Genomic DNA, 57,671 nt, shown 5'->3' with positions numbered 1-57,671 from the left:
AGGGTTAATAATCCGTTCATTATTTTCAGCCCTACCTGTATGACTACGGAAAAAATCAATCAAGAATTATTCGGCGAATCGGAAAAGCAGGCAAATAATAAACGCCCTACTATCTTAGAATTTGCCAATAACGGTACTTTATATATAGATGAGGTCAGTAATATTCCTATTCCTATCCAAGTAAAATTATTAAAATTCCTTAAAGATCAAACTATTACAAAACCTTGCGGAAAAAATATTAAAATTGATATAAAAATTATCACCGGTACTTCTAAAAATATCCAAGATGAAGTTAATAACGGCAAATTCCTAGAAGATCTATATTATCGCCTTAATGTATCCTCTCTAAAAGTACCTTCATTATATGAAAGAAAAGAAGATATACCGCTACTCGTTAAGTATTTTGTTAAGCAACTTTCAAAATTTTCAGGTTTAAAAGAACGTAGTTTTGCCGATGAAACTATCGCTGCTCTTCAATCCTATGAATGGCCGGGCAATATTAGACAATTACGTAACGTTGTTGAATGGACTTTAATTATGAATCCGTTAACTACAGGTAATAATGAAATTATAAAACCTTATATGATACCTTCTGAAATATTAGCAAATAGTGCTAATCTTACAAAACTTGAAGATAGCTTTGATATGTTATCTATGCCGCTTAGAGAAGCTAGAGAAGTTTTTGAGCGTCAATATCTATCGGCACAAATGAGTCGTTTTAATAATAATATTTCAAAAACATCCTCATTTGTCGGTATGGAAAGATCGGCTTTGCATCGTAAATTAAAATTATTAAGCTTACATATACCTCCTACCAATAGAATAAATGACGAAGAATATGAGGAAGCAAATGCTTAAAGTCATATCAATAATTACGATTTATTTGTTATTAAGCAGCTGCTCCGAATCTACTCGTGATGCGAACGGATTACTTACGGATAGCCAAAGCACGGTAATTCGGAATTATATAATATCGCAAAATTCTAAAAACCTTAAAGTGAACCTTAAAGAGAAGTTCGGTTCAAATTTAAAAGGAGTAAAATTAATAGGAGTACAGCTAATAAATGAAGATTTATCAGGAATAGATTTGACTTCCTGCGAAATATTACGCGCTGATTTTGCAGGTAGCAATTTAGAAAAAGCAATACTTACAAATGCTATAATTCAAGAAAGTAATTTTGCAGATTCGGTAATAAAAAATATTTCCGGATATAATTCTGACTTTCAAGGTTCAATTTTTCACAATATCACATTACAAAATACAAATTTTGTTCAATCAAATTTTAGTGATACTGCTTTTAATAAAACTACTATAATAAATGTCAACTTTGAAAGTTCTGAATTTAGTCATGTATTATGGAGCAATAATACTATCGACGGTGTTAATTTTCAAAAAGCTAACCTACAGAATAATAGCTTTAAAAATACTAATATAACAAATTCAATATTTTACGGTACGGATTTAGAAAAAAGTATAATAAATAATACCAATTTTACTAATAATTATTTTGAATCTAGCAACCTAAGTCAAACTACATTAACAGCAGTAATAATTAAGGATTCTAACTTCACACAAAGTATTTTTAATGAAGTAAATTTTAATAACGTACAAAGTAATAACTCTTGCTTTGCATACGCTTCCTTTCAAGATTCAACATTACAAAATATTAGCCTTACTAAATGTGATTTACAAAATAGTACAATTAGTAGTTCAGTTTTAAAGCATTTTAAAATCAATAATGCGATATTAAATAATATGAGTCTAAACGATAATAAATTTAATAATTTATCAATAAAAAATAGTAATGCTAATTTTGTAAGGATTAATAAAACTAAAGGCTCAAATATTACTTTAGATAATATTAGCTATACTAATAATATTTTTAGCAATAATGATTTTAAACAATTTATAGTGATTAATACTAACTTAAACAGCAGTGAAATAATAAACTCAAATATAACTAACGGACAATTTAATAATATAAATTTTTCTAAATCTTTAATACAAAACGTAAATTTTTCAGATGTTAAAATTACTTTAGGCAATTTAAACCAAGTAGCTCTAATAAATTCCACTCTAACAAATACTGCGGTTATTAACTCCGTCCTTTCTAATTCGCAAATAAATAATATTAACTACCAAGCGTATTCCGGTTTTATTAATACTAATGTTTCTAATAATATTATTTTAAATAGTGATAATTCGAGCAAAATTCTACCAAATAATATAGTAATAAATTCGGTAAAAGATTTGCAAAAAATAACTCACTTAGCAAATATGAATTTAACAAATTTTGACTTGAGCAACTTAATATTTGATAGAGTAGATTTTTCAAATAGTATCTTTAAAAAAGCTAACCTAACAAATACGGTAATAAAAAATTCTATTTTAAAAGAGGCTAATTTTTCTACAGCAATACTTACTAAAACAGATTTTTCAAACTCAATATTAACAGATAGTATATTTAAATCAGCTAAAATTGATCAGGCGGGCTTTAATAACTCCGACCTAACAAATGCCGATTTTACCGAAGCAGCAATTAAAGATACTTCGTTTGATAAAGCTAAGACAAGTGGAATGAAAGGAGTAGAATAATCTTTAAATACCTTGGTCCTTATACGAACATTCAGTATGTCATCCCCGCGTGGCATTGTTGCGTGGATCAGTAAATGCTCTTTATGTCATTCCCGCGAAAGCGGGAATCCAGTAAAACATATAAAAAATTTTTTATATGCTTATTTTGTTAAAGGTATAATTTTGTCCAATATTAAGGGTTATTTTTCTAGATGTCTGCTTTCACAGGAATAACATAGTATTTACCTTTGGTTGCTCTTGGAAGACTTTGCTTTATTAGTAGGAGTATTAGACGGTGTAAATGAATTATTATGTATAAAAGCAGTAGGACTTTGCTGCTTCATTCTATTAATAATTTGTTGTTGTTTAAGAGTATTTATCTTTTGTTTTCCAGCTATCCTTATAGATTGAGTAATTTTGGCAGTTTCTACAAATATTTCCTTAGGAGTTTGTAGCTGATCAATTCGCTCATAATGTTTTTTAAGAAACTCTTCTTTTATCTTTGGCTTTATTCCTTTCAAATCAACATATGTTCTATATAACTTCTTTAATTTTATTTGTTGCTTGGAAGATTTGTGAGGAAATGATTTAATCGAATTAACAAGACTACTACCTATTTCTTTTATAATATTAACTGCAGGCGAAGCTATTTTCTTTATTCCTTCATAAATTTTACCTAACCCACTAGCAATAATATCTAATAGTTTAGGCGCATATTCTTTAGATATAGGGGGTATACCTAATAATATCTCTCGCTTCAGTTAGATTATGAGCTAAATGGAGTTTCTCCTCTAACTCGGTAGAGCGATTAGCATATGAACTAGCTATATCTGCCTGAGCATCTATAGTATCGGTAATTATTGATTTAGTATCATTAAAAGAAAGATCTATAGGTGTCTTTTTTTGCGTTATAGGACTGTCTTCTCTTAATTTATCTAGCCTATCACGTATTGCTTGGTCTTTTTGATCATTAAGGCTTTTACTTTTTTGTTCTAGTTTAAGCTCAGATTGCAGCTGCTCAATTAGATCGTCTACTTCATTACCGGATTTTTTTGTGGGGATATAAGGTCTATCTTGGAGCTTTGCAAACCTTTCTTCTAATTCTTCAAGTGATGGAGGAGTGCCTTTAAGTTTTGCTAGTCTTTCTTCTAATTCTTTTATTATTTGATCGTCCTGCTTTTTCTTAGACATATATATACCTCTATAATAATTCCTAGGTTTTGTAAAAGAAAATTAATAAGATTTTTGCAATAATAGTTATTCCTATTTCAAAAAAACCTTATGATTTACAACAAAAAATAGATTAATTTAATTTTCCGCATGCAAAGCCTAGTTATTAATAACACAAACTACTAACTAAAATAAAGTATTTTTTGATATGAGTTAAGATATAATTATATAAAGCTAGCATTATCCGTGTGGATCAGTTTTGCCATTGTCACCTAGTTCCTTGATCACGGGGTCTAATTAAAAATACTAATATTATTAGTATTTTAAGTTGTTTTCTGGATACCACACAATTCAGCTAATTCTGCACGTGCCTTATTTTCTCATATAACTTTAAACATTTTTCTTTTTTAACCATTCCCTCACTTCGTCAGTAGTGTAAGTTTTAAAATCAGGGGCATTAATTCTTTGCAAAGCAATTGTGCATCTTCTGAATCTTCTTATATTTCCTGTAGATAATATTCAATTGCTTTACGTACTATATATACCCTTTTGATCTGTCTAAGTTTTTTGCTGACTATGCTAAACTATTATTTAGTTCGTCCGGAATAGTTAAATTCAGTCTTGCCATCTTGTGACCTATCTTTAATTAATAACACATTACGATACATAATAGCACAAACTACAAACTGAAAAAAGCTATAAATACTTATCCAACACGTCCGACATAATTTTACGAGCTACAGGGGCGGCGGCTTTACTACCGCCTCCGCCATGATCAATAAAGACGGTAACGGAATAACTAGGATCGTGATAAGGAGCGAAGCCTAAGAACAAGGCATGATTACGCCTCTCCCAAGCAATAGATTTACGGCTTAAATCATCTTTAGCATTTAGTTTGCCTTGCACCTGCGAAGTACCGGTTTTACCAGCGAGCTGCCTATTTTTGCCTAAAATTCTATTATAATACGCCGTACCTCCCGCAACATTAACGGTATTATACAAACTTTCTTGGATTATTGTGATATTTTCGGGCTTAATATTGACATTATAAAATTCCGGATCATTTTTTAATATTCTAGGCGTATACAGTTTACCGTTACTTGCAATAGCTGTAATAAACCTTGCAAGCTGCATCGGCGTTACCCCTAGAAACCCCTGTCCGATTGCTAAATTAAAACTATCTCCTATTGACCAAGGAAGCTTTAATTTTTTCTTTTTCCACTCTTTTGACGGTACAAACCCGCTACTTTCAGGAGCTAAATCAATACCGGTTTTTGAACCGAGGCCAAATTCTCTTGCAACTTCAAGAATTTTATCCGGACCTACTATTCTTGCTAATTCATACATATAAATATTACAAGAATGCTTTAAAGCAGACATCATATCTAACGTTCCGTGTCCGCTATGATTCCAACATCTAAAGCTATTAGTACCAAGAGCAGAGCTACCGTCGCAAAAAACGGTTTTATTAGGATTAATGCCTACTTCAAGGGCTGCAAGTACGGTAATTATTTTAAAAACCGAGCCTGGAGGATAAGAATTTTGTATTACCTTATTAATTAAAGGCTTATAAGGATCACTCGTTAAACTTTGCCAATAATTTTCCGATAATTTACTGAAATGATTTGATTCAAAACCCGGAGTGGAAGCACAAATTAGTACATTTCCGGTTTTAGTATCCATAACTATTGCCGAAGAACCTTTAGGATTTAAATATTGCTGGATATTTTGCTGAAGAGACACATCGATATTTAAATGCATATCTTCACCCGATTTAGTAGGGGTTCCTGCTATTTCTCTTACCTGCTTACCGTAAGCGTTTACTTCAACTTTTTTATAACCAAATGCTCCTCTTAGTTTGTTATCGTAATATTTTTCAATACCGGATTTACCGATATTAAAATCGCTTAAACTATGTATATTTAATTCCTGCTTCTCGTGCTCATTTATTTGACCAAGATAACCGATTAAATGAGAAGTAACGCTTGAAAAAGGATAAAACCTTAAATAACCTATATCAATAAATATTGAAGCGAGTTTATGCTTTTGTTCTTCAATCATTGATACTTGCTGCCAATCAAGCTGATCAAATATTATTAAAGGAGTGTGGCGACTAGATTTTTTAATTTTTTGCTTAATATAATTATATTTTTCCGGAGATAAATTTAGAATATTACTAATTATTTCTAATTCATCCCTATAATTATTATTAATGCTTCTATCTATTACTAGCTGATAACATGGTTTATTAGTAGCTAAAATATTGCCGTCTAAATCGTAAATTCTTCCTCTAGTCGGTGGAAGTACAACGAAATTAATACGATTCTTATCCGATAAAGTCTTATATTCTTCGCTTTTAATAAGCTGTAAATAAAACATTCTTATTCCAAGCAACGATAAAAATCCGAGTTTACCTAATCCGATTATAAAGGCTCTTCGTGAAATTAACTCACCATGTAGTATTTTCTTATTTAGCATACTGTTTAAAGTAATTCATAGGAGAGTCAAGTATAAGACGAATTATATTATAAGAAAATATAGTTGTTAAAAATTGAAAGAAAATTATTAAATATCCGTCTGCTTCTAGCTTCTTGATTGTTATTAGTAAATATTTAAAATTCAATATAAATAAACAATAAACGCAAAAAATAATGAAATTTATTAAATAGTTTTTAGCTACAAAATATTGTGAAGATAATTTATAAATCGTATATGCCGATAAAAAAACTAGCGAATTTGTACCGATAGGCATACCACTTATTTGATCTATAAATAGACCGAGAAAAAATATGCTAAAAATATTTAAGGAATATAACGACATAAAATAATAAATAAATATAATTTCCATCGCCGGAAAGATTCTGCTTTGAATATTTATTTTATAACTCACTAACGGAAATAATATTATAAAAAAACATAGCAAAGCAAACAGCAATTTTAATATTATTTGTAAGCTATTTTTATATATTTCCTGTTTTATCTTTAACATAAATAGTTTTTTGTTATATAGTTTTGTACTGTGTCATACCGTGACTTGATCGGCAATTAGGTTGTCATCCCACGACTTGATCGCGGGATCTATATAAACAACATTTTGTGTGGTCATTTTTACTGGACCCCGTGGTCAAACCACGGGGTGACAATAGAAAAATTGCAACCACCCAACGACCATATCAACCATATACAAAATATAAATTAATTTTCTATTTTGTACAGTTTTAAAAAATGAACATGGATTCTACAATAACTCACAACAACTAGGGTTAGGTCTTTTATCATTATCGCTAAGCTCTAATTCTTCTTGTGCCTCGGAACTTGTGGATATAAATAGTTGTTTTGATATAATATTATTTATTGTTGTCGTAAGATCAAAAGACTTAAGCCGTGGGATAGGTATACTAGGTTTATCTGTTATATTTTTATTTTTTGACATAAAAACCTCCTTTTTAGCTTATAAATGCGTCATTACCAGAAAATTTAGGCTTTTTGTTGCACAGATCGTTTTATGTCATTCCCGCATAGGCGGGGATGACATCAAGTAGGTTTTACCGATCTACGCAACAATGCCTGCTCGCAATGACAAAATCTATAATTATTAGGTAATATTTTAACTTTCTTCCTCACTTTGTTCTATCGGTTCTAAACCATATAAAGATATCATACGTTCAAATACTCTACCGGCAGTAGGGGCAGCCGTCCAACTTGCGGTTGCAAAACCAAAGCTTTCTTTAGTCGGTTTCGGCTCATCAAATCTAATAAAAATAATATATTGCGGGTTAGATGCAGGCAGCATACCTAAAAACGATGACGCTCTACTATTTTTTAGATATTTCTTTTTTCCCCCTGCCCCTTGTGAAAGTTTTTCTGCCGTACCGGTCTTACCGCCGATAAGATAGCCTTTGACCTCTGCTCTTTTACCGTTACCTTCTTTTACTACCGCTCTAAATAATTTCTTCATTTGGGTAGAGGTATTTTCACTAAAAACTTTTGTACCTATTACTTTTTCATCCTTTCTTTTTAATAAAGTAAGATCATATAAAGTACCGCCGTTAACAACCGGTAACATTGCTCTAACAAAATGCAAAGGGCTAATTGAAATGCCGTAGCCATACGACATAGTAACACTCGTTAACTCATTCCATCTTTTCTCGGAAGGAAATAACGGAGTACCTCGTTCAGGTAATTCTATTTGCAACTGATCTAATAGACCTAATTTCTTTAGGTATTTTTTAAAATTGCTTTTACCGATTTCAAGCATAATTTGACTTGTGCCAATATTTGAAGAATATAGAAAAATCTCAGGTACACTATGCCATCCTTGCCTTGGCGTATAATCCTTAAGCTGGAATCCTCCTACTTTCATATAACTTATATCATAAGCATCATTCATATTTATTGCACCGGTATCAAAGCCGACTGCCATAGTTAATGCCTTAAACACCGAACCCATTTCGTAAATCCCGAGACTTGCTATATTAAACAGCTCTTCCGGTTTGGCTAAACTCGGATAATGCGGATCGAAATCAGGCTTATTTACTAATGCTAAAATCTCGCCATTATTTGGATCAGCAATAATGCCTACTGCTCCTATGGCCTTAAATTGCTTTAAAGTTTTATCAATCTCCTCACTTAAAATACTTTGTAATCTGATATCAATAGATAATTGAAGCGGTTCTTTCCGATTCTTTGGTTCGTTTAATTCATAATCAGAATTAGTTAAATACTTATCATAAGCGAGCTCTAAACCACTAAGCCCTACCGAGTCTCTACCTACATAACCGACAACATGCGACAATAAATTAGAAAAGGTATAAATTCGTTTCTGCTCTTCTTCAAATTCAAAACCAAGTAACCCAAGGCTAGTTATCTTTTCTTGCTGACTAGGTAGTACATCCCTTTTTACCCATATAAAGCTTTTATTTGACTTAAGTTCTGCAAGTAATTTAGCTTTATTAATATCAGGTAGAATTTCTGCTAGCTTTTTTACGGAAGTTTCAGGATCAAGTACTATTTGTGGATTAGCAAATAATGAGGCAGAAGGTAGGTTCACTGCTAATAAATTACCGTTTCGATCAACTATTTCTTTTCTAAATTGATGATTTTTTTTAAAGGAATTAATATTTTTATCGTAAACATTCGTAGCAACGATTATCAATCTGTAAGATAAAGTACAAAAAAGAAAAGAAAAGACACAAATAACCATTAATAATCGGATTTTTGTATTTTTACTACAAACATTCCAAATTGTTAGACTTTTAATTGTAGGTTTCCATTTTTCCCAAATTTGTTTCATATGTTATTTATGGTGTTTCAAACACTAATATTTCCGCAATCCTTATGTCATTCCCGCGAAAGCGGGAATCCAGTACTTTAAAACCTTTTCAAAACTTGATTTGAAAAATAAAAAATCTTTAAAATCAAGATTTTTTGAAAAGCTCGATTTATCTCGCTTTACCCTAGATTCCCGCCTACGCGGGAATGACATCGAACACTTTTTCCAAGCCATGCAACAATCCTACCAAGATACGAAGATCAACTTCAAAAAGAGCAAGGAATCCACAAGACGAGGAACGGAGAGTATACTTAATACGTGAGTACCACAGTACTTGTAGGATGACGTAGCCAATTTTTGAAGTTCATCGAGTATCCTGCACTCTACTCGAAACAGTCTGTATATACTTATTATTTGTAATTCTTTTGTAACGCCATTTACTACTCTTGGAAATACTAATATTATGATTAAATTTAATATTTTGATCGATATTTGGCCCTAACGGATCTTTTATCATTTGATAAGATTTAACTGTTTCTAATTTTAAATAAGCCGCCGCAAGTTTTTCCAATCTAGCCGGCAAAAGTAGATAAGCTTGCTCTGCTTTTAAAATATGAATATTATTATTCTCACTATTTATCTGTTTTACAACGCTACTTAATTGATAATCAAGAGTTGAGACTCGCTCCTTTATGCTAAACAAACTACATATTGCTATAATTGTTATCAATAATGTTAAATAGTGAAGCTTTCTTATACTCATAATTAATTACTCATATATCGCTTTTGCTGCTCGAAGTTTTGCCGATCTCGCTCTAATATTTAGCCCTACTTCTTTATCTGACGGTGCTAGAGCTTTGTTAGTAATAATCTTAAGCCATTTATTTGGATCAATCGTCATGTCGTCTTTAGCATATTTTGATCTTACTACCGGCTTTTCCGAATTTTCTTTAAAGAAATTCTTAACTATCCTATCTTCTAAAGAGTGAAAAGACACCACAACTAAACGTCCGTCTTTCTTTAATATATTTTTTACATTCACTAAAAACTGCTCTAACTCCCCAAGCTCATCGTTTACATAAATCCTAATGGCTTGAAAGGTTTTAGTTGCAGGATCAATTTTGCCTTTTCTAAATCCTATACTACTTCTAACAATCTCGGCTAACTTGCCTGTACTATCAATTCTCGCCGTTTTTCTATATTCTACAATTCTCTTAGCAATTCTTCGTGAAAAGCTCTCATCTCCGTATTTGTAAATTACGTCAGCTAGCTCTTTTGCCTCTGCCGCATTTACAAACTCCTCGGCACTAAGCCCTTGCCCGCTCATACGCATATCGAGTGGTCCGTCATGCAAAAACGAAAATCCTCTATCTGCTATATCTAACTGCATTGATGAAACGCCTAAATCCAGCACTATCCCATCAAATTTTTTTTCCTTAAGCTTTGCAAAACTACCCGCAAAATTTGTTTCTACAAAATCAAATCTCTCACCGTAATTTTGCTGAATTTCTTCGGCTCTTTTAATCACGTTTGGATCACGATCCAAGGCTGTGACATAACAGTTACAGCTTTCTAATATTGCTTTGCTATATCCTCCTGCTCCAAACGTACAATCTAAATAAGACTCACCGGCTTTTGGGCTTAAGGCCTCTAACATTTTATTTAGCATTACAGACACGTGAGATTGTATCATTAATGAGCATTCCTTAAAGTTAAGCGCTTTTCATGAGCAATTTTTTGAGCGGCATTTAAATATTTCTCAAAATTCTGCGGCTGCCAAATCTCAAAAATCACCCCTTTACCTACAAAACATGCTTGCTCTTCGATTCCTGCATGCTTCATTAAAGATTGCGGCAATATAACTCTTCCCTCCCCATCAAAGGAAAGTTGTACAGCTTCCCCGAATATCATAGTCTCAAACGCATCACGCTCCTCGGAATAAGGATCAAGCGTCTCTGTCATCTGCCTTAATTTCTCGATATGCGAAATACCGCACACCTCTATACAATTATTCCTAATCGACGGATAAGCAATTACACCGTTAAATAATTCTTTCCCTAGTACCGCACGGTAATTCGCCGGCACCGACACCCTACTCTTTTTATCAACACCATTTACATACTTAGATAAAAATACATTCATTGGTATAATTTGGGTTAATTTGGGATTTAATGGGAAATTCTAGGATATTATAGGAATATCAAGGAGTCAAGGGTTTTTAACAAGGATGAGTTAAATTATTAAGATGTCATACCGTGGCTTGACCACGGTATCCAAAAAAATAATTTAAAATACTAATATTAGTATTTTAGAATGGATTCCGCGATCAAGTCGTGGGATGACAGAGGGGGAATTGATCCACACAACAACGCCATACAGGAATAACATCGAACCACACAACAAAGCTTAATCCAATGATTTTATGGATTTTTTAAAGTGATTTTCACCTTGAAAATTCATATTATTTAATATATTAATTTCAGATAAATGATTATAGTAATTTTATGGCTAAAGTTAGAGAAATAGAAACGATGGCTACTCTAATAACAGAACAAACATCTTCTTATGATACAGGTATGGTGTTTGGATATTACCTTACTAGAGCAAGACGACACCCTAACTCCTATTGCTTCTTCCAATTTTATCCCTAGCATTAGTTTATCGGCCATTCAAGAAGTACCACTGATATCTTCATCTTCTGCACAAGACTCCGGCTACAACATTACACTAGATAAACTATTCGAACAGTTTCACATCACTTACGGAGCATATTCTTTTTACCAATCCAAGTTTTTTCAAACCGCTCAACTAAAACATCTTATAAAAAAGATTTTAGATCATCAAGGTGATGATATCAATATTCAAGATTCGTTTTATCATACAGTTCTACATAAGGCTATTTACCGCAAACTTTATGATATAGCTGAATTTTTACTAGAAAAAGGAGCTTCAACAGAGTTAAAAGATTTAGATGGATATACACCTCTTCAATTAGTTATTCATGAAGGCTACACAGAAATGGTTAAATTTAATAATATGGAGCAGATCATCGAGATAAAAACTAATAGAATTAGTACCCGATGATAAACCTGAATTAAAAGCTTTTTTAAGCCTTGCAATAGCGTCTCAAAATAATAATTCTAGCACAATAGATAATTCTCTTGTTACCACTAAAGATATAGAAAAATTAAATGATACTACAAATTTCTATACCGGTTCAAGAATATCTAAAATTGTTGTGGTTGCTAATGAAAATCCTGAAGAGTTGGGACTTGAATTAGCTGGTGCAGTACATGAATAGGTTTCTTAAACATACTCAATAATGACCTATAGAACTATTTTAATATAGGTTAATTTAAAAAATATTGACTTATTAATTTTTATTATGTTTTATTTGAAATAATTATTGATTAATGTTAATAATGATTTTATTTTTTACATAAATAAAGGTTAATTATGCCGCAACTTAAAATAGGTATTTTTAAAATACATAAATATTGTAAAAATATAAAAACTACAACTCAATCAAACGCTAACTATCCCCTAAAGAAAAAAACTACTGAAAAAAAATTAAACCCCACTGTAAAATATAGAAATATGCTCCCAACCAAGATATTTGGACACCGGATACTGAACTTCTTGGAACAGATTATGACACATAATTATAAATCTAGCATTCTTGACTACATATATATTGTGAACAAATGCTAAGTTTGAGAGCTTTAAAATCTAATTTATGTTTAATTTACCTATTGATAATATTATCGTATTCATATACCTAATATCTATTCTACTTATTGGTATATATTACCGAGCTAAAAATAGTAGTTTTAAGAACTATGCAAATGTTGAAAGTAAAGCGCAAAATAGTAAGCTGTTATTAATAGCTACGATATTTGTAAGTTCTGTCGGAGGAGCCACCACTTTCGGCATTATGGAAAAGGCTTTTTTGGGGCATGAATATTATGCTTACGCTCTTATACTTACAATACCTATAGATATATTAATTGCAATCTATATAGTACCTTTAATTGCCAAACATTACGGAGCTGAAAGCATCGGCGATATCCTAAGTACATATTACGGTAATATAGGTCGTTTTATCGGAGGGGTTAGTTCGGTTATCGTTTCAGTGGGGTTTTTGGCTGCTCAAATAAGCGTCAGCGGCTATATTTTTCAATATATCTTAGAAATAAATGATGTAAATGGGGTAATTTTAAGTTATAGTATAGTACTTATATATACTACAATAGGCGGTTTACAATCTATTGTTTTTACTAATTTACTACAATTTTTGGCGATGATAATCGCTATACCAACCATAACTTTTATCAGTTTAAATAAAATCGGTTTTGTAGATTTTATTAATAACCTACCTACGGAAAATGCAAATTTTGATCGGAGCAACCTACTTTCTTATACAATTGCAGCAGCTTTAAGTTTTAGCGTCATGAATCTATATCCTACATTTATTCAAAGAGCTTTAATTAATAAAAATCCTACGCAAACAACTAAAGCAATATATGCAAAATCCGCTATATATTTTTTCTTCTTGATTTGCATTACTTTAAATGGTTTAATTGCTTATAAGCTTTATCCAAACCAACCGTCAAATTTAGTATTACCTTATTTAATCAACCAAATCATCCCAACTTTAATTCAAGGGATAGTAATGAGTGGACTCTTAGCTGCCGTTATGTCTACTGCTGATTCTGATTTAAACGTTACTTCTATAGCTATTGTTAAAGATATAATCAATCCTATTTTTAAGGTTAAAAATCAGCAAAAATTATTATTAATTGCTCGAATTATTAACGTTATAATAGGAAGTTTTGCAATAATTGTAGCTTTAAAATTTAGTAATGTAATTGACTTAGTAGTATTCTTCACTGGTTTCTGGGGACCGGTAGCATTAGTACCGTTAATAACAACGCTTTTTGGTATCAGAACATCTAAAACTATAATGGTCTTATCATCACTTGGCGGAGCAGCTATCTTCTTAATATGGGAATATTATTCTTTATCGTTGCAATATTTCAACCTTAGAGGAGTGTTTATAGGGACAATGGTGAGTCTTGTGATATTTATTCTAGGATGGTGGTATTCTAATGTCATTACGAAGAAAGTCATATAAAATATAATAGTTGAGATTATATCTTACATTTAGTAAAATAAATTAATTATTAAATGGAGATGAAAAATGAACTTAAATCAAAAAATAATAAAGCCAAAAATAGGGTTACTAGAACTAGCTAAGAGTCTTGGTAGCATATCATCAGCATGTAAAGCGATGGGCTATAGTAGAGATAGTTATTACAGATTTAAAGCACTGTATGAAACTGGTGGCGAAGAGGCATTATATGAAATTAGTCGAAGAAAGCCAATAATAGCGAATAGAGTTGATCCAGCGATAGAGAAAGCAGTAATGGATATGGCAATAGAATATCCAGCATATGGTCAGCTAAGAGTATCAAATGAGCTTAAGAAGAGCGGTATACTTGTATCGCCTGGAGGAGTGCGATCAATTTGGTTACGTAATGATTTAAACAATATCAGTAAAAGGCTTTAAGCATTAGAAGCAAAGATGGCTCAGGATGGTATTGTTCTTACTGAATCTCAATTACAAGTGCTAGAGGAGCGTCGTAATGAAAGAGAAGCTCATGGAGAAACTGAGACGCAGCATCCAGGTTATCTAGGATGTCAGGATACGTATTATGTAGGTAATTTCAAAGGTATAGGTAAGGTTTATTCTCAGGTATTTATTGATAGCTATACTAGGGTAGCTGATGCTAAACTATATACTGATAAAACAGCTTTAACTGCTGCTGATATGCTTAATGACCGCGTGTTACCATGGTACGAGACCCAAGGGATACCAATACTTCGTATTCTTACAGATCGTGGGTCAGAATATAAGGGGAATATAGAGCATCATGCTTTTGAGTTGTTTCTAAGTATCGAAGGTATAGAGCATACTACAACTAAGACATATTCTCCCCAAACAAATGGTATGTGTGAGCGTTTTAATAAAACCATGAAACAAGAATTCTTTGATACAGCTATGCGGAAAAAGATTTATACAGATCTTGATGATTTACAATTAGATCTTGATATTTGGTTAGAGCATTTCAATAATGAGCGACCACATTCAGGAAAATATTGTTATGGAAAAACTCCTATGCAAACTTTTAAGGATAGTAGAAAATTAGCTGTTGAAAAGAATAATGAAATCTTGTATCTTGAATACGTCTCTGACAGTCAAAATGTAACTGACAATCAGGTGCAAAATTTATAGTGTCTGTAAGATCAAATCTTGACTTCTACAAATTTTTCAGTTTAGACTTTAGACAAATAAGTTTATTGACAAAAGTTAATTTTTATTGTATTTTGCCCTCTTAGTATTTTTTTGAAAGGTAGTTATGGTAGATATAAACAATAATAAGATTAGCTTAGCACTATTTGAAGGCGGTGGAGTAAAAGGAAATATCCATTTAGAAAAATTAAAAATAATGGAGCAAATAACCGGTAAGCCTACTTGTGAGATATTCGATTTTACTGGAGGGACCAGTGTTGGAGGACTTATTTCTATTTTGCTTAATTTACCGAATCCTAATAATCCCGGAAAACCTTTATTCAGTGCAGCGCAAGCTCAAGAACTGTTTGAAGAAATGGCACACAATATTTTTCCGGTAGGATTAACTTTTAGAAAATTGTGGAGTTTTAATGGCTTATTCAGCCATAAATTTTCTCCTGAACCATTAGTAAAATTATTGAAAGAACATTGTAAGGATTATACCCTCAAGGATTTAATCGGTGATGTTGTAGTTACAGGTTATGATCTAAATAATAAACAAAATCCTCTTATGACCTTCTCTACTATAGATGCTAGACAAAGTGAAGAGAATGATTATTACCTTTCAGATATAATACAAGGCATCACTGCAGCACCTGGATATTTCCCCAGCCACAATTTCCGTAATATAACCAATACTAAATCACATAAAATTATTGATGGTGGAGTATATGCTAATGACCCAACCTTACAAACATGGCAATTATTAAGAGAAAATAACTATCACATAGAAAACGCTTTGTATTTATCATTAAAAGAAGAAAATAATGATGATTACCAAACTGTTTGTTGCGGCGGAGGCATGCTAAAACTAGTGAAAAATAATATGCCCGCTAAAATATTATCAGCAACACAACAAGCTGATGAAAAAACCGCTCAAAGCATTTTTGGTAATAAATTAATAGAAATAGCTACTTATATTCCAGAAAAACATGCTGAGATGAGTAATTCTAGTACTGAAAATCTGCAAGCACTAAAAGAATTTGCTAAAAAATCTATATATGGAAGCTCCACCTTTAGAGATATACCTTATAATGAAAAGTTTAAAGAAGCTATTGATAAAATAATAACTAATTATAATGCAAATAACCCTAACGACCAAATTGTTATGAATGATTTTTATAAAGAGTTATTCCATATTAATACTTCTAATAACGCACTTGATAAAAGTTTTGAACAGGAAGAGGATATAGCAAACAACGAGGATGCAGTGAATACACCGATAGCTCAAGCTCTAGATTCTAAATATAGAACCTGGGAAAAAAGAATTATTAGCAGGTATCAAGGAGTTTTTTAATCCATTCATCGAAAAAAATCCAGAAGCAAAAGTAGAGATAGAGAATTTTTTACACGAAATAAAAAATTTGACATTAGCAGAAATTGAAAACGGTATTGTTACTTTTAAAGAAGCTAGATTAAAATGGCAAGCAGAGCAGAATAACCTTGATGTATTTAGTAGCTATAGTATGGAAGCCTTAAAAGAGGATATGACTCTTGAGGGTGAAGAGCATACAGATGATGTACAAGGTTATCTCTAACTTTCTTAATGTCATTCCGGCGTAGGCGGGAATCCAGTCAAAAAAGTATAAATATGCTAGAGTTTTAAAACTAAACGCTCGATTTATCTCGCTTTACCTTGGATTCCTGTTTTCGCAGGAATGAAATCGAACGTTTTCTTCGAGCCATACAACAACGCCACAGCTGCTCACAATGACGACACCTGTGTTTAGTTAGGAATATTTGACTTTTTCTTCTTATATAAAATCCAAATACAGTAAAACGAAATAGCAGAGCTAATACTTAAAACGAAGCATAATAAAGCAAAATTGCTTATCGTTGCGCCGTGTATTTTAGAAACCAAATAAGTTACAGCAACGATAACTACGTAGTATATTGCACCAAATATAGATCCTGCTGTACCTGTTACTTTAGCATAATCCTTCAGTGCATAACGAAGCGTCATAGGGATAAGTAGATTATGCCCAACCATATGAATCATCATCGGTGCAAATATCATAGCGATTGCAAGATTATGACTCGTTGAAATAACTTCTAATATAAAAGCATTTACCGCAAATAATATACAACCGCACAAACTAAAAATAAATCCTAAACCCATAACTTTTTTATCGTGTACATGGCGTTTTTTTATTAAATACCCTACTCAAAAGCCTCCAAAGATAGCGGCAAAAGATAACAAAAACGCTAATTTACCGTAAAAAGATGGCGAAACTTTCATTTTATCAATCAAAATAAAAGGAGCTTCTATGAAAAAACCGTAATATATGCCGTTAAATGCACCGATTATAAAAGCATATAACCAAAGAATTTTATCTTTAATAAATTACCTGCAAAACCTCAAAATATTTACTGCTTTGAGAAAAATCTATATAAGAATTTATTTCAGGTAAAACTTTATAATATAGTACCGGTAAGGCTAAAAAATACAAAAACATAATGCCAGCTTGAATATTCTATAATATAGTCCCCTATAGATGAACCTAGAGAAGGGATAAATAACAGCCACGGAGATAAGCTAGCATAGACATATGATAACTCTAAGCCTTGATAGCAGTCTCCAGCCATACCTGCCCAATAATAGAACCTACACTTACACCAAAAGCTTGCACAAAACGAGCTTATCATCAGCATTTCTATATTAACTGCAAAAATGCTAATAATTGAAGATACAACATAAATAAAAAGCCCTAATAAAGCTATAGGTCTCCTGCCGTAAATATCCGATAATCTGCCGAGTGATAATATACCAAGCGCAAACCCTAGAAAATATAATGTAGATGTAATTTGAGTGAGACCGCCGTCAATGCCGAAATATTTGGTTAAACTCGGTAATCCTGAAGTATAAATTGTTTCCGTAGTCGGTGATAAAATCAATAAGCATAGAAGCATCCATGCCGGAATCTTCGCAATAATTTTCATAAATGATTTTTTTTATTTCGGTTCATCGAGTTTTATCGATTAATCCGCTCCAAACAAAATTTTTCCATTATCATTTTTAATCTTTCTATTCTCTCAATCAAGTAAAGTAACTGCTCTCTGCTAATTCTATAATTTTTATCATATCTTGCATCAACGTAAGCTTTTTCTAGTAATTCAAAATATTCTTTTTGTTCGGGAGACGATTGCAGAAATACTTTAAGTAGTTCAACATTATAAATTTGCACAATATCCACCTCGCTTTCTTATATCGTGTAACTTTGGTTTGTAACGGGCAAAAACTAATAAAATGTTACTGTAAATACTTTCAGTGGCTTGATGCAGCTCAAAAGCACTTTTACTAAAATCACCTCTTTCTAATGGGTATTTACAATCAATAAAAAAACTCTTGCCTCTACCACACCAGTATTCATAATCTTCTTTAGCCATTTCTTTTACTTCACTCCAAGGCAAATTTTTAGCTCGAGAAAGCTGCTCGCCACTATCATATAAAAGAATACCTTCATTCTTAATGTCGGTATAAAAATAACGCCCTTTTTCAAGCTTGTCATTTACCTCACTTATAGATTCGCATATTATAGATATCCAAGGTTCTAGCGAAAAAACCTCGGCTTTTCTTAAGCCTGTTTGTTCTAACCTTTTTTCTATCTTAGATTCTACCCTTAAAGTAGCATGCTCCTTAAATTTACTTTTTTTTCTACTAAAAAGTCAAAATCACTTGTATAACTATAAGTAGTATGATCTTCCGTATACATATCTTTAACCCAATCACCTCTAGCATACGAGCCATACAAGATAATCAGGGCAATTTTATCCTTGGCAACAGCCAAAATTTGCTGCACTATATAAATAATCAAGCCTATCTTGCACTTCAAGAGACCGTTTTGGTCAAATTGTTTTCATAGCTGATCGTTATTTAAACGTTAAATCTAAAATGTACTATATCCCCATCCTGCATTTTATATTCTTTACCCTCTAAACGCATTTTACCTACTTCCTTGGCTTTTGCTTCACTACCGAGATTTATGTAATCTTTATAGCCGATAACTTCTGCTCTGATAAAACCTTTTTCAAAATCGGTATGAATAATACCGGCAGCAGCCGGTGCAAGTGTGCCGTCTTTAAAAGTCCAGCTATGGGCTTCCTTTGGTCCTATAGTAAAAAAGCGTTTAAGGTTTAAAAGATTATACCCCTCTTTAATGACTTTACTAAGCCCTGTTTCGTCTAAACCTATAAATTTTAAAAACTCTTCCTTTTCTTCCATGCTTTCAAGTAAAGCAATTTCAGCTTCTATTTTTGAAGAAATTACGACACTTTTAGCATTTTCTTTCTTTGCTCTTTCCGCTACTAATTTTGTAAATTCATTACCTATAGCTGCATCTTTTTCAAGTACGTTACATATATATAAAACGGGCTTAGAGGTAATTAACTGCAATTGTTTTAAATTATCAACTCTTAAAGCTTCATTTAGCACTCTTGCAGGTTTATCCTCACCTAATACCTTATAAACCTCTTTTAACAGCTCTATCTGCTCTGCCATTGCTTTATCGCCTGACTTCAAGCGTTTTTCACTTGTAGCTAAACGCTTTTCAACCGATTCTATATCGGCAAGTATTAATTCCGTTTCAATAATCTCGAGGTCATGCAGCGGATCGACTTTGTTATGTACGTGCGTTATATCCTCATCTTCAAAACAACGCAGTACGTGCAGTATTGCATCGACTTCCCTGATATGAGATAAGAACTTATTACCTAGCCCCTCCCCTTTGCTTGCTCCTTTAACAAGCCCTGCAATATCGACAAACTCAATATAAGACGGAATAATTTTACCGCTTCCGGCTAAGCTTGCTAGTGTATGCAAACGCGCATCAGGCACTAAAACTTTGCTGCTATTAGGCTCAATAGTACAAAACGGATAATTAGCGGCATCTGCAGCCTGACTTGCCGTTAAGGCATTAAATAACGTCGACTTACCGACATTCGGCAACCCAACAATTCCGAGTTTTAGTGTCATAAATTTTTCCGTAAATAATACATTATAGAATCTTTTTCGTAACCGTGCATAGCAAATTCAATTTTATACCCCAGTTTCTCATAAAACGATTTTGCTTGGCAGTCCATAGTAACAAGATGAATAAAATTACAGCCTCGTTCACATGCTAAATCCTCAACCTTTTGCATTAGTACAGTACCATAATTTTAGTTTCTTATATTTTCATTAACAAAGAGTGAATCAATGTAAAATCCCCCCAAGAACTCATACCGCTAATTCCTACAACAAAATTTTTATCCTGATCTAAACAGGAAAATGAAAAAGATTCAATATCTCCTACTAACCCCTTTTGTTCTCTAGCATCTTTGTTCAAAGCCTCAATAATTATAGTTCTATGAGTTCTATCCATTGCATCAGCATAAACAATTTCAAAATTTTGTGTCATAAATCTTTGCTTCTTTGCTGTTTAGTTTTAATATCGTTTTCCCGTCATTGCGAGGAGATGCATAGCATAAACGTGGCAATCTCGTGAAGTAGTATAGAATTCCTGAGATTGCTTCGTCAAAACTTACAGTTTTTCCTCGCAATGACGAGTTGGTATCATCCATGCAGCAACGTCGATCAAGTCGTAGGAATAACATTGAATATATCAAGCTATCTTAATTCTTAAATTCTTCTAACTTATTCTCTAATATTAAACCAAAGTTACTAGTGATTCTATCTATAGCTTGCATTACTGTTTTATACTCCGGTTTAGAGAAATGATTAAGTACGTAATCTGCTACATCCTGATTATTTTGCGGTCTACCGACTCCAATCCTAATCCGGTTATAATTATTACCTATAACCCCATCAATCGACTTTAAACCATTATGCCCGCCATTACCGCCACCGGTTTTAAATTTTATTCTACCTGTTTCTAAATCAATATCATCATGAATAACAAAGATTTTTGCGGGGTAGATATTATAATATGTTTTCACCGATATCACTGACTTACCGGACAAGTTCATATAGGTGGTAGGCTTTATAAAAATTATCTTTTGTCTATCACTAATAGTTTCAGCAATTTCACAATTGAATTTTTTCTTTGTACTAAATGATGAATTATATTGGTTTGCTATTTTCTCTATAGCAATAAAACCGACATTATGCCTCGTATATTGATACTCTTTTCCTGGATTACCAAGACCAATAACAAGAAGCATAATAATTTACCTAATAAATAGTAATGGAAAATTTTTGAAGAAGTATTGATTTGCAAGAAGTACAGAATAATGTCATACTTAGCTCAGCATTATTGCGTGGATCGAAAAACCTACTCGATATCATACCATGGCTTGACCACGGTATCCAGAAAAAAATTAACAAAGACTGGATACCGCTACAAGCTCGCAGTATGACAATTAAAGATTACCGGATTCCCGCTTCTAGCTAGGAATGGCATAAAACGAGCCAAACAACAACGCCTACGAATCCTCGCAATAACGATTTAAGTATCTAAGCAAGTCCTTATCGTGAGAATTATCTTACTTCCCTGCTTCAGCGGCTTGTTGTTCCCCTTCAGCTTCAGTTTTTGCTCCTCTACGTCCTATAATAGTTGCAAGGACAAATTCTTTTTTTGTAACAAAACTACATCCTTTCGGTAATTCTATTTTTGACGATTTTAGCGAAGTAGCCATAGGCATATTAGTAACATCTATAGTTACGTTTCTTGGGATATTATTAACATCACATAATAAAGTAACTCTTCTTTTTACTATATTAAAGTATCCACCTCTTTTAACGCCTAAAGCTCTTTCTTTCCCTTCATATACTACAGGTACTTCCATTTTTTGGGTTTTCTCTTCTAAAAAGACAAAATCAACATGGCGTACTATATCCGTAACAGGATGTAATTCTACAGCCTTCGGCAATACTTTATATTTTTTCTTATCAATTGTTAAATTAATTAACTGAGAGATAAAAGCCGGCTTTCTATAATATTTAGTTATTTCCTTTTCTTCCAAAGAAATACTAACAGGTGTTTTACCCGCTCCATAAATAATAGCCGGAACACGCCCTGCTCTTCTTAATGCTCTTGCTGCTCCCGTACCGAATTCCGTGCGGGATTCCGCTTCAAGTTCTAATATTTCACTCATTATTACTCCATATTAACTTATAATAAATCTTCATTATCATAATTAAGTACAATTAAAAATTCAAGTAAATTAATTTTTGACTAGAATATAGGAGTAATATATTCCTTAGTTAAAATTCTTTAATTGATTGGATATTGAAAAGAAATTTAGTTCTAACCGAAATTATTTTGTAAGGAAATTATGAAACAGATACAACCTAAGCGTATTGCAAATCCCTCAAACTGTGGAGAAGAAATTGCTGCCAAAGATATAATAAGGATTTTCTCCTTGAATCTATTATGTACTCTTCTGACTATGACTATATTGGGCGTGACAGCGAGAGTGAAGATAGTGAAGATGACGATTCTTATGCATCAATACTCTTGTTAAAAATAAAGAACCGGAATGCAAAATGCACTTAGATTTAGTTTAGTATATTACATATGTGCTACCAAACAAATGTTAGAGAACAAGCAGAAAATGCGAAGGTTTCTAATTTAGACAATGAAAAGCAGGTAATTAAATGTAGTACAACTCCAACAATTCTGTACCGAAAGTTCAATTGAATCTATGATAACATCAACATCAAAAAGCAACATAGATGCTGACAAAATTATCTTACCTTTCCCTTCTGTAGCACAACAAAGACAATTAGGGAAATTATATCGTTATAATTAAAATTTTTAAAGAGCTTTACCCTTCTAATTCTGACAATGGTAACGTTGGAATAGTAATATTATTAGGTGATGAAAAGGGGTCATACGGCGACCTAAATCTATGGGATATTTAAAAATTTATGAGTTTGCAGAGATAATCTAGTACCGCTTTCTAATGCTAATTTTACTGCTAACTCATTATTTTCGCCATTAAGTCTTTGGTTGTTTTGATCCATAGGTTGAATAAAAACCGGTATATTATAAGAGGTTTGCCCTACTTCCGGTATGAGACTATATTCTAAAATATTTTTAGCAACGATAAATTTCACCGCACTAATTTTAGGCAATAAATCTTCTCTTATTTTACTATAACTGGTTTTACCTACCTTCGGCGAACAAATTATAGATACTTCTTTCGGCAAAGAACGATATAACGTACCGTTAGTCTCTATTTGAACTTTAACATCTCGGTCTAATAACTTCTGACATAATAACTCTATAGGTTGACGCATCGGCTCACCGCCGGTTATTACTACTAAATTAATCGATTTTTCATTTTTAGAATTTAATGCCAGGCTTTCTACTTTATTCAAAATCTTATCTATATCTACTAAATCAAAAGCTTCAAACTCCGTATCACAAAAATTACAAGCAAGATTACATCCTCCAAGCCTAATAAAGATCGCAGGACAACCTACAAAAATGCCCTCCCCTTGTATAGTCTTAAAAATAGACTGTACCTCTAACTGAGTACCGTCACCGTTTAATATGCTTCTTTTAGGATTTTGTCCAAACATTTTTAAATTATTATCGATTGATTAAAAACATTATAGTACATTTTTATAAAAAATCTTGCAATAACTAATAAAAAAAACTATTATCTAGGTTTCATCGGTAATATGGCTTTGGTACGCCTAATGTTTTACCGTTTAAACCTAGAAATACCAATTATAAGGAACAATATGCCTAAATTAAAAACAAAATCTGCCGTAAAAAAACGTTTTAAACTTACTGCTAGCGGCAAGGTTATTGCATCTCAAGCAGGTAAAAAACATTTTATGCGTCGTCGTACTAAAGCTCAAATTCGTAACCTTAGAGGAACTACAATACTTTGTCCTCAAGACGGATATAATATTAAAAAATATTTTTTACCGTACGGTATAAATTAATTAACTAGAAACTAAAGCAATGACACGTGCAAAATCAGGAAAAATTTCCAAAAATCGACATAAAAAAATCCTTAAATTCGCCAAAGGCTATAGAGGTAGAGCAAATAGCTGTTTTAGAGTAGCTATTGAGAAAGTAGAAAAAGCCCTCCAATATGCTTATAGAGATCGTAGAAACCGTAAACGTGATTTTAGAGGCTTATGGATTCAAAGAATAAATGCAGCAGTAAGAGAACATGGGCTTGTTTACTCTCAATTTATGGGAGCTCTTAAAAAAACAGAAATCGATATAGATCGTAAAGTACTTGCAGAACTTGCCGTCAATAACAGTGACGGATTCGTAAGTATCGTAGAAAAAGCAAAAGCACATATTTAAGTATTTAATGTCATCTCGTGGTCAAGCCACGGGATGACATATTTATAATAATTAATTTTTATTTTCGTTCGGTATAAATATTATGAAACGTACATTTCAACCTAGTAATTTAGTTAGAAAAAGAAGACATGGTTTTAGGTCTAGAATGGCTACTCCAACCGGAAGAGCAATCTTAAGAAAACGTCGTGCTAAAGGTAGACATAAATTATCTGCTTAAAATAATCTGATTTATCAAATTGTCTATTACCTCTTTAAAAAATCAAAAAGAATTTGAGCTTATAAATAAGCTTGGAAAGAAGCTCCATGAGAGATATTTTATTTTGGTAATCGCCACAAAACTTCCAAAAATCTTCCTTGAATCAAAATATAACACCTTTTTAGGAATCAAAGTTAGCAGAAAGCTAAGTAAAAAAGCTGTAGTTCGCAACAAAATTAAAAGGCGTATACGACATCTAATTAGAATTATTGTTAGTGATTCTAGCTTTAAGGCTATAAAATTTGCAATGATTATTATTCCGAGAAAAGGATTTGAAGAGATAAACTTCTCACACTTGAATTATGAATTAAGTAAAGTAATTCTAAGAAATATGTAGAAGTCAAGATTTGATCTTACAGACACTATAAATTTTGCACCTGATTGTCAGTTACATTTTGACTGTCAGAGACGTATTCAAGATACAAGATTTCATTATTCTTTTCAACAGCTAATTTTTTACTATCCTTAAAAGTTTGCATAGGAGTTTTTCCATAACAATATTTTCCTGAATGTGGTCGCTCATTATTGAAATGCTCTAACCAAATATCAAGATCTAATTGTAAATCATCAAGATCTGTATAAATCTTTTTCCGCATAGCTGTATCAAAGAATTCTTGTTTCATGGTTTTATTAAAACGCTCACACATACCATTTGTTTGGGGAGAATATGCCTTAGTTGTAGTATGCTCTATACCTTCGATACTTAGAAACAACTCAAAAGCATGATGCTCTATATTCCCCTTATATTCTGACCCACGATCTGTAAGAATACGAAGTATTGGTATCCCTTGGGTCTCGTACCATGGTAACACGCGGTCATTAAGCATATCAGCAGCAGTTAAAGCTGTTTTATCAGTATATAGTTTAGCATCAGCTACCCTAGTATAGCTATCAATAAATACCTGAGAATAAACCTTACCTATACCTTTGAAATTACCTACATAATACGTATCCTGACATCCTAGATAACCTGGATGCTGCGTCTCAGTTTCTCCATGAGCTTCTCTTTCATTACGACGCTCCTCTAGCACTTGTAATTGAGATTCAGTAAGAACAATACCATCCTGAGCCATCTTTGCTTCTAATGCTTTAAGCCTTTTACTGATATTGTTTAAATCATTACGTAACCAAATTGATCGCACTCCTCCAGGCGATACAAGTATACCGCTCTTCTTAAGCTCATTTGATACTCTTAGCTGACCATATGCTGGATATTCTATTGCCATATCCATTACTGCTTTCTCTATCGCTGGATCAACTCTATTCGCTATTATTGGCTTTCTTCGACTAATTTCATACAATGCCTCTTCGCCACCAGTTTCATACAGTGCTTTAAATCTGTAATAACTATCTCTACTATAGCCCATCGCTTTACATGCTGATGATATGCTACCAAGACTCTTAGCTAGTTCTAGTAACCCTATTTTTGGCTTTATTATTTTTTGATTTAAGTTCATTTTTCATCTCCATTTAATAATTAATTTATTTTACTAAATGTAAGATATAATCTCAACTATTACAGTTTTAATTACTGGATTCCCGCTTTTGCAAGAATGACATATTAATCATAATTTGTATATTTTATTATTCTTCTGTTATTATAAAGTATATATATTTGTATATAAGATAATTATGACTATATATGTTAACTATTTTAGAAAAATTCTTATTCTCTTCTGTAAAAACGTTCATCAATATACGTGAAGATACCGTATCTGCTCTTAAAAGGCTTGGTATTAACAATATTCGTGATTTATTATTTTATCTACCTGTTTCATATCAAAATAAAATATTATCGCCTAATTTAACTGAAGTTAGAGACGATGACATAATCCAAACAGAAATTGTAGTTGAGAGCATTAATTTACCCAAGAAAAGTAGTCAGCCTTTAACAATTACAGCTAGCAATGATACTGGTTCTTTGTTATTAGTGTTTTTTCATAAACCCCCACCGTTTATTTTTAATAAGCTGCAAGTTGGTACTTCTCATATTATCAGCGGAAAGGTACAATTTTTTGATCATTACTTACAAATTGCGCATCCTGAATTTATTGTAAATCCTAAACTCGCAAAAGAAATAGAGCCGATTTATTCCCTGACATATTTACTTAGTAACAAACAGTTATATTCATATATCATAAAAGCAATAGAGATATTTGAAGAGAAGTGTAAGAGTATAGAAGATAAAGAAGTAAAAGATTATTTAGATATTATATTGCAGAATTTGCAAATGTTGCATGTTTTCCATCATTGCGAGGAGGCATGCATGCCGACGAAGCAATCCAGTAATGTAAAATTAATAAATTCTAGATTGCCGCAGCCCCTAAAGGGGCTTCGCAATGACGATTTATATACTAACGCCAAAAAACAACTAGCAGCTAAGGAGCTTATCGCTAATCAAATATCTCTTTTAAATGTACGTACGCAAATAAGTAGAAGACAAGGTAATATTTACCCTAAAGCTGTATCTATTCAAGCAAATATATTAAATGAGCTAGGATTTGAGTTAACCTCTTATCAAAAGCAAGTCATAGAAGAAATAGAGTGTGATCAAAGCGATAAAATAGAAATGATGAGATTGTTGCAAGGCGATGTTGGTTCCGGTAAAACTTTGGTAGCTCTGCTGACGATGGTAAATGTGGTAGCCACTGGATTTCAAGCAACGCTTATGGCTCCAACTGATTTGCTTGCCAATCAGCATTATGAGTTTTTTGTTAAAGCTTTAAAAAATACTAATATAAGAGTCGGGTTACTTACAGGTAAGATACTGGGGGCCGCTCGTAAAAATATTATGATACAACTTGACAACGATGAGATTGATATATTAGTCGGCACTCATGCTTTATTTCAAGAAAAAGTAAGTTTTAAGAAATTAGGTTATATAGTTATTGATGAGCAGCATAGATTTGGGGTACAACAGCGTTTGAATTTAATAAATAAAGGAGTAAATCCCGATGTGTTAGTTATGACTGCAACGCCGATTCCTCGAAGTCTTGCACTTACTATGTTTGGTGATATGACTATCTCAAAGCTAATGGGTAAGCCGAAAAGTCGTTTACCTATCGCTACAAATACCATGTCCGTTAATAAGATAGAGCATATTATAGTAGCGATAAATAAGAAGCTTATTGCAGGTGAGCGGGTATATTGGATTTGTCCATTGATAGAGCAGGGAGGGAAAGAAACGCCGGAAGAGGATAGTTTATTGATGGATGTGATGAATCGTTTTAACTCTATCGACAATATCTATCAAGGTTATACCGGTATTATTCACGGTAAGATGAAGAACGAGCAGAAAGACCAAATAATGAAGCAATTTAAGGAAGGTGAAATTAAGATATTAGTTGCAACAACCGTTATTGAAGTCGGAATAGACATACCTGAAGCCACTTTGATAATTATTGAAAATGCTGAGCAATTTGGTCTCGCTCAACTTCATCAGCTTAGAGGTAGAGTAGGGCGGGGTAGTTTGCAGTCATATTGTATATTGTTATACAATCCTAAAAGGCTTAGAAAAGTTGCACGAGGTAGGTTTGAGATAATGAAACAAACTAATGATGGATTTTATATAGCTGAGCAGGATTTAAAACTTCGAGGTAGCGGTGAGATTTTAGGAGTAAAACAAAGCGGCGAAATCGCATTTTTCTTCGCCGATTTAGCGGACGATTATGACCTACTTCTTAAAGCGCATAAATTTGCGGCAATAGGCTCAAAAGGTAATGTAAATTTTGTTAACTTTCAGATCAAGCTCTTTGCCAAATCTCAAGTAAGCGAGTTGGTTTAGTTTGAATATGCTATTTCCGCTTGACATTGGCGTTGTTGCGTGGATCGATTTTTCCGTCATTGCGAGAAGAATTACGCAGTAATTCGATAAAGCAATCTCGTGCCAAAATCCTGAGATTGCCGTGCTCCTTTCAGTCGCTCGCAATGATGAAAAACCGTACCGTGCAAGCAAGCTTTTTTATAAAATCTAGTGTAGAAGTCAAGATTTGATCTTACAGACACTATAAATTTTGCACCTGATTGTCAGTTACATTTTGACTGTCAGAGACGTATTCAAGATACAAGATTTCATTATTCTTTTCAACAGCTAATTTTTTACTATCCTTAAAAGTTTGCATAGGAGTTTTTCCATAACAATATTTTCCTGAATGTGGTCGCTCATTATTGAAATGCTCTAACCAAATATCAAGATCTAATTGTAAATCATCAAGATCTGTATAAATCTTTTTCCGCATAGCTGTATCAAAGAATTCTTGTTTCATGGTTTTATTAAAACGCTCACACATACCATTTGTTTGGGGAGAATATGCCTTAGTTGTAGTATGCTCTATACCTTCGATACTTAGAAACAACTCAAAAGCATGATGCTCTATATTCCCCTTATATTCTGACCCACGATCTGTAAGAATACGAAGTATTGGTATCCCTTGGGTCTCGTACCATGGTAACACGCGGTCATTAAGCATATCAGCAGCAGTTAAAGCTGTTTTATCAGTATATAGTTTAGCATCAGCTACCCTAGTATAGCTATCAATAAATACCTGAGAATAAACCTTACCTATACCTTTGAAATTACCTACATAATACGTATCCTGACATCCTAGATAACCTGGATGCTGCGTCTCAGTTTCTCCATGAGCTTCTCTTTCATTACGACGCTCCTCTAGCACTTGTAATTGAGATTCAGTAAGAACAATACCATCCTGAGCCATCTTTGCTTCTAATGCTTAAAGCCTTTTACTGATATTGTTTAAATCATTACGTAACCAAATTGATCGCACTCCTCCAGGCGATACAAGTATACCGCTCTTCTTAAGCTCATTTGATACTCTTAGCTGACCATATGCTGGATATTCTATTGCCATATCCATTACTGCTTTCTCTATCGCTGGATCAACTCTATTCGCTATTATTGGCTTTCTTCGACTAATTTCATATAATGCCTCTTCGCCACCAGTTTCATACAGTGCTTTAAATCTGTAATAACTATCTCTACTATAGCCCATCGCTTTACATGCTGATGATATGCTACCAAGACTCTTAGCTAGTTCTAGTAACCCTATTTTTGGCTTTATTATTTTTTGATTTAAGTTCATTTTTCATCTCCATTTAATAATTAATTTATTTTACTAAATGTAAGATATAATCTCAACTATTACAGTTTATGATTAAAAAATATTGATACTAGTTTTGCATAAAATATAGTAGCACAAGACTCTATTACTAAATGGATAAGGACGGCTCTTTCACTATCTCCAAGAGTCATCATTTTTAGCGTAAACCAAGAACCTAAGGCCTCAAAAATAGAATCTGTAGTTTCTTCATTATTTTCTAGATTTTGGAATAATTCTATATTATGTCCAAATTCATCGGTAAGATGCTCCCATGCAAGTTGTTGAAATTCTTTTGTTTCAGAAAACACTACTCTTGCTAATACCATTTTTTGAAATTCGTCTGACCAAAGCCGAAAATGTTTAAGAAATTTATTTTTTCGTAGCGTACTATCTAACTTAATTTTAAATAGTTTGTTTTTTTTAAATTGCTCTTTATATTGTTCATTATCCAAAATTAAACAATCTATTATATTCATATATTTAATTATCAATATATTTAAATACTTTATTTAAATATATTAATATTAACTAAATTACGCTGTCACTCATTATTAATGTTTATTTACCAATTTTTAAAACCATATGTGTATTTATAGATGAATATGAATTGTAAGATCATAATGTGTATGCAGTAAATATATAAAACATTGCGACTTATCCATTTTAGATTTATAGCTATTTTTTGTGAATAATCGCTTAGGATCATTAATATATAGGTAATTGTTAAGAAAGTGAGGTTTAAAATTAAGTCAGTATTTGAAAAATTAAACTCATTAAAGGAAATCGCAAGAGTAAAAAGAGTTGAATGCACGAAAGAAGCAAAAATTGCTATAAAACAGCAAAGTTTTAAGTTTGTCTGCTCATGTTTTGAAATAAATCCAAGTATCATTGTAGCAATTACAAGAGTCCCGTAATCAATCAAAGCCCAGCTAATATACCACAATAGTACCATTATAATTGCATGACAATAACCGCTATAGAAAAAGCGAGTTAAAGAATTACGAAAATAATAAATATACCATTGCCCTAAATAGATAGAGATTAGAATATTTGTAGTAAGAAACTGTTTAAATAGTACAGTGGTATATATTTGTAATAAAACACCGAATATTATTATATGGGTTTTTGGTTTATCATGAAAATTATAACCGGCAAAAAAGCAAAATACTGGCATAGTTGTACGACCTATGATCCGCATAATCGTTAATTCAGGATATAGATATAAACCTACATGATCAATGATCATGGTTATAATAGCTAAGGCTTTTAGCCAATCCTGATAATTTGATTGGTGCTTATTTTTTGTTATTATCATAATTAACCGCTTTTAATAAATATGCCGTGCCGAAAAATGCTCCCATTCCAACTGCAATTGTACTACCTAGCATACAGACTTTAATCAGTAAATATTCCGAATAAAAATATTCTAAATAATAATGCTTTATTAAAGCAATTATAATAGACATCAATATACAGCATAACAAAATTTTACCGCAGAAAAGTTTTATACCGGCTTCTATATGAAGCTTATTTTGTTTTGTAGTATAGCTATATAATAAACCTAGATTATACCAAGCTGCAATAGATGTACCGACTGCAATACCGATATGTTTCAAAGAATCCATTAATAATAGGTTCATGCCGGTATTAATTATTATTGAAAATAAGGTTATTTTGAGCGGTGTTTTAGTATCTCCGTTAGCATAAAAAATAGGAGTTAAAATTTTTGCCAAAATAAAAGCAGGGAGCCCAAGTGCAAACGCAGAAATAGCCTCAGCTGTATTTGTAGTATCTTGGCTTGTGAATACTCCTCTTTCATAAATTATATTAATAATCGGATGAGATAGAATTATAATACCGAATGTAGCAGGCAACGATAATAATAATCCCATTCTAATAGCATTATTCTGTATTTTTTTTGCAGCTACTATATCATTTGATTTATAGATTTTTGACAGCTCAGGTAGCAATATAGTAGAGAAGCTAGTACCTATTATTGATAGAGGAAATTGATATATCCGGTCGGCATAAGATAATATAGAAATAGCACCTTCAATAAAGCTAGCAATAGATTGGGATATGAAAAGGTTTAATTGCTGTATGCCGGAGCTAATGGTTGCCGGTCCCATATTAATCAAAAGCTTTTTTACATCGGGATCGCTTGGGTTAAAAATTATCGGAAAGTTTAAATCCGCTCTTTTCACACAGACAAACATAAACGAAACTTGTAATATTCCGGCCATTATTAAAGATAAGCTAATTGAGATAGTAGATTCTATATAATGATCAAATGTTAAAGTAAAAATTATTACGCATATACTTAAAATAACCGGTGAAAAAGCAAATGCAGCGAATTTTTTTATAGAGTTTAATATTCCGCCAAGTAGAGCCGTTAATGAAACAAATATTAAATAAGGTATTGTAATTCGGCATAAAAATACCGTAAGCTCAAACTTTTCTTTTTTACCGTGGAATCCAGGAACAATAAACAGCATTAATTGTGGCATGAAGATTTGCATTAATGCTATTATTACTATTAATGTCAGAAGTAAAAGGGTAAAAATCTCACCTGAAAAATTATTAGCGGCTTTCTTAGAAATAAGCATTTTTTCATTATAAATAGGAATGAATACGCTTGATAATGCTCCTTCTGCAAAAATTCTTCTAAATAGATTCGGTAGTTTAAAAGCAACATTAATGCTATCACCCATAGACGTAGAGCCGAATAATGATGCGATAAACTGTTCACGCACTAAGCCAAATATGCGAGAAATTAATGTGAAAAAAGCTACTACGACTCCTGAACGAAATAATCGACTTCCTACATAACTTGCTTCTAAGGATAATTTGTGCGTCGCTCCGGTACTCGCATCCTCACGTACTAAAGTGTACGCTGCGGTGCTGCGTTCTGTGTCTCCTACAAATTCCTCTTTATTAGCTACGTTATGCAAGAAGTCGGTCACTGTTTGTTTTTTATCTTATTTTTCTGATGTCATTCCCGCGGAGGCGGGAATCCAGTAAAACCTATAAAAAATAAAAACTTGTTTTTATAGGTTTATTTTGTTAATTAATGTGTAATTGTTGAGATCGGGATTAAGGCTACTTTTTCTGGATTCCCGCCTCCGCGGGAATGACATCAAGCACCATGCAAGCAACGTCATGAATTCTTATCCCTAGCTGACCCTATCTATTCCTTCATTGATTAAAGCGTCTGCTTTTGATTTATTTTCCCATCCAGTAACTTTAACCCATTTACCTTTTTCTAAATCTTTATAATGCTCAAAGAAATGCACGATACGTTTCTTGAGCATGTCACATAAATCATCTAGCTCTTTAATATGATCGAAAGTAATATCGAGCTTAGAAGTCGGTACTGCGATTATTTTCTCATCAAGCCCTGATTCGTCTTCCATCATCAATACACCGACTGCTCGGCATTTTATAACCGACCCAGGCACTACCGGATGATGAGCTACGACAAGTACGTCTACCGGATCACCGTCATTTGAAAGAGTATGAGGAATAAAACCGTAATTGCATGGATAGCTCATGGTAGTTTGCATAAAGCGATCAACAAAAATTGCTCCTGATTCTTTGTCAAATTCGTATTTGATTGGACCGCTATTCATCGGAATTTCGATAATTACGTTTATTTCGTAATTATTTGCTTTTGCTTTGATTTTATCTATAAACATGTTTTTATTTATTTGGTTTAGTTATTTTTCGTCATTTTGCGAGGAGAATTACAACGTAATTCGACGAAGCAATCTCAGGCCTATTTTACTAGATTGCCACGTCGCTTCGCTCTTCGCAATGACGTTGTTATTGCGGAGGTCTGTAATTCTCATCATGCTTTGCAAGTAATTGTCTTGCTATAAATTTCCCGTTCGATAATTGCCCGATGGCAATAATTCCTTGTCCTTTACGAAATAGAGCCGGAAGGGCTCCTTGATATAATATCTCGAAATCCTTAATATTATCGGTAATAACAAAACTTATCTTATCATCAGCAATTTTATTTATTGAGTCTGTTTTAACAAGCCCACCGACTCTTAACTCTTTGCCTTGTTCTATTGCATTAATTTTTGACGGCGGCAAAAAAAATACTATATTTTTCTCTAAATTGTAAAGTATTATACTAATTCCTAAACATGCTGAGCAGAAACAAATAATTATTGTTATTAATCTATTTCTTACTCTCTTTTGCATTAAAGTTCTGTTTATTTTTCAATGACTTGTAATTTAAAAAACTTACAATTAACAATGTCGCTAAGGTTAAAAAGGTAAATAAATACGCTACCGATATATAATTATTCATTTCTTAAAAATTCCATAATTTCCTTAGGTGAAGAATCTAAATAGAAATGTTTCAGATATTTTCCGTTTGCATCGATTAAATATGTAAAAGATGAATGATCAAGCATATAGTTCGGGTCGTCATCATCACCATGCACACGAGCATAGAAAACCTTGAATTTATCAGTTACATCTTTTATTTGCTGCTCGTTACCGGTAAGACCTATAAATTTCGGATGAAAATGTTTTAGATATTCTTTAAGTGCTATAGGAGTATCACGTTTTGGGTCAATAGTGATAAAAACAGGTAGAATATCTATTTTATGTTTATTTAAAATTTCTACAATCTCCGTCATTTTATTTAGAGAGGTTGGGCATATATCAGGACAACTAGTAAATCCAAAGTAAATGAGGCTTAAGTTGCCTTTCAACTTATCACTATTAAATATCTCTCCATTTTGGTCTATTAGTTCAAAATCACCGCCGATTTTTACGTTATCTTCATAGATATTAACTTGACCGGCAAGTGGCTTTTCAGGCGTTCTTAAAGATAACAACAAATATAATGCTCCTACTCCTATTAATAAGCTAATTACGATAATTATTTTTATAACATTTGACTGTATTTTCATAAGATATTATCCATTTTTGCGTTGTCATCCTAGCTGGTCCTGCTGTATGGCTCTTATGTCATTCCCACAAAAGCGGGAATCCAGAGAAAAGTGAAAATGTCATACCGTGGCTTGACTACGGTATCTTATATCACAGGCCGTGTTCTAAGATCCCGCAATCAAGTTGCGGGATGACATTAAAGGTTACTGGATTCCCGCTTTTGTGGGAATGACATAAAAAGACCATACAACAAAGTCTACTCTTTTACACAAGCCCTAATTTTTTAGGTTTAAAATATTGTACCCAAATATCTATTAACAATTTAGTAATGATAATCGCCGAAAACATTGAAGATATAATCCCGATCGTTAATGCAACGGCAAAACCTTTTATTGCACCTACTCCAAATATATAAAGTAAAAAAGCAACGATTAAAGTAGTTAGGTTAGCATCAAGGATAGTGGCAAACGCAGATTCAAAACCGGTTCTAATAGCATAAAGATTAGACACTCCTTTATGCAGTTCCTCTTTAATTCTTTCGTAAATCAATACATTAGCATCAACAGCCATACCCATAGTGAGTATTATTCCTGCAATTCCCGGCAGAGTTAAAGTAGCTTGGAAAAGTGAAAGTAAAGCTAAAATATATAACAATGCAAGGCTTAAGGCTATATTGGCAAATAAACCAAGCACACCGTAAGACCAAACCATAAATATACACACTGCTATAAATCCTATAAGTTCTGCCTTTTTGCCCGACTCTATAGAATCAGCACCCAAATTTGGACCTATACTTCTCTCTTCAATAATTTTAAGTGGGGCAGGAAGCGAACCGGCTTGCAATAATAGTGCAAGCTCATTTGCCGACTCAACGGTAAAATTTCCTGTTATTATACCTCTTCCGCCCATAATCGCTCCGTTTATCGTTGGAGCACTTAGTAATTTATTGTCTAAAACTATAGCAAGGCGTTTACCGGTATTATTTTTAGTTATTTCACCAAATATTTTACTACCTAAATTGTTGAAAGAAAAAGCAACTACCGCTTGCGAATTTTGGTCAAAAGAAGCTGAAGCGGTTGTAAGCTGATCCCCACCCAAAACAACTTTTTTCTTTATAACGACATAATACTCCCCATGACTTTCGTTATCTCCCTTAACTAGCATTGAACCTACTGGAACATGTCCTTTTACCGCTTCTTCGATATTGGCATTTTCATCAACTAAATGAAAAGTTAGCTTTGCAGTTTTCCCTAATATATTCTTCAGGTAAGAGGGATTTTCTTCACCGGGAACTTGCAGTAATATATGCTTATCGCCTTGTTTCTGTAGGGTCGGCTCTTTAGTGCCGGTACTATCAACTCTCATGCGAACGATCTCAATAGATTGGTCTACTACCTTATTAAGTAAGTCATTTAATCTAGATTCGCTGTAGCTAAGCTTTATTTTATTTTCATTTACTTCAGCGATAATTTCTGGATCGATTTTATTAATTATTTTCTTTAACGGCTTTAATTTCTCAGGCGATCTTACTTCTAATTGAATGCTATTTTGTCTAACTAACAGATTTTTATAGCCGATTTTATCCTCACGAAAATTTTTGCGTAAAGTGTCGGCAAGATTTTCCATTGAATCATTTAAGTAGGTGTCAAAATCAACATCGAGTAATAAATGGGCTCCTCCTCTAAGATCAAGTCCTAGATTTACTGAATCATGAGGTAGAAACTTAGAGTTTACCTGCATGAAATTAGGTAAGGCACAAATAACCGCAAAAACCGTACATATAATTGAAAGAAAAATTTTCCACTTAGGAAGATTTTGCACCGCTTACCTTCTTATTTTTTTTGTTTTCTTTTTTTACTGCTACTGCTTTTGTACGACTAGTTATATCGATAATAGCACTTTTTAAAACTTTAATACGTACATCTTTAGCTATTTCGATTTCAATATTATTGTCATTTTCACTTACTTTAGTCACAATACCATAAATGCCGCTATTTGTTAGAACTTCTTCGCCTTTTTTAACTTCACTTACTAATTTCTCTCTTTCTTTGCGTCGTGTTTCTTGTGGACGTAATAATAAGAAGTAAAATACAGCAAAAATTAAAACCATCGGTATTAAGCTTGTTAACCCCGATTGTAAAGAATTTGTTTCTGCAGGCACTACCTCAGTTTCCTGTATTTCTATAGTGTCGTTATTATTTGCCTGATTATCTTGCGTATTTGCTGACATATGTAATTTCCTAATTGTTGCAATAGTCTTCCTGTATAACCTCTTTCTAAAAGTAATTTGTATACCTTTGATACTTCAAGCTTTGGTACGTCACATTTTAGGCTTCGCCTTTGCTTTTTCTACGCTCCGCAGGCTCACCACTTATTTGGCTTCCAACTTTTGAAGTATCTGCGGTATACATCAATCGGGTACTCGCATCTCACGTCCCTTTTTGTACGCTGCGGTGCTGTGTGCCGTGTTTCCTTAAAATTTCTCTTTATAAGATAGGTTATGCACTAAGTCTAATAAAATAAAAATAGCTACCTAATAGCTTTAATGCAAGGGTAAAATAATAATATAAAATATATTTAAATGTATTTAATACTAATATAAGTTATCACAAAACCGATAAATGGCTATTTTTATGACAGTTATAACTACTAGAACTTCTAATGAACTAGATATTATACTTTCTAATGTTGTTAAGGAAATCGATAGACCAAAAGGATATATTATACGTAAAGCAATAGAAAGTTATATAGAAGAAAAAGCAGATTTATTAATTGCTTTGTCTTGTGTAGAAAAAAGAGAAGAAGTAATTTCATTAGAAGATATTAAGAAAAAATATGGTTTGGAAGATTGAATTGATGATAAACTTACTGATGTCATTTGCAAAAGGACGTTGTTGCTTAGCTCGAAAAACATGCTCTATGTCATTCCCGCGTAGGCGGGAATGACATAAAACGGACAAAATCACTGGAGCGGGTGAAGGGATTCGAACCCTCGACTTCAACCTTGGCAAGGTAGCGCTCTACCCCTGAGCTACACCCGCTTAAATAAAATAACGGCGTTTTAATGTAAAAAGTTTAAGGGGATCAAAATTAATTACATATAAAACGCCTTAGTGCTTTTTAATCTAAGCGAATCTGAATATTAAGTAATTATAAGATAAATTGCAAGTATTAAATTAGAAATTTATTGGCATTGCTAAATAAAGATATATTATTTAATAAATTAACGCCATTGCAAGGCAATTACAAAGTATATTGACTAAGCAATCCAGTTAAAAACTCTGTAAACTAGAATTTATTATTATTTTTTTAGATTGATACGCTCCTTTCAGTCGCTCAGCTCATTACGACACCTGTCTTGAGTTAGCAATGCTATAAAAAATCTAATTTTGTTAACTTGACTTTTATTTTTATATAAAACAGTATAGTTCTTTATTAATTTTAACTAATCTGTAAAAAAGTATGTGAAGTTACGCAAAAGAGCAAAAAAGTTTAGCCCGTAATCAAAAAGAAACAATAGGACTACTATCGATAGGTACGTTTCTTGAATATTTTGATCTCACGCTCGTACACATGGCGGTAATACTTAACGAGCTATTTTTTCCTGAAGCCGATGCACGAGCAGCTGCTCTATATTATGCCATTGCATATTGTGCAACATATGTATTTAGACCTATCGGTGCTTTAATATTCGGTTGGATAGGAGATACTATAGGTCGTAAGGCAACGGTCATTATTACAACTTTTTTAATGTCGCTTTGTTATCTTATAATGGCTAATTATAAAAACTTATGCCGAAATTGGTATTACGGGGATTTTTGTAGTAACTGCGTGTCGTATCGCTCAGGGGATGTCCTTTATAGGGGAGGTAGTAGGTGCCGAGCTTTATCTAACCGAAATGACAAAAATTCCTCAACGTTATTGGGTGGTGGCTTCGCTTGTTGTTTTTGTAATTTTAGGTGCAACCGTGTAGCATTGGCGGTAGGAACACTTGTTACTTCTTTTGGACTTGATTGGCGTATTGCATTTTGGTTTGGAGCAGCTATTGCTATAGTTGGTGCTGTTGTAAGGACAAATCTTAGGGAGACTCCAGATTTCATTGATGCAAAAAGACGAATAAAGAAAACTGTAGCGCAAGCAGGGATAGATAGTAATCGGCTAAAATCAAGCCCTATTTGGAGTGAAAAAATTAATAAACCAACAGCAATAGCTTTCTTTTTGGTACATTGTGGAGCCCCGTTATGGTTTTATATTGTTTATATTTATTGCGGTAATATGCTAAAAACTCATTTAATTACAGTGCTACTCAAGTAATTCATCAAAATTTTATTGTTTGTGGTACAGAATTAATAAGTACAATAATTGTTACTTATTTGGTTTGTAAAATACATCCTTTAAAAGTCCTTAAAGTCAGATTAATAATATTTTCTATGGTAGCCCTTATGTCTCCTATCTTTACTAAATAATATTTCAAATACTATAGAATTACTTTTATTCCAATTATTTATTGTAGTATTTGCCCCTACTACTTTTCCGGCAGGTGCAGTGTTTTATGCAAGATTTCCAGTATTAAAACGTTTTACATGCGGCAGTTTTATATTTGCTTTATCACGAGCTTTAATGTTTGCAGTTTCTTCTTTTAGAACAATTTACTTGATAGATTCTTTTAATCACTGGGGATTATTATTCTTGATTATTCCAATTCTAATTGGTTATACATTTGGAGTAAATCATTTTATAAAGTTAGAGGAGGAAGCAGAGAGTTATTATTAGAAAAAGCTTTGTGTCTTTCAAGTTCAATATTAAAAACTTTTAGGCATAACTTAGCAAATTCTTGTTCTAGTTTATAATTTATATTAGCAGCGACCAAAAGAAAATTTATTAAAGTCGCTTCAATAATTTTTCTAGCTTTCTCAGGTGATTTAACTCCCAAAGTTTGCACATTATGAATTCGGTCAAATAATTTTATTAATGCCGTATTGTATCTTTTCTCTTTAATTAATAAGTTTAGGCTTTCTCCGCTACTTATCTTCCCGTAAGATTTAATTCTAGTTAGACCTTCTACGTGTTTTGCTACTTCCGGTCCAAAAATTTCGGTAATTGCTTCTTCAGTTAATTCAGTGTCTTCAATAGTATCATGAAGTAAAGCGGCTTGCAGCATAATAATGTTATAAAGCTTAGGTGCTTCTTCAGCTACAAATTCAGCAAGCATAATTTTTACCTCAATCGGGTGCGAATAATAAGGATCGCCTGATTGACGCATTTGAGCACCGTGTTACGTGCATAGTGGATACCTTTTGTGATTTCGAGTATATCTATAGGATTTGCTACTTTAGTATTTAAATATTCGAGTTTATCAAGTAATTTTTTACTATAAACACAAATTGCAAACTTTTCTTTCCAAGAGCTTATATCTTCTATAAAAGTTATTTCTTATTTCATTATAATTTGTGGGATATTAATTAAAAAATTAGGCATTGCCTAGAAAAAGTTGATAATTTGAAAAGTTTACGTCATTGTCACGCTCTTTGCAGTCGCTTAGCTCATGACGATATCAACCGTTTCGAGGAAATGCCAAAAATTGCAGTAATTAAATAGCTGCAGATTAGGTTCTATGAAGGAAAATTAAATTAATCTATTTTTGCTATTTTTTGCTGTAAAGCATAAGATTTTTTTGAAATAGGAACAACTATTACTGCAAAAATCTTATTAATGTTCGCTAAAAAATATCTGAAAATATAAATAATTTAATTTGCCTTCACAGAACCTAAAGATTATTGTTATATTATTTTAAATATTAATCCTAAAATCAAAATATAACTATGTCAAACCGTAATAGTTTAGAAGTACAAGAGTACGCACAAGCTAGCTCCTTAAATAATACTAATCTAACTGCATCACAGGGTGAGTTAATACTAACTGTTGCAAATTTATTGTTCAAAGAGTCAAATATTAATAATCATCAGAATATACAAAGAGATAATAATATATCTTATGAGAATAATATTACCGACTTTGAAAATCAGGATACAAGTTGTGGTATATGTAAATGTCTTGGAGCGATAGCTACTGTTTGCTGCAATGTGTATGTATTTTTATTTGAATAAACACCAAATTTTACACTAAAAAAATATGAGCAAGGCTTAAGAAAGTTAGGAAACCTAGAGCATCGGTTATGGTTGTTAGAAATACACCGGAGCCTGTAGCGGGGTCTATATCAAAATAATGCAGTATTATAGGAATAGCAGAGCCGAATAATCCGGCTACTAAAAAATTTAAAATAACTGCAATAGCAAAAATAACGCTAAGGTTTAAGTCAAGCAACATCACAAAGCTAAGTCCTGCTCCGATAATTGCAAGTACAAAACCGTTAAAAGCCGATACGGCTATTTCTTTTAATATAACTTTATTGACATTATTGTAATGAATATCTTTATTAGCAAGGGCTCTAACCGTAACGGTCATGGCTTGTGTTCCGGCATTTCCACCCATTGAAGCTACAATAGGCATAATGGCTGCAAGCGTTACAAGTTTTGCAATAGTATCGTTAAAATGGTTAATGATAAGTGAGGTCATGCAGGCAGTGATTAGATTAACAAAGAGCCAAGGAAAACGATGTCTAACGGTATAAAATACATTGAAGAAAGTATCTTGAGTGTGTACCCCGCTTAATGATAATATATCTTTGCCGGCTTGTTCTTCGATAATATAAATTATATTATCGATTGATACGCTACCTACTAACTTACCGCTTTTATTTACTACCGGTACAATAGTTAAAGCATATTGTCTAAAAATGAAGCTTAGTTCATTTAAGTCGGTAAAAGCATCTGCAAGTTTAAAATCTTTGTTCATCAAATCTTTTATCAATTCATTTTGTTTGCCTTTAATTAGCGTGCTAAGAGAAATAATACCGATAGGGCGTAATTTATTATCCGTAACGATTGCCGCATAAAAGTCATTCTTTACGTTCTTGATAAAATTTAATGATTCCTCGACCGTCCATCCTTCTTGAAGATTAATAAAATCTCGTTCAATTACCCTACCTACCGTATTTTCGGGATATGTACAACCTACGGTAATTTGGTGTTTTTTTTCTTTAGTGAGATTACTTAGGATAAGGTCTTTTATATCATCGTCTAGATCGATTACTACTTCAATAGCATCTTCTATAACTAGCTTATTGATTAATTCTGCAGATTTTTTTATGCCTAAAGTTTCTATTATTAAAGGTTTACTATAAGCATTTAATGATACTAACGTTTCAGGCTTAATTTCATCCTGTAATAAAGGAATAATTATTTTATATGTTTTATTGTTAAGATTATCTAAGAAATCTGCTAAATCGGCATAATGAAGCTTGGCCAGCCTGCTTGCAGCAGCATCATAATTGTGATCTTCGATCAGATCGTTAATTTGATCAAAAATTTCAGCAAATTGATCGTGATGATCTGGTAAGATGCTTTTAAATATATTGAAATTAGGCATAGCCTATTGACCTAATAGTTTATTATAGACTTATTATAATTATTTAAAGCTGGGTAGCTAGGCTTGGCACAGAATTGTGTACAATTTGCTAATCAATATAAATCACAGAGTACAAATAAGCAATAGTTTTTATTTCAACTCCTTTTCATTTATCAGGAGTATACAATTAGCACAAACATTTGCTAACAAGACGAACTTAGGAGTAAATATAAAATCTGAAGTGTCGAAACAAACAAAAATTTGACTTTGTGAAAAACCGGCGAATGGTGCGGTCGAGAAGACTTGAACTTCCAATCTTTTTACAGAACAGCACCCTCAATGCTGCGCGTCTACCAATTTCGCCACGACCGCTTAAGTTTTACTCTATAGCAGATTATGAGTAAAATATCAATAGAATTCTTTTGATGTTATTTCCACCTTTCTATGTCATCCCCACTTCCACGGGAATGACATAAACTAGCCATGCGACAACACCTTTAGTCGTTCGCAATGACGGCAAAGCTATTCAAGATAAATCAACAACAAAACTAGGTGTAATCGATTGCTTAACAGCAGCTTTCATTAAACTATCTAGTTTTTCATCAATATTATCAAAATCAATATGATATGCTCTAGAATTTCCGGTTAACACTAGGGCAGAGTCTATACCAAGGCGATTTGCTGCAAGTATATCGGTGTAAACAGTGTCCCCAATCATTAACATGCGATTCTTAGGGGTATTATGACATTCTTTTAAAATTTTGCTATATATTTCTTCATATGGCTTACCACTATAAATTACTTTTCCGCCAAGCTGCTTTATTTTTTCGGCATAATAGCCGCTACAATATCTATAAACACCGTGCTGATTTATTCCAAGGTCAGGATTAGCACAAATATTGACCATTTTACGTTGTACAACAATTTTAAATAATTCATTGAATTCGTTTAAATCTAAATTTTCGTTTTCGTCTCTGTAAATAGTCATTAAGAAAATATTAGCTTTGTTAATATCGTCAGTGATAGGACATTGAATTCTGTTTATTATATCATTTTCTAAATGTCCTAAATGATATATTGCTGGTTTTTCTATACCGAACCGCTCTTTACTTTCTAGTATCATTTCTACTGCTATTTCGCCTGAGCTAATGATCATTTCCGGTTCTGCATTTAATCCCCACGATTTAATTGTTTGATGCAGTGAAACAATATTGCGTGGAGCATTAGTGACAAAATATACTTTTTTTCGTTCAATAATCTTATTGATATTTTGTACGACGCCCGGATAGGTACGCCCCCCTTCAATTATTACCCCCCAAAGATCGAATAAAAACACGTCATAATCATTAATTACATCGAAAATATGTTTTAACTTTAATATATTCATTGTTATCTCGCTAATTTTAAATCAAGAAACTTTACTATTTTAATAAGTTACGTTATAGTCATTTTTATTGTTTCTAGCAACAAGTAATAGAGCCAAATATATAATATGTCGGAAATTGAAGAAAAATTTAACGAATCATCATACGGTGCTGATTCCATAAAGGTTTTAAAAGGTCTTGAAGCCGTAAGAAAAAGACCGGGAATGTATATCGGGGATGTTGGAGACGGGTCGGGTCTACATCATATGATTTATGAAGTAGTCGACAACGCTATCGATGAGTCGCTTGCTGGTTATTGCGATCTAGTACGAGTAACATTAAATAAAAACGGTTCAGTAACCGTATCCGATAACGGGCGAGGTATACCCGTTGAAATTCATGAAGAAGAAGGAATATCGGCAGCTGAAGTTATTATGACGCAACTTCACGCCGGCGGTAAGTTTGACCAGAACGCTTATAAGGTTGCAGGCGGTCTACACGGTGTTGGTGTATCGGTTGTAAATGCTCTTTCTGAATGGCTTGAGCTGCGTATTTGGCGTAATAATAAGGAATATTTGATGAGATTTAATAATGGTATAACGGAAGCTCCGCTTGCGGTTGTCAAAGAAAATATTGATAAAAAAGGTACGGAAGTTACTTTTTTTCCGTCTGTAGAAACGTTTACTAATATAGAATTTGATTTTGGCACTATAGAGCATCGTCTTCGTGAGCTTGCTTTTTTAAATTCAGGCGTAAAGCTTTTACTCGTCGATAATCGCTTTGAAGAAGTGAAAGAAGTAGAGTTTTATTATACGGGCGGTATAGAAGCTTATGTAAAATATATAGACAGAGCGAAGCACGCTATCCATCCATGTATAGTAGTTAATACGGAGAATGCTGAGTCCGGTATAAGCCTTGAGCTTGCGATGCATTGGAACGATTCTTATCATGAAAATATTTTATGCTTTACTAATAATATTAGGCAGCGTGATGGCGGAACTCATCTTAGTGCTTTCAAATCAGCGATAACACGTGTTATTACCTCGTATCTTGATACTACGGGTCTTAATAAAAAAGCTAAAAATTACTTTAGCGGTGAAGATACTAGGGAAGGGCTATGTTGTGTGCTTTCCGTTAAAGTGCCTGATCCTAAATTTTCTTCTCAAACAAAAGATAAGCTAGTAAGCTCCGAAGTACGACCGGTTGTTGAGAATGCCGTTTATACAAAGGTTCTTGAGTGGTTTGAAGAGCATCCAGCAGAAGCTAAGGCAATTATAACTAAGATTATGGAAGCTGCGAATGCTCGTGAAGCTGCTAGAAAAGCAAGGGAACTCACTCGAAGAAAATCAGCTTTAGAAGTTTCGAATTTACCAGGTAAACTTGCAGATTGCCATGCAAAAGATCCTGCTATTTCAGAATTGTTTATTGTTGAGGGGGACTCTGCGGGCGGTACTGCAAAGCAGGGTAGGGATAGCAAAATTCAGGCTATATTGCCTTTGCGTGGTAAAATTTTGAACGTTGAACGTGCAAGATTTGATAAAATGCTCGGTTCGGACCAAATCGGTACGTTAATTACAGCGCTTGGAATTAGTGTTGAACGAGAATTTTCCTTAGAAAAGCTTAGATACCATAAAGTTATTATTATGACCGATGCTGATGTTGATGGCTCGCACATTAGAACTTTATTACTCACGTTTTTCTATCGTCATATGCCTGAGCTAATAAAGAAAGGCTATCTATATATAGCTCAGCCACCGCTTTATAAAGTAAAGAAAGGAGCAGCCGAGTTTTATTTAAAGAATGAGCAAGCGCTGCAAGATTATTTGATCAAATCAACTATTAATGATGCAACCTTAATTCTAGACGATAAAGAGCAGTTAGTGGGTGATAATTTAGAAGAGCTAATTAATAAAGTGGTTAAGTTTAACGGCTTGCTTGACCATGCTAGCAAAAAATTTAATCGCTCAATTACCGAAATTCTTGCTATTAATGACTTACTTAATAACAAAATATTTGATCCTGAAAGTGATTTAAGACTTAAAAAAGCTTTAGATGTTTTAAATAGCTTAGAAGATTCGCCTGATAAGACTAATTGGGAAGTTTTAAAACATGAAAATAAAATAGAGTTCTTCCGCTTTAGTAGGGGTTTAAAAGAAAGTAAAATATTATTGAAAGAGCAGTTAGAATCATTTGAGTTTGTACAAATATCAAAGCTTGCTTTAACGATTTTTGATATATTTAGTAAGCAATTAAAGCTTATAGTGAAAAGTCAGGAATTCGATATTTTAACACCGAGTCAGTTGTTAAATACCATTATAAAATGCGGAAAAAGAGGTATAAATATTCAGCGTTTTAAGGGTCTTGGTGAGATGAATTCCGACCAGCTATGGGAAACTACTCTTGACCCTACAAAAAGAACTTTGCTTCAGGTAAGAGTTGCAGAAATTGATGAAGCAGAAGGCATTTTCTCTACTTTAATGGGTGACGTGGTTGAACCTCGCAGGTTATTTATCCAAGCAAATGCGTTGAATGTCGTGAATTTGGATGTGTAGTATAATCGGTGTCATACCGTGGCTTGACCACGGTATGACAATGTAATCAGTTTCTCCTCGCAATGACGTTACAATTTTATCAAAATAATTTATGCACAAATTAATTATTCACGGTGGTACACCTCTGAAAGGTAGTATTAATATTAGCGGTGCTAAAAATGCCGTGCTACCTATTATGGCAGCGTCTATTCTTACCGATAAACTGCATATTACTAATGTTCCAAAGTTAACGGATGTTAGTACTATGAAAGATTTGCTCCGAAGTCACGGGGCAGATATTGAAATAATAGAACATCAAGATGAATTTGAGCTTATAATTGATACCAAAAATATAAATAACTTTACTGCAGATTATGAAATAGTCCGTAAAATGAGAGCATCGATTTGGGTGCTTGGTCCTTTGCTTACCAAATACGGTAAAGCAAAAGTATCGCTTCCAGGTGGTTGTGCTATTGGAGCAAGGCAAGTAGATTTGCATATTGCTGTATTAAAAGCTATGGGAGCTGAGATTGAAATAGAAGACGGTTATATTAACGCTTCAAGTAAAGGACGCTTAAAAGGTCCTCATTTTGTTTTTGATAAAGTTTCCGTAGGTGCTACGATTAATGCAATACTTGCAGCTGTTTTAGCAGAGGGGGAAACTGTGCTTTTTAATTGTGGTCGAGAGCCGGAAATAGTTGATTTATGTAATTGTCTTATCACAATGGGAGCCGATATTGCAGGTATCGGCACTAGCGAAATAACAATTAAAGGCAAGGATTCTTTAAATAAAGCGAGCTATAAAGTACTTTCTGATCGTATTGAAGCCGGTACTTATATGTTTGCGGCAGCTATTACTAAAGGTGATGTAAAAATTTGTGGGATTGATTACCATATTGTAGAAAATATAGCTTTAAAACTTATCGAAACGGGTATAAAAGTCGTGCCGATCAATAACGGAGTTCAAGTAACTTATGAAGGGAAGTTAAATTCAGTTGATTTAGAAACTAATCCCTATCCTGGCTTTGCTACTGATTTGCAAGCACAATTTATGAGCCTTATGACGCTTAGTAGCGGTGTTTCAATGATCACCGAGAATATTTTTGAAAATCGTTTCATGCATGTCCCTGAATTATGTAGAATGGGAGCAGATATAGTAGTACGAGGTAATAAGGCGGTTGTTCGAGGTGTAGAAATGTTAAAAGGCGCAGAAGTTATGGCAAGTGATCTTAGAGCTTCGGTATCGCTAATACTCGCCGGTCTTAGTACTAATAGCAAAACCGTATTACACCGAATATATCATTTAGATCGTGGCTTCCAAGATTTAGAAAAAAAATTAAGTAATTGTGGTGCAGATATAAAAAGGGTATAATATATTCGATCAACTTCAAAAATGGGCTAAGTCGTTCGTTCTACAAGAGCTGCGGTACGCACGTATTAAGTATACGCTGTGTTCCTCGCCTTGTGAACTCCTTGCTCTTTTTGAAGTTGATCTGCGTATATTCGTTTCCTATTTATTTGTAGTATACTATTTTTAACGGAGAAAAATTATGGCAAGAATTACAGCAGAAGATTGTAATAAAATTATACCGGATAGGTTTCGGCTTGTTGTCCTAGCAACAAGATATGCTAAATTATTAAATTATAAAGTAGAAACTAATCAAATCAAAAAAGAAAAGCGTGATAAGCCTCCTGTTATCGCATTACGTAGAATTGCTGCCGGAAAAGTATCGGTAGCTCAGTTAGAACAAGATTTAATAAATAGTCTGCGTACAAGAACTATGATAGAGCCGCTTGTTAATCAAGATGAATCAGAAGCTGTAGAAGAAAAATTTGAGTATTTATCTGAAGTTTATATCGGGGAAGATTATTCTGATTTAGATGATCAAATCTTTATTGATGAGAATGGCGAAGATTATGAAACCGATAAGTAAATGCTTATCGGTGTTGGTACTGATATAGTACAAATTCCTAGAATCGAAAAAATATTACATTTATATCCAGAACTTTTTGCTAAAAAAATTCTAACTTCAAAGGAATTAAAACAGTTTGCTTTGTTGGGAAAAATAAACCATGCTGCTTTTTTAGCCAAGCGTTTTGCTGCTAAAGAGGCTGTTAGTAAAGCCTTTGGAGTCGGTATAGGTCAAGGTATAAATTTTAAAGATATTACTATACTAAATAATGATTTAGGTAAGCCTATAGTAGAAGTTAGCTCAAACTATACAAACAAACTCTCTCCTTTTAATATTCACCTTTCTCTTGCTGATGATTATCCTGTGTGTGTAGCATTTGCTGTGATTGAGAGTAGTTATAATGTTATTCGTGGGTAGAGGCGTGTTACTGTGTGAACCCTATTTCATTCCCGCGGAGGCATTGGTTGCGTGGATACCCAAACCGTCATTGCGAGGAGCGAAGCGACGTGGCAATCTCATGCAGTAATAACAAACTCCTGAGATTGCTTCGTCAAAACTTACAGTTTTTCCTCGTAATGACGACTTGGTATACGGGGAATGCCCGCTCTCGCAATGACAAAATATAAATTACGATCCGGCTTTGCTGTCTGCTTTAGGTAACATGATTTTTAAATTAGCTTTAGCTTCTAAATCAGCAATATATTTCTTTAGTACTTCTGCAGCTAATATATTATCAATAGTTACTTTTGCTTCTTCTTTTGTTGGAATAGGCACAGGTTTTTTCTCAAGCACTTTGATAATATGCCAACCGAAATCGGTTTTTACAGGAGTTGAAACTTCATTTACTTTTAAAGCAAAAGCTTTCTTTTCAAATTCCGGTACTAACTGCCCAGGTTGATTTAGTAGAATGTAACCGATAACGCCGCCGTTTGAAGCTGAAGCTTTATCAAGAGATAACTCTTCTGCAAGCTTAGTAAAGTTTCCGCCTTTGCTTAATTTGGTTTTTATATAATTAGCTTCTTTTTGAGATTTAACTAAAATATGAGCAACTTTTATTTGTTCTTTACCTTTAAGATTACCGACATATTTATTATATTCGTCATCAAACATATTATCTGTAATGTTAGATTTTATGTAGTTTGCTAGTAATTCTTGTTGAGCTAATTGATTTTTTGCATTTTCAAGTTTTTCTTGGAATTCTTTAGAAGAAGTAATATTTGACTTAGCAACTTCTTCTTTTAACAAAAGATTATTAACATAAATTTTTATTAATTTTTCCTGATCTTGTGGTGGAAAATCATCAAAATTTTTGATTGTTTCACCTGATTGAAGATTAAGCTGAGGCTTAAATTCTTTCATAATTTGCGATTCTTTTACTTCACCGCCTTTATAGGTAGCAACTACCTTGTCTTTATCAGCAAAAGCAATACCGGAAAGCATGCTAACTGATAAAAATATAACAGATAATTTTTTCATTTATGACTCATAATTGTGTTAAATATAAGCTTAAATTTTATAAAAATAATATATAACCGTCAACAGCTATTTGAGAATATTTTATTTATTAATAATAATTTACAAATATTTGTAGTAAAAAATTATTCATTTAAATAAAATTATAACATTTGATAATTTTATAAAATATACCTATATTTAAGTACTAAAATACTAAAAATATCATAAGGACTTTAATGCTTTCTATTTTAAAAAAACTTTTCGGTACTGCAAATGATCGTACTGTAAAAAAACTATTTTCTGAAATTACAAAAATTAACTCGCTTGAACCTGCTATACAAAAATTATCAGATGAGGAGTTGAAGAATAAAACTGTGGAGTTTAAAGAAAAGCTTAAAAACGGAGCTACTTTAGACGATATAGTATATGAGGCGTTTGCGGTAGTTAGGGAAGCAGCTAAAAGAGTTTGCGGTATGCGTCATTTTGACGTTCAGCTTATAGGTGGCCTGATATTACATCGAGGCATGATTACCGAAATGCGTACCGGTGAGGGTAAGACCTTAGTTGCAACGCTTCCTGCTTACTTAAATGCTTTAACTGGAAAAGGTGTACATGTTGTAACCGTAAATGATTATCTAGCACGCCGTGATTCTGCTTCCATGGGTAAAATTTACAATTTTTTAGGTTTATCGGTTGGATGTATTGTTGGCGGTATGCCTGATGAGGTAAAACGAGCCGCCTATAACGCCGATATTACTCATGCAACAAATAATGAACTCGGTTTCGATTATTTAAGGGATAATATGAAGTATAGCTTGCAGGAGCGGGTACTTCGTCCTTTTAATTTTGCTATCATCGATGAGGTTGATTCGATTTTGATAGATGAAGCAAGAACTCCGCTCGTTATCTCGGGTCCGGTTAATGATAATGCAGAATTATACGGTAAAATTGATAAAATAGTACGTCTGCTTAATGCAAGTGATTTTGAAAAAGACGAAAAATTAAAAACTATCAATTTAACGGAAACCGGCATTACACATATAGAATCGCTTTTAAGTAAAGAAAATATTATAAAACCAGATACCAGTTTATATGATTTTGAGAATTTAACTTTAGTACATTATGTTAACCAAGCCTTAAGAGCTCATAATATGTTTACTGTTAATGTAGATTATTTGGTGCGTGAAGGTAAAGTAATGATTATTGATGAGTTTACCGGTCGTGTAATGGAAGGGCGTAGATATTCGGAAGGGTTACATCAAGCATTAGAAGCAAAAGAAAATGTGAAAATTCAAAATGAGAACCAAACTTTAGCATCTATTACTTTCCAAAATTATTTTCGTAATTATCCTAAATTATCGGGTATGACCGGTACGGCTATGACCGAAGCACCGGAACTAAAAGATATATATAATCTCGATGTGGTCGCAGTCCCAACCCATAATAAAGTTACAAGGCTTGACCTTGATGACGAAATTTACGGTAGTAAAAAAGAAAAATATGATGCTATCTTAAAGCTAATTAGGGATTGTTACGATCGTGGACAGCCTATGCTTGTCGGTACGATAAGCATAGAAAAGTCAGAAGAACTTTCAAGCGTTTTAAATAAAGAAAAAATCCCTCATAAAGTATTAAACGCCAAATTTCATGAGCAGGAAGCTTTTATTATTGCTCAAGCAGGTAGGTTTAAGGCAGTAACGATTGCAACTAATATGGCAGGGCGGGGTACTGATATTATGCTTGGCGGTAATCCTGAAATGTTAATAGAACAGCTGGATAAAGAACATAATTATGAAGCTAAAATAGCTGAAATAAAAGCTCAAATTGCCGAAGAAAAGAAGCAGGTTATTGAAGCAGGCGGCTTATTTGTGATAGGTACGGAAAGGCATGAAAGCCGTAGGATAGATAATCAGCTAAGAGGAAGATCAGGTAGACAAGGTGATCCTGGTAAAACTAAGTTTTTCCTATCGCTTGATGACGATTTAATGCGTATTTTTGCATCAGATCGTATATCAGGAGTCCTTAGAACACTTGGATTGAAAGACGGAGAGGCTATCCACCATCCAATGATTAGTCGTTCACTTGAGAAAGCGCAGCAAAAAGTGGAAGGACATAACTACGAAATGCGTAAAAATTTATTACGTTTTGATGATGTAATGAATGACCAACGTAAGATAATATACGAGCAACGTACTGAAATTATTAAATCTAAAGATAGTCACGGTTTCTTAAATAGTACTACTGAGGAACTCGCCAAAAAGATAGTATTAACTTTCATGCCGGTAGGCTCTTATAGAGAAGATTGGGATATAGAGAATTTAAGCGTAGAATTACATCGTGTTTTTTCTATAAAATTTGATCATAATGTAGTAAGTAAAAATGATGTAACGGAAGAAGAAATCACGAAGACCGTTATACAAATGGCTCATTATATATATAAGTCAAAAGAAGAAGCCTATAGTAGCGAGTTAATGCATAATGCCATGAAATATATTTTATTAACTACCCTTGATCAAGTTTGGAAAGATCATTTATATAGCTTAGATCATTTAAGACAAGGCATATCTCTTCGAGCTTATGGCCAAAAAGACCCTCTTAGTGAGTATAAAAGAGAAGCATTTAACTTATTCGAGCAGATGCTTAATAATTTAAAAGAATTATTTATTCAAACCGTATACCATTTCCATATTGACTTAAAAAATGTTCAAAAAGAAGATGTTTCGCTTGAGTATAAAAAACTTCAGAAAAATATGCGTGAGAGTCGGGAAGATCCGGCATTTAGTAAATATAACGCAGGAAGTAGCCTTGAGACTGACCTTAAACCAGTCGTATCACGCATTGATCCAAAAGATAGAAACCCCGACGATCCTACTAGTTGGGGTAGGGTATCTCGTAATGAGCTATGTCCGTGCGGTTCAGGCAAGAAATATAAATATTGTCATGGTGCAAATGAATAGATGAAAACCTATAATACCCTACGATTTTTACTCTATGTCATTCCCGCGAAGGCGGGAATCCAGCAAAACTCGAAAAAATCAAAAGGTTATAGCTATTTCTTACAATTTCTTTACATTTTTAGAAAAAGTAAAAATTCTTCGAGATTTTTATACTTTCTGGGTTCCCGCCTTCGCGGGAATGACATAAAACGAGCCATTAATTCTTAAGACAATAAAACCTTTTTAAAAATTGTAGGGTATTATAATGAAAACCACTTTACCTCAGCGTTCTCTAAAAATCCAAGCTAGGCTTAATTTTATAGTGTAGCAAATTCTAGATATTGCACAAGATAAAATCGCTATGATTATCTTTGGCTCTTTTGCAAGAGGTGATTGGGTGCGTGATCTACCTAACGGTTACCATACGGCAAGGATTAATCAGTAGGAGTTCTCAGTATTGTCTGCGTGACTTCCTAATCGTCATTGCGAGGAAATTGCATAGCAATTGACTAAGCAATCTCAGGAGTTTGTTATTATTTCATAAGATTGCCACGTAGCCTACGGCTGCTCGCAATGACGATTTGGGTATCCAAGCAAGCCTTTTGCAGGAATGACAATGAGATTTTTATCACCTTTAAGAAATACAAAGTATAAATAAGTAGAATATGATAAAAGAACTATTAAATAGTAATTTAACTCTGTTGCTAAAGTCAAATAGAGTAGTCGTGCAAGATATAGAACATTATGTAAAACAATGTAGCTTTGAAAATGTTTTAAAAGAGTCTATTTTTCTCTTGATAAAGTGGGCCTAGTAAGGAGTTTAAATGAATTACGTGCAGTATCTACTACTGAACTATTTTTTTCGGTATCTACAAATAATGCACTAAAAGTTGGCTAAATGGTTAGTTGAAGAAAAAAAAGCAAATGTTAATATGTGTAGTGATATTTTGAAGAAAACTCCTTGAAATTCAGCCGCACGTCACGGAAATTGTAGCAGAATATCTAAATCAAAAGGCGCTGCAGTAAACGGGAACGAGGAGCTTGGCTAGGATCACCTTTATATGAAGCAGTAAGCACTTTAATGTAGCAAAACTATTACTTAAGAACGGACCTGAGGTGGATCAAAGAAAATCCGGAGGAATACCTTTGCATGCGGTTGCTAAAAATGTTCGATGTACTTCTAAAGATATTAAGGATGATGAAATATATAAGCTGTTAGTATCATATGGTGCTGATATCAACGCAAAAGTAGAATTTAAAATAGCATTTGTCGGTGAAAGTGAAGTAATAACGGAAGAATAATGATATTTTGAGATATCTTAACATATTTATAGGCATTGCCTAGAAATCGTTGATACCCCGTCATTGTAAGCGGCTGTAGGTTCCTGTTGCATGGATACCAAATCGTCATTGCGAGCGACTGTAAGGAGCGTGGCAATCCAGAAAAATAATAAAAATGCTACGCATTTTACTAGATTGCTTCGTCAATTACTTTGTAATTTTCCTCGTAATGACGTCAACTTTTCAAATTATCAACTTTTTCTAGGCAATGTCTATTTATCGACACGGTAGTTATTGACAAGTTTAGGAAAAAGTTTTATATTCTTCACAAGTTTAAGAAAAAGTTAATAGTATATGTCTAAAGCAAAAACAGCTTCCAAAAATAACCCGACTTCTAGGGAACAGGCTAAAGAATATTTTCATAACGGTCAGAAAATCAAACCGGTCAAGCTTATTGCTGCTCAAAAGTCTTTTCTAGCTGCCGAATATGAATCTTCCGGAGATTTAGTCGTAGGGAGCAATGGTCAGCCATTACCTTGGGGATTAGTTAAAAGCTTATCTTAATATTTTCACTTCCAAAAACCTCGCCAATAAATAATCGGGGGCATAGCTCAGGGGTAGAGCATCTGCTTTGCACGCAGAGGGTCAAGGGTTCGATTCCCTTTGCCTCCACCACTTCCGATAAGGGTTTCAAGGCTTTTTGAAATTTAGTAAAAACTTTGAATGTTCCTTTTGTTTTAATTTGCGCTCCATGTCTTGCTAAAAAAATATTCTGTACCTACTATTATTGGTTATGGGAAGTATTTACAACAGCAGAATCTAGGCAAAAATAATAATCTACATACTCAAAAGCTGAGGTGACTATTTACTTGAGAAAGAAATATACGAAGCTTTGCTAGAACTCAGTAATTATAGCAGTGAAGAGAATAATAAATTATTAAATACGACTTATTTTCTTATAAATTAATAAAAAAATAAGGACATAATATGAGTGGTACAACAAAAAATATAAATGCAAAGGGAGCAAGCAAGCATGGGTCTTGATAGTTGGCTTGGCGTTACTGTAGGTGATAATATTACTCACTCTTTTAGTTTAGATACTAATAGTAATATTTTTTAGGTATCACCGATACTATGAATTACTATAATGGCTTAGGTAGTATAGACATAAATAATGCACGTGTTAATTTTAATATAACTAATAGAGCTTTAGAAATAAATGCTAATAACAGACCTTTTAAATTGATTGTAGACGAGGATTTTTCTATAAAAATTGCAGAGTTTAACACCTATGAAAATGAGCAATATACTTTTACAAATCATTATCAAGATAAAATGAGTTTCCAAGATATAAATACGTTAGCAAAAATAACTAATCTATCTCATAAAGAATTTGTTAAAATTTTATCTAATAATTATACGCTAGAAGCAATAAAGGAGATTGCAGATAAATATAAAGCAATAGATAAAGAGGCATTAAATTTATTTATAGGACAAAATTATAAGCTTTTTTATAGCTCTGATCAAACTGAAAATCCTTTTAAAGATCATACTCCATTTTTAAATTAGTAGACAAGTCTTTAGAAGAAAGTCCAATCCTTAATCTAATGCCTGTTGACCTTAAAATATCATATAGCTTCTTATTAGAGGACGAAGTCGATATAATAGGCAATGACAGCTAAATCCTCTATCTACTACAATGCAATCTGGCATACAATACATATTGGCATGCAAGAAGATTTAAGCTACACTGCAAAGCTTGCCAATCACTTAATACATAAAAATGGTACGCAATGGCTGGATGTTCTAGATCAGGCATTAAATTTATACCAGCTAGGCACTCAGACTATGCAGATAGCAGACGATATAAGAAAGCTAGTAGCAGGCACATCGCTGGTAGACTTAAAGAAAAATTTACCAAATCTTGACTCTGTAAGATTTGGTATGTAGGTATCAAGGGGAGTAAGTACTACAAATAATTTAGTAGTTGAGAGTTTGCAGGACGTAATACAAGATTTTGATATGATTACTAATGGATTAAATAAAGAAGAAAAAGCAGCTTTGAAAACAAGATTCAGTTGCTCAAAGATGCTTGCTCAAACAAAGGAAGCTATTTATGCCAAAGCATTTGATATTTCAATGCACTATTTAAAAACGTTTAAAGGCACAGGTTTAAAAGGTATGTTAATAGCTCCTTCTAGATTAATTGCCGTTCGTTTTAAAAAATTTTTAGATGATATAGGACAAGTAAGTTCTGAAGTTGTTATATCTGCTACTGATGATCGGGACGGTTATAAAGATATTGAAAGCGAAAATGAAGTAGATAAATTTATAAAAAACATGAGGGAACAATATGGAGCAAAATTCAATAATAGAATTATTAAAAAATTTAAAAGTTCCGATGATCCTGAAATTTTAATTGTAGTTTCAAAATTACTAACCGGTTTTGATGCACCGCGTAATGTCGTTATTTACATATGCAAAGAATGAAAAGAGCATAATCTTTTACAAGCAATTGCTCGTGCGAATCGTCTATTTGAAGAAAAAGGGAAAACTAAAGAATACGGTTACATAATTGACTATGTAGGGTTATCGAATCAATTAAAACAAGCACATCAATTTTATGAAAATTATGGTTTAAACAATTTTGATAGAGAAGATTTAGAAGTTGCTATATTTTTTGTAGATGATAAATTGAAAGCATTTTTTCCGTTACTACAAGAAATTAAAAATATTTTTATAAATGTGCCTAACGATTTGGATTCTGAACAGCTCGAACAGCATTTAGCCGATGAAGTTATACGCAATAAGTTTTATTTCTTGTGGAATAAATTTAAAAATCTGATGTCTATAGCTTCTAATTCTTATGAATTTTATGAAGAAAAAGAACAAGTTAATTTACAATATGAATAAAATTTAATAAGCTCAAAGAGATAGTGGAAAAGCGTTATAAAGAAAAACTGGATAAAAAAATATATACCGCTCAAGTCATGAAGTTGCTTGATGAGTATGTTATTGCCGGTCATATTACTAAAACTGAAGCGGTTAACATTTGGTCATGGATATGGCTAATCAAATACAAGATACTATTAAGGATTATATCAATATCGATCCTGCCTTTTATCAAAAATTTTCTACCCTTAATAAATAACACAATAATACAGCATCATAATAAACGTTTATCGGATAGTGATCTTTTAAATAGAGTTAAAAAAATAAGAGCTGAATTTAAAAATGATGTGCCAAGTGAACTCGGCACTAACAAAACAATAATAGCTTCTTACAGAATCGAAAAGATCAAAATCAGCGTGAAAATGCCATTCAAATTGCTCTTGATACCTATGACATCATTAAGCAGGAAATAATTGTTCATTGGACAAAAAACACTTCCATTTTAAATGAAAAATTCACTTGATGATTATTTTGTTGATGTTGTTAAAAAAGAAATGAGGATTGACTTTAATAATGAAAATTTAAGTGATGTTGTGGAAAGCCTAATTGATTTTGCTAAAGATCATGAAGCTAAATGATTTGGCTTAAATAACGCAAATAGCGAATTATTACATATAATGTGGATATGAAATTTATGTGTCTGTGTTGTAAGTTATATATCTCTGTTAGCTTTTCAGGTTCTATTTTGCACATAGCATTCCAGCCTTTATCAAATACCTCATTATCTCGTATAGGATTACCGTTTTTTTCTTGTATAAGCTCATTCATTTTCTTACGAAATTTTGCGGTAGTTATTTTACCGGTTTTATACTGATCTATTATTCCGTTAGTTTTTCTTCTTCTTTTGCCATAG

General features: G+C 33.0%; 58 protein-coding genes, 3 tRNA genes and 9 pseudogenes (2 of these 70 cut by a window edge). 31 read left to right on the top strand and 39 right to left on the bottom strand.

Features of this window, described 5'->3' with window-relative positions:
• Both RPR_RS03840 and RPR_RS03835 read left to right on the top strand, forming a co-directional pair.
• Positions 1 to 858 carry the 3' portion of a sigma-54-dependent transcriptional regulator gene (locus RPR_RS03840; protein ID WP_012719845.1) on the top strand. Its footprint begins 567 nt before the window's first position, so only the last 858 of its 1,425 coding nucleotides appear in the window; its start codon lies beyond the left edge, outside the window; its stop codon occupies positions 856 to 858.
• The gene (locus RPR_RS03835) at positions 851 to 2,596 is read left to right on the top strand and encodes a pentapeptide repeat-containing protein (RefSeq protein WP_012736712.1); all 1,746 of its coding nucleotides are present in this window, start codon (positions 851 to 853) and stop codon (positions 2,594 to 2,596) included. Before RPR_RS03840 ends, RPR_RS03835 begins: the two co-directional genes overlap by 8 nt.
• Before the next feature lie 221 nt (positions 2,597 to 2,817).
• Here the strand turns inward: RPR_RS03835 and RPR_RS03830 are convergent.
• From RPR_RS03830 to mraZ, 9 genes and pseudogenes are all read right to left on the bottom strand, one after another.
• A pseudogene (locus RPR_RS03830) lies at positions 2,818 to 3,766 on the bottom strand (hypothetical protein).
• 675 nt (positions 3,767 to 4,441) lie between these two features.
• Positions 4,442 to 6,223: a penicillin-binding protein 2 gene (gene mrdA, locus RPR_RS03825; RefSeq protein WP_010977459.1), complete on the bottom strand. Its 1,782-nt coding sequence runs from the start codon at positions 6,221 to 6,223 to the stop codon at positions 4,442 to 4,444.
• Entirely contained in the window at positions 6,213 to 6,734 is a 522-nt protein-coding gene (locus RPR_RS03820) for a hypothetical protein (protein WP_012736711.1), read from the bottom strand. Before RPR_RS03820 ends, mrdA begins: the two co-directional genes overlap by 11 nt.
• Before the next feature lie 249 nt (positions 6,735 to 6,983).
• Positions 6,984 to 7,178 (bottom strand): hypothetical protein, encoded by a 195-nt coding sequence (locus tag RPR_RS03810; protein ID WP_012736710.1) that lies wholly within the window; start codon positions 7,176 to 7,178, stop codon positions 6,984 to 6,986.
• A 174-nt stretch (positions 7,179 to 7,352) separates the two neighbouring features.
• Positions 7,353 to 9,038 (bottom strand): peptidoglycan D,D-transpeptidase FtsI family protein, encoded by a 1,686-nt coding sequence (locus RPR_RS03805; protein WP_012736709.1) that lies wholly within the window; start codon positions 9,036 to 9,038, stop codon positions 7,353 to 7,355.
• Positions 9,039 to 9,080: 42 nt separating this feature from the next.
• The gene (locus tag RPR_RS09055; protein ID WP_228368898.1) at positions 9,081 to 9,251 is read right to left on the bottom strand and encodes a hypothetical protein; all 171 of its coding nucleotides are present in this window, start codon (positions 9,249 to 9,251) and stop codon (positions 9,081 to 9,083) included.
• Positions 9,252 to 9,381: 130 nt separating this feature from the next.
• Positions 9,382 to 9,780, bottom strand: a complete 399-nt coding sequence (locus RPR_RS03800; protein WP_012736708.1) for a hypothetical protein — start codon at positions 9,778 to 9,780, stop codon at positions 9,382 to 9,384.
• 6 nt (positions 9,781 to 9,786) lie between these two features.
• Positions 9,787 to 10,710: a 16S rRNA (cytosine(1402)-N(4))-methyltransferase RsmH gene (gene rsmH / locus RPR_RS03795; RefSeq protein ID WP_012736707.1), complete on the bottom strand. Its 924-nt coding sequence runs from the start codon at positions 10,708 to 10,710 to the stop codon at positions 9,787 to 9,789.
• Positions 10,710 to 11,159 carry a division/cell wall cluster transcriptional repressor MraZ gene (gene mraZ, locus RPR_RS03790; RefSeq protein ID WP_012736706.1) on the bottom strand — a complete coding sequence of 150 codons (450 nt, stop codon included), beginning with the start codon at positions 11,157 to 11,159 and terminating at the stop codon, positions 10,710 to 10,712. Before mraZ ends, rsmH begins: the two co-directional genes overlap by 1 nt.
• Positions 11,160 to 11,582: 423 nt before the next feature.
• Between mraZ and RPR_RS03785 the strand changes: the two genes are divergently transcribed.
• The 4 genes and pseudogenes from RPR_RS03785 (at position 11,583) to RPR_RS03765 (ending at position 16,907) form a co-directional block, all read left to right on the top strand.
• Positions 11,583 to 12,101: an ankyrin repeat domain-containing protein gene (locus RPR_RS03785; RefSeq protein WP_012736705.1), complete on the top strand. Its 519-nt coding sequence runs from the start codon at positions 11,583 to 11,585 to the stop codon at positions 12,099 to 12,101.
• A 652-nt stretch (positions 12,102 to 12,753) separates the two neighbouring features.
• On the top strand, positions 12,754 to 14,151 hold the full coding sequence (locus RPR_RS03775; RefSeq protein ID WP_012736704.1) for a sodium:solute symporter: 1,398 nt from the start codon (positions 12,754 to 12,756) through the stop codon (positions 14,149 to 14,151).
• 66 nt (positions 14,152 to 14,217) lie between these two features.
• Positions 14,218 to 15,312, top strand: a pseudogene (locus tag RPR_RS03770) (IS481-like element ISRpe1 family transposase).
• Positions 15,313 to 15,436: 124 nt separating this feature from the next.
• Positions 15,437 to 16,907 (top strand): annotated as a pseudogene (locus RPR_RS03765) (patatin-like phospholipase family protein).
• A 188-nt stretch (positions 16,908 to 17,095) separates the two neighbouring features.
• Here the strand turns inward: RPR_RS03765 and RPR_RS09050 are convergent.
• The 9 genes from RPR_RS09050 to pth all read right to left on the bottom strand — a co-directional run bounded on the left by RPR_RS09050 (position 17,096) and on the right by pth (position 21,528).
• The gene (locus tag RPR_RS09050) at positions 17,096 to 17,488 is read right to left on the bottom strand and encodes a hypothetical protein (protein WP_085065676.1); all 393 of its coding nucleotides are present in this window, start codon (positions 17,486 to 17,488) and stop codon (positions 17,096 to 17,098) included.
• Positions 17,489 to 17,784: 296 nt separating this feature from the next.
• A complete protein-coding gene (locus RPR_RS09045; RefSeq protein ID WP_085065675.1) occupies positions 17,785 to 18,309 on the bottom strand; it encodes an MFS transporter in 525 nt (174 codons plus the stop codon).
• Positions 18,310 to 18,341: 32 nt separating this feature from the next.
• Positions 18,342 to 18,554, bottom strand: coding sequence for a HEPN domain-containing protein (locus RPR_RS09040; protein WP_228368897.1), 213 nt, complete (start codon positions 18,552 to 18,554; stop codon positions 18,342 to 18,344).
• The gene (locus tag RPR_RS09035) at positions 18,541 to 18,780 is read right to left on the bottom strand and encodes a HEPN domain-containing protein (protein WP_228368896.1); all 240 of its coding nucleotides are present in this window, start codon (positions 18,778 to 18,780) and stop codon (positions 18,541 to 18,543) included. The genes RPR_RS09040 and RPR_RS09035 overlap by 14 nt, the downstream gene beginning before the upstream one ends.
• A gap of 209 nt (positions 18,781 to 18,989) precedes the next feature.
• Positions 18,990 to 19,157 carry a nucleotidyltransferase domain-containing protein gene (locus RPR_RS08560; protein WP_004997933.1) on the bottom strand — a complete coding sequence of 56 codons (168 nt, stop codon included), beginning with the start codon at positions 19,155 to 19,157 and terminating at the stop codon, positions 18,990 to 18,992.
• A gap of 86 nt (positions 19,158 to 19,243) precedes the next feature.
• Positions 19,244 to 20,341 (bottom strand): redox-regulated ATPase YchF, encoded by a 1,098-nt coding sequence (gene ychF, locus RPR_RS03740; protein WP_012736703.1) that lies wholly within the window; start codon positions 20,339 to 20,341, stop codon positions 19,244 to 19,246.
• A complete protein-coding gene (locus tag RPR_RS03735) occupies positions 20,338 to 20,508 on the bottom strand; it encodes a GNAT family N-acetyltransferase (protein WP_085065673.1) in 171 nt (56 codons plus the stop codon). The genes ychF and RPR_RS03735 overlap by 4 nt, the downstream gene beginning before the upstream one ends.
• Before the next feature lie 26 nt (positions 20,509 to 20,534).
• Entirely contained in the window at positions 20,535 to 20,765 is a 231-nt protein-coding gene (locus RPR_RS03730; RefSeq protein WP_014273657.1) for a hypothetical protein, read from the bottom strand.
• Positions 20,766 to 20,979: 214 nt separating this feature from the next.
• Entirely contained in the window at positions 20,980 to 21,528 is a 549-nt protein-coding gene (gene pth, locus RPR_RS03725; protein WP_012736702.1) for an aminoacyl-tRNA hydrolase, read from the bottom strand.
• A 50-nt stretch (positions 21,529 to 21,578) separates the two neighbouring features.
• Between pth and RPR_RS09030 the strand changes: the two genes are divergently transcribed.
• A complete protein-coding gene (locus RPR_RS09030) occupies positions 21,579 to 21,758 on the top strand; it encodes a hypothetical protein (RefSeq protein ID WP_228368895.1) in 180 nt (59 codons plus the stop codon).
• 91 nt (positions 21,759 to 21,849) lie between these two features.
• On the opposite strand, the gene RPR_RS03715 is transcribed toward RPR_RS09030, so the two are convergent.
• Together RPR_RS03715 and RPR_RS03700 are read right to left on the bottom strand one after the other, a co-directional pair.
• Entirely contained in the window at positions 21,850 to 22,461 is a 612-nt protein-coding gene (locus RPR_RS03715; protein ID WP_012736701.1) for a 50S ribosomal protein L25/general stress protein Ctc, read from the bottom strand.
• Positions 22,462 to 23,215: 754 nt separating this feature from the next.
• The gene (locus RPR_RS03700; RefSeq protein WP_012736700.1) at positions 23,216 to 23,893 is read right to left on the bottom strand and encodes a 7-carboxy-7-deazaguanine synthase QueE; all 678 of its coding nucleotides are present in this window, start codon (positions 23,891 to 23,893) and stop codon (positions 23,216 to 23,218) included.
• A 165-nt stretch (positions 23,894 to 24,058) separates the two neighbouring features.
• On the opposite strand from RPR_RS03700, the gene rpmI reads away from it, so the two are divergent.
• The 4 genes from rpmI to rnpA all read left to right on the top strand — a co-directional run bounded on the left by rpmI (position 24,059) and on the right by rnpA (position 25,231).
• A complete protein-coding gene (gene rpmI, locus RPR_RS03695; protein WP_004997924.1) occupies positions 24,059 to 24,265 on the top strand; it encodes a 50S ribosomal protein L35 in 207 nt (68 codons plus the stop codon).
• 19 nt (positions 24,266 to 24,284) lie between these two features.
• On the top strand, positions 24,285 to 24,638 hold the full coding sequence (gene rplT / locus RPR_RS03690) for a 50S ribosomal protein L20 (protein WP_012736699.1): 354 nt from the start codon (positions 24,285 to 24,287) through the stop codon (positions 24,636 to 24,638).
• Between the two features lie 82 nt (positions 24,639 to 24,720).
• Positions 24,721 to 24,855, top strand: coding sequence for a 50S ribosomal protein L34 (gene rpmH / locus RPR_RS03685; protein WP_011270688.1), 135 nt, complete (start codon positions 24,721 to 24,723; stop codon positions 24,853 to 24,855).
• 19 nt (positions 24,856 to 24,874) lie between these two features.
• The gene (rnpA, locus tag RPR_RS03680) at positions 24,875 to 25,231 is read left to right on the top strand and encodes a ribonuclease P protein component (RefSeq protein WP_012736698.1); all 357 of its coding nucleotides are present in this window, start codon (positions 24,875 to 24,877) and stop codon (positions 25,229 to 25,231) included.
• Positions 25,232 to 25,256: 25 nt separating this feature from the next.
• Here the strand turns inward: rnpA and RPR_RS03675 are convergent, their stop codons facing one another.
• Positions 25,257 to 26,351: an IS481-like element ISRpe1 family transposase gene (locus RPR_RS03675; protein ID WP_012736375.1), complete on the bottom strand. Its 1,095-nt coding sequence runs from the start codon at positions 26,349 to 26,351 to the stop codon at positions 25,257 to 25,259.
• A 185-nt stretch (positions 26,352 to 26,536) separates the two neighbouring features.
• On the opposite strand from RPR_RS03675, the gene RPR_RS03670 reads away from it, so the two are divergent.
• The gene (locus RPR_RS03670; RefSeq protein WP_012736697.1) at positions 26,537 to 28,678 is read left to right on the top strand and encodes an ATP-dependent DNA helicase RecG; all 2,142 of its coding nucleotides are present in this window, start codon (positions 26,537 to 26,539) and stop codon (positions 28,676 to 28,678) included.
• Between the two features lie 220 nt (positions 28,679 to 28,898).
• Here RPR_RS03670 and RPR_RS03665 read toward each other — a convergent pair.
• From RPR_RS03665 to RPR_RS09025, 10 genes and pseudogenes are all read right to left on the bottom strand, one after another.
• Positions 28,899 to 29,993, bottom strand: a pseudogene (locus tag RPR_RS03665) (IS481-like element ISRpe1 family transposase).
• A 65-nt stretch (positions 29,994 to 30,058) separates the two neighbouring features.
• A pseudogene (locus RPR_RS03660) lies at positions 30,059 to 30,487 on the bottom strand (hypothetical protein); the annotation flags it as partial.
• 86 nt (positions 30,488 to 30,573) lie between these two features.
• Positions 30,574 to 31,326, bottom strand: a complete 753-nt coding sequence (locus tag RPR_RS03655) for a TraX family protein (RefSeq protein WP_012736696.1) — start codon at positions 31,324 to 31,326, stop codon at positions 30,574 to 30,576.
• Entirely contained in the window at positions 31,307 to 32,974 is a 1,668-nt protein-coding gene (gene murJ / locus RPR_RS03650) for a murein biosynthesis integral membrane protein MurJ (RefSeq protein WP_012736695.1), read from the bottom strand. The genes RPR_RS03655 and murJ overlap by 20 nt, the downstream gene beginning before the upstream one ends.
• Before the next feature lie 210 nt (positions 32,975 to 33,184).
• On the bottom strand, positions 33,185 to 33,706 hold the full coding sequence (gene ppa, locus RPR_RS03645) for an inorganic diphosphatase (RefSeq protein WP_012736694.1): 522 nt from the start codon (positions 33,704 to 33,706) through the stop codon (positions 33,185 to 33,187).
• A gap of 127 nt (positions 33,707 to 33,833) precedes the next feature.
• On the bottom strand, positions 33,834 to 34,220 hold the full coding sequence (ccmE, locus tag RPR_RS03640) for a cytochrome c maturation protein CcmE (RefSeq protein ID WP_012736693.1): 387 nt from the start codon (positions 34,218 to 34,220) through the stop codon (positions 33,834 to 33,836).
• A gap of 101 nt (positions 34,221 to 34,321) precedes the next feature.
• Positions 34,322 to 34,939, bottom strand: coding sequence for an SCO family protein (locus RPR_RS03635; RefSeq protein WP_012736692.1), 618 nt, complete (start codon positions 34,937 to 34,939; stop codon positions 34,322 to 34,324).
• A 244-nt stretch (positions 34,940 to 35,183) separates the two neighbouring features.
• On the bottom strand, positions 35,184 to 36,740 hold the full coding sequence (gene secD, locus RPR_RS03630) for a protein translocase subunit SecD (RefSeq protein ID WP_012736691.1): 1,557 nt from the start codon (positions 36,738 to 36,740) through the stop codon (positions 35,184 to 35,186).
• Positions 36,724 to 37,149, bottom strand: a complete 426-nt coding sequence (yajC, locus tag RPR_RS03625; protein WP_012736690.1) for a preprotein translocase subunit YajC — start codon at positions 37,147 to 37,149, stop codon at positions 36,724 to 36,726. The genes secD and yajC overlap by 17 nt, the downstream gene beginning before the upstream one ends.
• Positions 37,150 to 37,169: 20 nt before the next feature.
• Positions 37,170 to 37,446: pseudogene (locus RPR_RS09025) on the bottom strand (palindromic element RPE1 domain-containing protein); the annotation flags it as partial.
• Between the two features lie 94 nt (positions 37,447 to 37,540).
• Between RPR_RS09025 and RPR_RS03615 the strand changes: the two are divergent.
• The gene (locus RPR_RS03615; RefSeq protein ID WP_012736689.1) at positions 37,541 to 37,771 is read left to right on the top strand and encodes an antitoxin of toxin-antitoxin (TA) system; all 231 of its coding nucleotides are present in this window, start codon (positions 37,541 to 37,543) and stop codon (positions 37,769 to 37,771) included.
• A 114-nt stretch (positions 37,772 to 37,885) separates the two neighbouring features.
• Here the strand turns inward: RPR_RS03615 and RPR_RS03610 are convergent.
• Positions 37,886 to 37,960: transfer RNA gene (locus RPR_RS03610), tRNA-Gly, on the bottom strand.
• Between the two features lie 532 nt (positions 37,961 to 38,492).
• Between RPR_RS03610 and RPR_RS09020 the strand changes: the two genes are divergently transcribed.
• Positions 38,493 to 39,233 carry an MFS transporter gene (locus RPR_RS09020; protein WP_266105326.1) on the top strand — a complete coding sequence of 247 codons (741 nt, stop codon included), beginning with the start codon at positions 38,493 to 38,495 and terminating at the stop codon, positions 39,231 to 39,233.
• Positions 39,234 to 39,349: 116 nt separating this feature from the next.
• Positions 39,350 to 39,692, top strand: a pseudogene (locus RPR_RS09895) (proline/betaine transporter).
• Here the strand turns inward: RPR_RS09895 and RPR_RS03585 are convergent.
• Positions 39,655 to 40,340 (bottom strand): annotated as a pseudogene (locus RPR_RS03585) (HD domain-containing protein). The pseudogenes RPR_RS09895 and RPR_RS03585 sit on opposite strands and share 38 nt — an antisense overlap.
• Before the next feature lie 401 nt (positions 40,341 to 40,741).
• Here RPR_RS03585 and RPR_RS03580 point away from each other — a divergent pair.
• Positions 40,742 to 41,026: a hypothetical protein gene (locus tag RPR_RS03580; protein ID WP_014364863.1), complete on the top strand. Its 285-nt coding sequence runs from the start codon at positions 40,742 to 40,744 to the stop codon at positions 41,024 to 41,026.
• Positions 41,027 to 41,036: 10 nt separating this feature from the next.
• Here RPR_RS03580 and mgtE read toward each other — a convergent pair whose 3' ends face one another.
• From mgtE to RPR_RS03565, 3 genes are all read right to left on the bottom strand, one after another.
• Positions 41,037 to 42,407, bottom strand: a complete 1,371-nt coding sequence (mgtE, locus tag RPR_RS03575; RefSeq protein WP_012736688.1) for a magnesium transporter — start codon at positions 42,405 to 42,407, stop codon at positions 41,037 to 41,039.
• A 264-nt stretch (positions 42,408 to 42,671) separates the two neighbouring features.
• Positions 42,672 to 42,758 (bottom strand) — tRNA-Leu (locus RPR_RS03570).
• A gap of 154 nt (positions 42,759 to 42,912) precedes the next feature.
• Positions 42,913 to 43,773, bottom strand: a complete 861-nt coding sequence (locus RPR_RS03565; RefSeq protein WP_012736687.1) for a TIGR01459 family HAD-type hydrolase — start codon at positions 43,771 to 43,773, stop codon at positions 42,913 to 42,915.
• 105 nt (positions 43,774 to 43,878) lie between these two features.
• Between RPR_RS03565 and gyrB the strand changes: the two genes are divergently transcribed.
• From gyrB to acpS, 4 genes are all read left to right on the top strand, one after another.
• Positions 43,879 to 46,302: a DNA topoisomerase (ATP-hydrolyzing) subunit B gene (gene gyrB, locus RPR_RS03560; protein ID WP_012736686.1), complete on the top strand. Its 2,424-nt coding sequence runs from the start codon at positions 43,879 to 43,881 to the stop codon at positions 46,300 to 46,302.
• Positions 46,303 to 46,393: 91 nt separating this feature from the next.
• Positions 46,394 to 47,653, top strand: a complete 1,260-nt coding sequence (murA, locus tag RPR_RS03555; protein ID WP_012736685.1) for a UDP-N-acetylglucosamine 1-carboxyvinyltransferase — start codon at positions 46,394 to 46,396, stop codon at positions 47,651 to 47,653.
• Positions 47,654 to 47,831: 178 nt separating this feature from the next.
• Positions 47,832 to 48,215 (top strand): DNA-directed RNA polymerase subunit omega, encoded by a 384-nt coding sequence (gene rpoZ / locus RPR_RS03545; protein WP_012736684.1) that lies wholly within the window; start codon positions 47,832 to 47,834, stop codon positions 48,213 to 48,215.
• Entirely contained in the window at positions 48,216 to 48,611 is a 396-nt protein-coding gene (acpS, locus tag RPR_RS03540) for a holo-ACP synthase (protein ID WP_012262491.1), read from the top strand. It begins immediately after the preceding gene.
• 210 nt (positions 48,612 to 48,821) lie between these two features.
• On the opposite strand, the gene RPR_RS03535 is transcribed toward acpS, so the two are convergent.
• A complete protein-coding gene (locus RPR_RS03535; protein ID WP_012736683.1) occupies positions 48,822 to 49,670 on the bottom strand; it encodes a peptidylprolyl isomerase in 849 nt (282 codons plus the stop codon).
• Between the two features lie 215 nt (positions 49,671 to 49,885).
• Between RPR_RS03535 and secA the strand changes: the two genes are divergently transcribed.
• From secA to RPR_RS09500, 11 genes and pseudogenes are all read left to right on the top strand, one after another.
• The gene (gene secA / locus RPR_RS03530) at positions 49,886 to 52,606 is read left to right on the top strand and encodes a preprotein translocase subunit SecA (protein WP_012736682.1); all 2,721 of its coding nucleotides are present in this window, start codon (positions 49,886 to 49,888) and stop codon (positions 52,604 to 52,606) included.
• A gap of 244 nt (positions 52,607 to 52,850) precedes the next feature.
• Positions 52,851 to 53,012: pseudogene (locus RPR_RS09015) on the top strand (nucleotidyltransferase); the annotation flags it as partial.
• 689 nt (positions 53,013 to 53,701) lie between these two features.
• Complete coding sequence (locus RPR_RS03515) at positions 53,702 to 53,887, top strand: ankyrin repeat domain-containing protein (RefSeq protein ID WP_085065669.1); 186 nt, start codon at positions 53,702 to 53,704, stop codon at positions 53,885 to 53,887.
• A 333-nt stretch (positions 53,888 to 54,220) separates the two neighbouring features.
• On the top strand, positions 54,221 to 54,430 hold the full coding sequence (locus RPR_RS03510) for a hypothetical protein (protein WP_004998070.1): 210 nt from the start codon (positions 54,221 to 54,223) through the stop codon (positions 54,428 to 54,430).
• 36 nt (positions 54,431 to 54,466) lie between these two features.
• Positions 54,467 to 54,541: transfer RNA gene (locus RPR_RS03505), tRNA-Ala, on the top strand.
• A 459-nt stretch (positions 54,542 to 55,000) separates the two neighbouring features.
• The gene (locus tag RPR_RS03500) at positions 55,001 to 55,435 is read left to right on the top strand and encodes a hypothetical protein (protein ID WP_085065668.1); all 435 of its coding nucleotides are present in this window, start codon (positions 55,001 to 55,003) and stop codon (positions 55,433 to 55,435) included.
• Positions 55,436 to 55,537: 102 nt separating this feature from the next.
• Complete coding sequence (locus RPR_RS03495) at positions 55,538 to 55,816, top strand: hypothetical protein (protein ID WP_085065667.1); 279 nt, start codon at positions 55,538 to 55,540, stop codon at positions 55,814 to 55,816.
• Between the two features lie 72 nt (positions 55,817 to 55,888).
• Entirely contained in the window at positions 55,889 to 56,356 is a 468-nt protein-coding gene (locus RPR_RS03490) for a UvrB domain 3-containing protein (protein ID WP_085065805.1), read from the top strand.
• A gap of 204 nt (positions 56,357 to 56,560) precedes the next feature.
• Complete coding sequence (locus tag RPR_RS03485) at positions 56,561 to 56,779, top strand: hypothetical protein (protein ID WP_085065666.1); 219 nt, start codon at positions 56,561 to 56,563, stop codon at positions 56,777 to 56,779.
• Positions 56,780 to 56,802: 23 nt separating this feature from the next.
• The gene (locus RPR_RS03480; RefSeq protein ID WP_085065665.1) at positions 56,803 to 57,231 is read left to right on the top strand and encodes a hypothetical protein; all 429 of its coding nucleotides are present in this window, start codon (positions 56,803 to 56,805) and stop codon (positions 57,229 to 57,231) included.
• A 33-nt stretch (positions 57,232 to 57,264) separates the two neighbouring features.
• The gene (locus tag RPR_RS09500) at positions 57,265 to 57,396 is read left to right on the top strand and encodes a hypothetical protein (protein WP_014410871.1); all 132 of its coding nucleotides are present in this window, start codon (positions 57,265 to 57,267) and stop codon (positions 57,394 to 57,396) included.
• Here the strand turns inward: RPR_RS09500 and RPR_RS03475 are convergent.
• The gene (locus RPR_RS03475) at positions 57,389 to 57,586 is read right to left on the bottom strand and encodes a hypothetical protein (protein WP_085065664.1); all 198 of its coding nucleotides are present in this window, start codon (positions 57,584 to 57,586) and stop codon (positions 57,389 to 57,391) included. The two genes, RPR_RS09500 and RPR_RS03475, sit on opposite strands and share 8 nt — an antisense overlap.
• Before the next feature lie 50 nt (positions 57,587 to 57,636).
• On the bottom strand, positions 57,637 to 57,671 hold the 3' end of the coding sequence (locus RPR_RS08545; RefSeq protein ID WP_014273624.1) for a hypothetical protein. 109 nt of this gene lie beyond the right edge of the window; only the last 35 of its 144 coding nucleotides appear in the window; its start codon lies off the right edge, out of view; the stop codon is at positions 57,637 to 57,639.

Source organism: Rickettsia peacockii str. Rustic, assembly GCF_000021525.1.
Classification (GTDB): Bacteria; Pseudomonadota; Alphaproteobacteria; order Rickettsiales; family Rickettsiaceae; genus Rickettsia; species Rickettsia rickettsii.
The sequence above is the reverse complement of the archived record's forward strand: the minus strand, read 5'-3'. Positions and strand labels throughout refer to the sequence as shown.

Coding starts and splice junctions, on each gene's coding strand:
- RPR_RS03835 (WP_012736712.1), top strand. CDS start 851: ATGCTTAAAGTCATATCAATAATTACGATTTATTTGTTATTAAGCAGC.
- mrdA (WP_010977459.1), bottom strand. CDS start 6,223: ATGCTAAATAAGAAAATACTACATGGTGAGTTAATTTCACGAAGAGCC.
- RPR_RS03820 (WP_012736711.1), bottom strand. CDS start 6,734: ATGTTAAAGATAAAACAGGAAATATATAAAAATAGCTTACAAATAATA.
- RPR_RS03810 (WP_012736710.1), bottom strand. CDS start 7,178: ATGTCAAAAAATAAAAATATAACAGATAAACCTAGTATACCTATCCCA.
- RPR_RS03805 (WP_012736709.1), bottom strand. CDS start 9,038: ATGAAACAAATTTGGGAAAAATGGAAACCTACAATTAAAAGTCTAACA.
- RPR_RS09055 (WP_228368898.1), bottom strand. CDS start 9,251: ATGGCTTGGAAAAAGTGTTCGATGTCATTCCCGCGTAGGCGGGAATCT.
- RPR_RS03800 (WP_012736708.1), bottom strand. CDS start 9,780: ATGAGTATAAGAAAGCTTCACTATTTAACATTATTGATAACAATTATA.
- rsmH (WP_012736707.1), bottom strand. CDS start 10,710: ATGATACAATCTCACGTGTCTGTAATGCTAAATAAAATGTTAGAGGCC.
- mraZ (WP_012736706.1), bottom strand. CDS start 11,159: ATGAATGTATTTTTATCTAAGTATGTAAATGGTGTTGATAAAAAGAGT.
- RPR_RS03785 (WP_012736705.1), top strand. CDS start 11,583: ATGATACAGGTATGGTGTTTGGATATTACCTTACTAGAGCAAGACGAC.
- RPR_RS03775 (WP_012736704.1), top strand. CDS start 12,754: ATGTTTAATTTACCTATTGATAATATTATCGTATTCATATACCTAATA.
- RPR_RS09050 (WP_085065676.1), bottom strand. CDS start 17,488: ATGGGTTTAGGATTTATTTTTAGTTTGTGCGGTTGTATATTATTTGCG.
- RPR_RS09045 (WP_085065675.1), bottom strand. CDS start 18,309: ATGAAAATTATTGCGAAGATTCCGGCATGGATGCTTCTATGCTTATTG.
- ychF (WP_012736703.1), bottom strand. CDS start 20,341: ATGACACTAAAACTCGGAATTGTTGGGTTGCCGAATGTCGGTAAGTCG.
- RPR_RS03735 (WP_085065673.1), bottom strand. CDS start 20,508: ATGCAAAAGGTTGAGGATTTAGCATGTGAACGAGGCTGTAATTTTATT.
- RPR_RS03730 (WP_014273657.1), bottom strand. CDS start 20,765: ATGACACAAAATTTTGAAATTGTTTATGCTGATGCAATGGATAGAACT.
- pth (WP_012736702.1), bottom strand. CDS start 21,528: ATGCTTCTTGTTATTGGTCTTGGTAATCCAGGAAAAGAGTATCAATAT.
- RPR_RS03715 (WP_012736701.1), bottom strand. CDS start 22,461: ATGAGTGAAATATTAGAACTTGAAGCGGAATCCCGCACGGAATTCGGT.
- RPR_RS03700 (WP_012736700.1), bottom strand. CDS start 23,893: ATGTTTGGACAAAATCCTAAAAGAAGCATATTAAACGGTGACGGTACT.
- rpmI (WP_004997924.1), top strand. CDS start 24,059: ATGCCTAAATTAAAAACAAAATCTGCCGTAAAAAAACGTTTTAAACTT.
- rplT (WP_012736699.1), top strand. CDS start 24,285: ATGACACGTGCAAAATCAGGAAAAATTTCCAAAAATCGACATAAAAAA.
- rpmH (WP_011270688.1), top strand. CDS start 24,721: ATGAAACGTACATTTCAACCTAGTAATTTAGTTAGAAAAAGAAGACAT.
- RPR_RS03675 (WP_012736375.1), bottom strand. CDS start 26,351: ATGAACTTAAATCAAAAAATAATAAAGCCAAAAATAGGGTTACTAGAA.
- RPR_RS03670 (WP_012736697.1), top strand. CDS start 26,537: ATGTTAACTATTTTAGAAAAATTCTTATTCTCTTCTGTAAAAACGTTC.
- RPR_RS03655 (WP_012736696.1), bottom strand. CDS start 31,326: ATGATAATAACAAAAAATAAGCACCAATCAAATTATCAGGATTGGCTA.
- ppa (WP_012736694.1), bottom strand. CDS start 33,706: ATGTTTATAGATAAAATCAAAGCAAAAGCAAATAATTACGAAATAAAC.
- ccmE (WP_012736693.1), bottom strand. CDS start 34,220: ATGCAAAAGAGAGTAAGAAATAGATTAATAACAATAATTATTTGTTTC.
- RPR_RS03635 (WP_012736692.1), bottom strand. CDS start 34,939: ATGAAAATACAGTCAAATGTTATAAAAATAATTATCGTAATTAGCTTA.
- yajC (WP_012736690.1), bottom strand. CDS start 37,149: ATGTCAGCAAATACGCAAGATAATCAGGCAAATAATAACGACACTATA.
- RPR_RS03615 (WP_012736689.1), top strand. CDS start 37,541: ATGGCTATTTTTATGACAGTTATAACTACTAGAACTTCTAATGAACTA.
- RPR_RS09020 (WP_266105326.1), top strand. CDS start 38,493: ATGGCGGTAATACTTAACGAGCTATTTTTTCCTGAAGCCGATGCACGA.
- RPR_RS03580 (WP_014364863.1), top strand. CDS start 40,742: ATGTCAAACCGTAATAGTTTAGAAGTACAAGAGTACGCACAAGCTAGC.
- mgtE (WP_012736688.1), bottom strand. CDS start 42,407: ATGCCTAATTTCAATATATTTAAAAGCATCTTACCAGATCATCACGAT.
- RPR_RS03565 (WP_012736687.1), bottom strand. CDS start 43,773: ATGAATATATTAAAGTTAAAACATATTTTCGATGTAATTAATGATTAT.
- gyrB (WP_012736686.1), top strand. CDS start 43,879: ATGTCGGAAATTGAAGAAAAATTTAACGAATCATCATACGGTGCTGAT.
- murA (WP_012736685.1), top strand. CDS start 46,394: ATGCACAAATTAATTATTCACGGTGGTACACCTCTGAAAGGTAGTATT.
- rpoZ (WP_012736684.1), top strand. CDS start 47,832: ATGGCAAGAATTACAGCAGAAGATTGTAATAAAATTATACCGGATAGG.
- acpS (WP_012262491.1), top strand. CDS start 48,216: ATGCTTATCGGTGTTGGTACTGATATAGTACAAATTCCTAGAATCGAA.
- RPR_RS03535 (WP_012736683.1), bottom strand. CDS start 49,670: ATGAAAAAATTATCTGTTATATTTTTATCAGTTAGCATGCTTTCCGGT.
- secA (WP_012736682.1), top strand. CDS start 49,886: ATGCTTTCTATTTTAAAAAAACTTTTCGGTACTGCAAATGATCGTACT.
- RPR_RS03510 (WP_004998070.1), top strand. CDS start 54,221: ATGTCTAAAGCAAAAACAGCTTCCAAAAATAACCCGACTTCTAGGGAA.
- RPR_RS03500 (WP_085065668.1), top strand. CDS start 55,001: ATGAATTACTATAATGGCTTAGGTAGTATAGACATAAATAATGCACGT.
- RPR_RS03495 (WP_085065667.1), top strand. CDS start 55,538: ATGACAGCTAAATCCTCTATCTACTACAATGCAATCTGGCATACAATA.
- RPR_RS03490 (WP_085065805.1), top strand. CDS start 55,889: ATGATTACTAATGGATTAAATAAAGAAGAAAAAGCAGCTTTGAAAACA.
- RPR_RS09500 (WP_014410871.1), top strand. CDS start 57,265: ATGAAAAATTCACTTGATGATTATTTTGTTGATGTTGTTAAAAAAGAA.
- RPR_RS03475 (WP_085065664.1), bottom strand. CDS start 57,586: ATGAATGAGCTTATACAAGAAAAAAACGGTAATCCTATACGAGATAAT.